The sequence below is a fragment of the Methylobacterium sp. Leaf118 genome (genome assembly GCF_920984675.1).
Taxonomy (GTDB): Bacteria; Pseudomonadota; Alphaproteobacteria; order Rhizobiales; family Beijerinckiaceae; genus Methylobacterium.
The window spans coordinates 1-57,671 of sequence record NZ_CAKLBV010000015.1 but is presented as its reverse complement, the minus strand read 5'-3'; the positions used below and the strand labels follow the sequence as shown (position 1 = coordinate 57,671).

General features: G+C 68.3%; 35 protein-coding genes, 1 tRNA gene, 2 pseudogenes and 1 riboswitch (1 of these 39 running past the window's edge). Of the genes and pseudogenes, 27 read left to right on the top strand and 11 right to left on the bottom strand.

The annotated features are described in order from the left end of the window. Positions 1–34 carry the final stretch of a divalent-cation tolerance protein CutA gene (gene cutA / locus LW587_RS08970; RefSeq protein ID WP_232629240.1) on the top strand. 299 nt of this gene lie to the left of the window's left edge, so 34 of the gene's 333 nt are visible here — the last part of the coding sequence; the start codon falls outside the window, past its left edge; its stop codon occupies positions 32–34. A gap of 97 nt (positions 35–131) precedes the next feature. On the opposite strand, the gene LW587_RS08965 is transcribed toward cutA, so the two are convergent. Further along, positions 132–293: a hypothetical protein gene (locus LW587_RS08965; RefSeq protein WP_232629239.1), complete on the bottom strand. Its 162-nt coding sequence runs from the start codon at positions 291–293 to the stop codon at positions 132–134. A 420-nt stretch (positions 294–713) separates the two neighbouring features. Here LW587_RS08965 and LW587_RS08960 point away from each other — a divergent pair, with 420 nt between their 5' ends. Together LW587_RS08960 and zwf are read left to right on the top strand one after the other, a co-directional pair. After that, complete coding sequence (locus LW587_RS08960) at positions 714–1,043, top strand: PilZ domain-containing protein (protein WP_232629238.1); 330 nt, start codon at positions 714–716, stop codon at positions 1,041–1,043. 249 nt (positions 1,044–1,292) lie between these two features. Continuing rightward, entirely contained in the window at positions 1,293–2,771 is a 1,479-nt protein-coding gene (zwf, locus tag LW587_RS08955) for a glucose-6-phosphate dehydrogenase (RefSeq protein WP_232629237.1), read from the top strand. A 214-nt stretch (positions 2,772–2,985) separates the two neighbouring features. Here the strand turns inward: zwf and fdhF are convergent, their stop codons facing one another. From fdhF to LW587_RS08930, 5 genes are all read right to left on the bottom strand, one after another. Then, complete coding sequence (gene fdhF / locus LW587_RS08950; RefSeq protein ID WP_232629236.1) at positions 2,986–5,955, bottom strand: formate dehydrogenase subunit alpha; 2,970 nt, start codon at positions 5,953–5,955, stop codon at positions 2,986–2,988. A gap of 52 nt (positions 5,956–6,007) precedes the next feature. Next, entirely contained in the window at positions 6,008–7,726 is a 1,719-nt protein-coding gene (locus LW587_RS08945) for an NAD(P)H-dependent oxidoreductase subunit E (RefSeq protein ID WP_232629235.1), read from the bottom strand. A 60-nt stretch (positions 7,727–7,786) separates the two neighbouring features. Further along, positions 7,787–8,086 carry a hypothetical protein gene (locus tag LW587_RS08940; RefSeq protein ID WP_232629234.1) on the bottom strand — a complete coding sequence of 100 codons (300 nt, stop codon included), beginning with the start codon at positions 8,084–8,086 and terminating at the stop codon, positions 7,787–7,789. A 394-nt stretch (positions 8,087–8,480) separates the two neighbouring features. Beyond that, positions 8,481–9,395, bottom strand: a complete 915-nt coding sequence (locus tag LW587_RS08935) for a response regulator transcription factor (RefSeq protein ID WP_232629233.1) — start codon at positions 9,393–9,395, stop codon at positions 8,481–8,483. Then, a complete protein-coding gene (locus LW587_RS08930) occupies positions 9,388–12,819 on the bottom strand; it encodes a hybrid sensor histidine kinase/response regulator (RefSeq protein ID WP_232629232.1) in 3,432 nt (1,143 codons plus the stop codon). Before LW587_RS08930 ends, LW587_RS08935 begins: the two co-directional genes overlap by 8 nt. Positions 12,820–13,113: 294 nt before the next feature. Here LW587_RS08930 and urtA point away from each other — a divergent pair, with 294 nt between their 5' ends. From urtA to LW587_RS08845, 17 genes are all read left to right on the top strand, one after another. Then, positions 13,114–14,379 (top strand): urea ABC transporter substrate-binding protein, encoded by a 1,266-nt coding sequence (gene urtA / locus LW587_RS08925; protein ID WP_232629231.1) that lies wholly within the window; start codon positions 13,114–13,116, stop codon positions 14,377–14,379. A gap of 187 nt (positions 14,380–14,566) precedes the next feature. Continuing rightward, complete coding sequence (gene urtB / locus LW587_RS08920) at positions 14,567–15,493, top strand: urea ABC transporter permease subunit UrtB (RefSeq protein ID WP_232629230.1); 927 nt, start codon at positions 14,567–14,569, stop codon at positions 15,491–15,493. A gap of 12 nt (positions 15,494–15,505) precedes the next feature. After that, on the top strand, positions 15,506–16,687 hold the full coding sequence (gene urtC, locus LW587_RS08915; RefSeq protein WP_232629229.1) for an urea ABC transporter permease subunit UrtC: 1,182 nt from the start codon (positions 15,506–15,508) through the stop codon (positions 16,685–16,687). An 11-nt stretch (positions 16,688–16,698) separates the two neighbouring features. Continuing rightward, on the top strand, positions 16,699–17,484 hold the full coding sequence (urtD, locus tag LW587_RS08910; protein WP_232629228.1) for an urea ABC transporter ATP-binding protein UrtD: 786 nt from the start codon (positions 16,699–16,701) through the stop codon (positions 17,482–17,484). Between the two features lie 70 nt (positions 17,485–17,554). Next, positions 17,555–18,244: an urea ABC transporter ATP-binding subunit UrtE gene (gene urtE / locus LW587_RS08905; protein WP_232629268.1), complete on the top strand. Its 690-nt coding sequence runs from the start codon at positions 17,555–17,557 to the stop codon at positions 18,242–18,244. Between the two features lie 206 nt (positions 18,245–18,450). Continuing rightward, positions 18,451–19,680: a formamidase gene (fmdA, locus tag LW587_RS08900; protein ID WP_232629227.1), complete on the top strand. Its 1,230-nt coding sequence runs from the start codon at positions 18,451–18,453 to the stop codon at positions 19,678–19,680. Between the two features lie 2 nt (positions 19,681–19,682). After that, a complete protein-coding gene (locus tag LW587_RS08895) occupies positions 19,683–20,000 on the top strand; it encodes an FmdB family zinc ribbon protein (protein ID WP_232629226.1) in 318 nt (105 codons plus the stop codon). Positions 20,001–20,208: 208 nt separating this feature from the next. Beyond that, on the top strand, positions 20,209–21,669 hold the full coding sequence (locus LW587_RS08890) for a carbohydrate porin (RefSeq protein WP_232629225.1): 1,461 nt from the start codon (positions 20,209–20,211) through the stop codon (positions 21,667–21,669). A gap of 78 nt (positions 21,670–21,747) precedes the next feature. Beyond that, positions 21,748–22,800, top strand: a complete 1,053-nt coding sequence (locus LW587_RS08885) for an aliphatic amidase (RefSeq protein ID WP_232629224.1) — start codon at positions 21,748–21,750, stop codon at positions 22,798–22,800. 215 nt (positions 22,801–23,015) lie between these two features. Then, positions 23,016–23,867 (top strand): urease accessory protein UreD, encoded by an 852-nt coding sequence (locus LW587_RS08880; RefSeq protein WP_232629267.1) that lies wholly within the window; start codon positions 23,016–23,018, stop codon positions 23,865–23,867. Between the two features lie 62 nt (positions 23,868–23,929). Continuing rightward, on the top strand, positions 23,930–24,550 hold the full coding sequence (locus tag LW587_RS08875) for an urease subunit gamma (protein ID WP_232629223.1): 621 nt from the start codon (positions 23,930–23,932) through the stop codon (positions 24,548–24,550). Next, positions 24,547–25,869, top strand: a complete 1,323-nt coding sequence (locus LW587_RS08870; RefSeq protein ID WP_232629222.1) for a solute carrier family 23 protein — start codon at positions 24,547–24,549, stop codon at positions 25,867–25,869. Before LW587_RS08875 ends, LW587_RS08870 begins: the two co-directional genes overlap by 4 nt. Continuing rightward, positions 25,866–27,596: an urease subunit alpha gene (gene ureC / locus LW587_RS08865; protein ID WP_232629221.1), complete on the top strand. Its 1,731-nt coding sequence runs from the start codon at positions 25,866–25,868 to the stop codon at positions 27,594–27,596. The genes LW587_RS08870 and ureC overlap by 4 nt, the downstream gene beginning before the upstream one ends. After that, a complete protein-coding gene (locus LW587_RS08860; RefSeq protein ID WP_232629220.1) occupies positions 27,596–28,126 on the top strand; it encodes an urease accessory protein UreE in 531 nt (176 codons plus the stop codon). The genes ureC and LW587_RS08860 overlap by 1 nt, the downstream gene beginning before the upstream one ends. Beyond that, a complete protein-coding gene (locus LW587_RS08855; RefSeq protein ID WP_232629219.1) occupies positions 28,074–28,787 on the top strand; it encodes an urease accessory protein UreF in 714 nt (237 codons plus the stop codon). The genes LW587_RS08860 and LW587_RS08855 overlap by 53 nt, the downstream gene beginning before the upstream one ends. 4 nt (positions 28,788–28,791) lie before the next feature. After that, a complete protein-coding gene (gene ureG, locus LW587_RS08850; protein ID WP_232629266.1) occupies positions 28,792–29,412 on the top strand; it encodes an urease accessory protein UreG in 621 nt (206 codons plus the stop codon). Between the two features lie 72 nt (positions 29,413–29,484). Then, positions 29,485–30,048, top strand: coding sequence for a HupE/UreJ family protein (locus tag LW587_RS08845; protein WP_232629218.1), 564 nt, complete (start codon positions 29,485–29,487; stop codon positions 30,046–30,048). Positions 30,049–30,262: 214 nt separating this feature from the next. Here the strand turns inward: LW587_RS08845 and LW587_RS24040 are convergent, their stop codons facing one another. After that, on the bottom strand, positions 30,263–34,390 hold the full coding sequence (locus tag LW587_RS24040) for a S8 family serine peptidase (protein ID WP_269780316.1): 4,128 nt from the start codon (positions 34,388–34,390) through the stop codon (positions 30,263–30,265). Positions 34,391–35,231: 841 nt separating this feature from the next. Here LW587_RS24040 and LW587_RS24035 point away from each other — a divergent pair. Continuing rightward, positions 35,232–46,376, top strand: a complete 11,145-nt coding sequence (locus LW587_RS24035) for a hypothetical protein (protein WP_269780315.1) — start codon at positions 35,232–35,234, stop codon at positions 46,374–46,376. A gap of 146 nt (positions 46,377–46,522) precedes the next feature. Here LW587_RS24035 and LW587_RS08810 read toward each other — a convergent pair whose 3' ends face one another. Continuing rightward, a complete protein-coding gene (locus LW587_RS08810; RefSeq protein WP_232629217.1) occupies positions 46,523–48,769 on the bottom strand; it encodes a hypothetical protein in 2,247 nt (748 codons plus the stop codon). Positions 48,770–48,968: 199 nt separating this feature from the next. Next, complete coding sequence (locus LW587_RS08805) at positions 48,969–50,828, bottom strand: M10 family metallopeptidase (RefSeq protein ID WP_232629216.1); 1,860 nt, start codon at positions 50,826–50,828, stop codon at positions 48,969–48,971. A gap of 207 nt (positions 50,829–51,035) precedes the next feature. Between LW587_RS08805 and LW587_RS08800 the strand changes: the two are divergent. Beyond that, a pseudogene (locus LW587_RS08800) lies at positions 51,036–51,818 on the top strand (IS5 family transposase). A 60-nt stretch (positions 51,819–51,878) separates the two neighbouring features. On the opposite strand, the gene LW587_RS08795 reads toward LW587_RS08800, so the two are convergent. Then, a complete protein-coding gene (locus LW587_RS08795; RefSeq protein WP_232629215.1) occupies positions 51,879–52,751 on the bottom strand; it encodes a class I SAM-dependent methyltransferase in 873 nt (290 codons plus the stop codon). Between the two features lie 202 nt (positions 52,752–52,953). Between LW587_RS08795 and LW587_RS24135 the strand changes: the two genes are divergently transcribed. After that, positions 52,954–53,655 carry a tyrosine-type recombinase/integrase gene (locus LW587_RS24135; RefSeq protein WP_332839828.1) on the top strand — a complete coding sequence of 234 codons (702 nt, stop codon included), beginning with the start codon at positions 52,954–52,956 and terminating at the stop codon, positions 53,653–53,655. On the opposite strand, the gene LW587_RS08790 is transcribed toward LW587_RS24135, so the two are convergent. Continuing rightward, a tRNA-Ile gene (locus LW587_RS08790) sits at positions 53,612–53,687 on the bottom strand. The genes LW587_RS24135 and LW587_RS08790 overlap by 44 nt on opposite strands. A 198-nt stretch (positions 53,688–53,885) precedes the next feature. Between LW587_RS08790 and LW587_RS08785 the strand changes: the two are divergent. The 4 genes and pseudogenes from LW587_RS08785 to LW587_RS08770 form a co-directional block, all read left to right on the top strand. Further along, a pseudogene (locus tag LW587_RS08785) lies at positions 53,886–54,925 on the top strand (ISAs1 family transposase); the annotation flags it as partial. Between the two features lie 217 nt (positions 54,926–55,142). Then, positions 55,143–55,266: riboswitch (TPP riboswitch) on the top strand. Between the two features lie 74 nt (positions 55,267–55,340). After that, complete coding sequence (gene thiO, locus LW587_RS08780; RefSeq protein WP_232629214.1) at positions 55,341–56,555, top strand: glycine oxidase ThiO; 1,215 nt, start codon at positions 55,341–55,343, stop codon at positions 56,553–56,555. Beyond that, a complete protein-coding gene (gene thiS / locus LW587_RS08775) occupies positions 56,552–56,764 on the top strand; it encodes a sulfur carrier protein ThiS (protein WP_232629213.1) in 213 nt (70 codons plus the stop codon). Before thiO ends, thiS begins: the two co-directional genes overlap by 4 nt. Positions 56,765–56,766: 2 nt before the next feature. Beyond that, complete coding sequence (locus LW587_RS08770; protein ID WP_232629212.1) at positions 56,767–57,579, top strand: thiazole synthase; 813 nt, start codon at positions 56,767–56,769, stop codon at positions 57,577–57,579. The last annotated feature ends 92 nt before the right edge of the window (positions 57,580–57,671 follow it).

Here is a 57,671-nt window from a genome sequence, read left to right as displayed (position 1 = left end):
CGCGGCGGAGACCGGCCCAATCGACGGACCTTGAGGCGCCGTCGCCTGTCCGGATAGGCCACCTGTCGCGACATGCGAAAGGCGCGGATCCGCCGGATCCGCGCCCTTTTCGAGCAAGGTCCTGCCGGCGATCAGCCAGCGACCATGAGGGAGGCACCCCGCGGCTGGCGGGCAATGTTCGCCTCGTAGCGTTCGGCTTGCAGCCGGGTGAGGCCGGAAACGAGGGCCAATCCGCCACGATACACTGTGTAGGTGCCGTCCTGCGTCGGTTTCACGCGAATGAGCTCTGACATGGGACCTCTCCCTGCCTGGGGTCAATCTTCGAACGCGTCGGAACGAGGGTACGTTAATCTGTCGTTCAGAAGATGCAAGCCGGGAATCGAGGTGTGCTGTGCCGTCTTTTTAGGTGCAGTGCGAGATGAGCCGGCTGACGGTTGCTGGGCCCGGGGGCGGCCGCCGGGCGTGATCCGAAACCGGGTTTAGCCAAGCCGAGCGGTGTCGTGCGGGAGCGCCGGTACGACTGCGTGCCCCGATCACGTCTGCGTGTGACGGGGTTCCTCCAACCTCATGGAAAGGGTTTCGCGGTAACGCTGACCTCAAAGCACCGCGGGGGACCGCGACGCATGCCGGACGCCTTCCCACGCATGGTTCTCGAACCAACCCCCCCGTCATCCGCGGACGGATCCGCCCAGGACGGGATCGTCGACGGTCATGTGACGCGCCGCGAAGAGCGCGTCCCGACCAACTGGATCGCGATGATCCGGCTGTTCGACGGGACGGAGATCCCCTGCACGGTCAAGGACATCTCGAAATCCGGAGCGCGGCTCGGGGTGCCCGGGACCTGGGATTTGCCGCCGAGCTTCATGCTCAAGGTGGTCGGACGCGATTTCGTGCTGCGCCTCACCCTCGCGTGGCGCCGGGGCAATTACGCCGGCGTGCGCATCGACCGGATCGCGAAGCTGACGGCGACGGAGGAGAAGGCGGAGTCCGCCAACGGACAGCGCCCCGATTATCAGTCGATCGGCAGCCGCAGCCGGCGCTAGCAGCGGCCCGGCGTCGCTCCATCCTCGTTCCGACGCGCGGCGCGCCGTCCCGGATCCCTGCCCGAGAGCGCCCGACACGCGGCGTCGGCCAGGGATTTGCAAAGACCCCCGCAGGCGGTTCGCGACGGGTTTGCCGGCGCTTTGCAACGGGTTTGCAAGGGGTTTGCAAGAGCCGTCCTCCGGCCGATAACCTCCGCCCGGACGCCGCGGTTCGGTGCCCGTCCCCGCCGCGAATCATGGGAGCCGTGCTTGGCCACCATCATCCCCGTCTCGTCCTTCGACTACGTCGTCTTCGGTGCGACCGGCGACCTGACCCAGCGCAAGCTGCTGCCCGCCCTGTACCAGCGCTTCCGCGACGCGCAGATCCCGCAGACGAGCCGCATCATCGGCGCCTCGCGCACGGAACTCGACACCGAGACCTTCCGTGAGCGGGCGCGCGACGCGCTGAAGTCCTACGTTCCGGCCGTCGAGTTGAAAGAGGCGACGCTTCAAGGGTTTCTCGATCACCTGTACTATGTGCATGTCGATGCCCTCGGCGACGAGGGATGGGATAATCTGAAGGCCCTGCTCGACGAGCGGCCCGACCGGATCCGGCCCTATTATCTCGCGACCTCGCCGGACCTTTACGGAGCGATCTGCCGGAACCTCGACCGCTATGGCCTGATCGGCGAGAACAGCCGCGTCGTCCTCGAGAAGCCGATCGGCAAGGACCTGAACTCCGCCCGCGCCATCAACGACGCGGTCGGGGCGGTGTTTCCCGAAAGCCAGATCTTCCGGATCGATCATTACCTCGGCAAGGAGACGGTCCAGAACCTGCTGGCCCTGCGCTTCGCCAATACGATCTTCGAGCGGCTGTGGAACGCCGACGTGATCGACCACGTCCAGATCACGGTGGGCGAGACGGTCGGGGTCGAGAGCCGCGCCGGCTACTACGACACCTCGGGCGCGCTGCGGGACATGGTGCAGAACCACATCCTCCAACTCCTCTGCCTCACCGCGATGGAGAGCCCGATCTCCCTCGACGCCAATTCCGTGCGCGACGAGAAGCTGAAGGTGCTGCGGGCCTTGAAGCCCATCACCACCGCCGACGTGCAGACCGTGACCGTGCGCGGCCAGTACGCCGCGGGGGCGGTCAGCGGCCAGCCGGTCTCGGGCTACCAGACCGATCTGGCGCAGGAGGTCCAGAGCCGCACCGAGACCTTCGTAGCGCTCAAGCTCGAAGTGCGGAGCTGGCGCTGGGCGGGCGTGCCCTTCTACGTGCGCACCGGCAAGCGCCTGCCGAAGAAGCTCTCCGAGATCGTCGTGCAGTTCCGCGCCTCGCCCTTCTCGATCTTCCCCACCGAGGCGTTCGGGCGTGAGCCGAACCGGCTCGTCATCCGTCTCCAGCCGGAAGAGGGGATGAAGCTCGAGGTGATGACCAAGGATCCGGGGCCCGGCGGCATGCGCCTGCGCCCGACCAATCTCGACATCTCCTTCGAGGAGACCTTCAAGCAGCGCTATCCGGACGCCTATGAGCGTCTGCTCATGGACGTGGTGCGCGGCAACGCCACCCTGTTCATGCGTCGCGACGAGGTCGAGGTCGCCTGGGCCTGGGCCGACACCCTGCTCAAGGCCTGGGCCGACCGGCCCGAGCCGCCCCGGCCCTACGCCGCCGGAAGCTGGGGGCCGACCGCCGCGATCGCCCTGATCGAGCGCGACGGCCGCACCTGGCACGAGGAGATCGCCTGAGCGACGGCCCCGTCCCGGAGGGATCTCCGGGACGGGGCCCGGGGACGCGCCGCCCGAGGGGGGCCGAGGGTGCCGGTCCGGCTCGCGGCTCGCCCGAAAGATCGGATCGCGACCGATCCTCGCCGCCGACGGTTCTCTTTGCTCTTGCCACGCATCGGCCCGAGAGGCAGGGAGCCCACCTCTCGGGCCGATGCTGTTCGTCGGCGCGGCGGCCCTACTCCGCCGCCATCGGGGCCGCTTCCACGGGCGCCACCCGTGCCGCGCAGAACTTGAATTCGGGGATCTTCCCCATCGGGTCGAGGGCCGGGTTGGTCAGGAGGTTGGCGGCGGCTTCCGCGTAGCAGAAGGGCATGAAGATCATTCCCGCCGGCACGTCGCGGTCGGAGCGCACCTTCAGTTCCACGGCGCCGCGCCGCGTCTCCAGCCGCATCGACCCGCCTGGACGCAGGCCGAGGCGATAGAGCTCCTTGGGCGCCAGGAAGGCCACCGCCTCGGGCTCGAGGGCGTCGAGCACGCCGGCGCGCCGGGTCATCGAGCCGGTATGCCAGTGTTCGAGCACCCGGCCGGTCGAGAGCACCATCGGGAACTCCGCGTCCGGCACCTCGTCCGGCGGCACGATCGCCGCGGGCACGATCTTGGCGCGGCCGCTCTCGGTCGGGAAGCCGGCGTAGAAGATGATCTCGTTGCCGGGCTGGTCCGGGGCATCGACCGGGTACGTCACCGCCCCTTCGCGCTCCAGGCGCTCCCAGGTGATGTTGTTCAGGGACGGCATCACCTGCGCCATCTCGGCGAAGATGTCGGCCGGCCCGCCATAGTTCCAGTCGAGATCGAGGCGCCGGGCCAGCTCCTGGAGGATCCACCAATCCTGGCGCGCGTCGCCGGGCGGCGCGACGACCGGCTGGGCGATCTGCACGCGCCGGTCGGTGTTGGTGAAGGTGCCGGCCTTCTCGGCGAAGGCGGAGGCCGGCAGCACCACGTCGGCGTGGAAGGCGGTCTCGGTCAGGAACAGGTCCTGCACGACGAGGTGATCGAGCATCGCCAGGGCATGGCGGGCGTGGTTGAGGTCGGGATCCGACATCGCCGGATTCTCGCCCTCGACGAACATGCCCTTGATCTCGCCCGCGTGGATCGCGCGCATGATCTCGACGACCGTCAGGCCCTTCTGCGGATCGAGGGACTGGCCCCAGAACTCCTCGAACAGCTCCCGCACGGCGGCCTTCTCGACCGACTGATAGTCCGGGTAGACCATCGGGATCAGGCCGGCATCGGAGGCGCCCTGGACGTTGTTCTGGCCGCGCAGCGGATGCAGGCCGGTGCCGGGGCGACCGATCTGGCCGGTGATGAGGGCGAGCGCGATCAGGCAGCGCGAGTTGTCGGTGCCGTGGACGTGCTGGCTGACGCCCATGCCCCAGAAGATGAGCGAGGACTTGGCCCGGGCGTAGAGCCGGGCGACCTCGCGCAGGGTCTCGGCGTCGATGCCGCAGACCGGCGCCATCCGCTCCGGGGTGAAGTCGACGATCTTCTCGCGCAACGCCTCGAAGTTCTCGGTGTAGCCGGCGATGTACTGCTCGTCGTAGAGCCCCTCCGTGACGATCACGTTGAGCATCGCGTTGAGCATTGCCACGTCCGAGCCGGGACGGAAGGCGAGGTGCTTGTGGGCGTGGCGCGACAGCGTCTGGCGCCGCGGATCCATGATGATCAGCTTGGCGCCGTTCTGCTTGACGGCGTTCTTGAGGAAGGTCGCGGCGACCGGGTGGTTCACGGTCGGGTTGGCGCCGATCACGACGATGACCTCGGCGTCGAGCGCCGCCGCGAAGGGCGCGGTGACGGCGCCGGAATTCAGGCCCTCCATCAGCGCGGCCACCGAGGAGGCGTGGCACAGACGCGTGCAGTGATCGACGTTGTTGGTGCCGAAGCCGAGGCGGACGAGCTTCTGGAAGAGGTAGGCCTCCTCGTTCGAGCCCTTGGCCGAGCCGAAGCCCGCCAGCGCCTTGCGCCCGGTCGTGTCCCGGATCCGCTTGAGGCCGCCGGCGGCGCGGTCGAGCGCCTCCTCCCAGGTCGCCTCGCGGAAATGGGTCCAGGGATTGGCCGGATCGACCTGATCGTTGGCGTCCTTGGGCACGTTCTCCAGGCGGATCAACGGCACGGTCAGGCGGTGGGGGTGGTGGACGTAGTCGAAGCCGAACCGGCCCTTCACGCAGAGGCGGTTCTGGTTGGCCGGTCCGTTGACGCCCTCGGCATAGACGATCCGCTCGTCCTTGACCTTGTAGGAGATCTGGCAGCCGACGCCGCAATACGGGCAGAGCGACTTCACCTCGCGGTCGGGATAGACCGTCCGGGTCTGGTTGGCGTCGAGATAGGCCGAGGGCATCAGCGCGCCGGTCGGGCAGGCCTGGACGCACTCGCCGCAGGCCACGCAGGTCGAGTCGCCCATCGGGTCGTCGAAGTCGAACACGACCTTGGCGTCCGCGGCGCGGTAGGCCATGCCGATCACGTCGTTGACCTGCACTTCACGGCAGGCGCGGACGCAGAGATTGCACTGGATGCAGGCGTCGAGATTGACGCTCATCGCCGGGTGGCTGACGTCGCTCGACCAGCGCTCGGCCGCCGGGAAGCGGCTCTCGGTCACGTCGAGGACGTCGGCCTGCACCCAGAAATGCGAGGACGGGTCGTGCGAGGTCGCGCGCTCGGGCTGATCGGCGACCAGCAGTTCGAGCACCATGGCGCGGGCCTTGGTGGCGCGCTCGGTGGCCGACTTGACCTTCATGCCGACGGCGGGGGTGCGCTTGCACGAGGCGGCGAGGACGCGCTCGCCCTCGATCTCGACCATGCAGGCACGGCAATTCCCGTCCGGGCGGTAACCGGGCTCGGGCTTGTGGCAGAGATGCGGGATATGCGTGCCCAGGCGCTTGGCGACCGCCCAGATCGTCTCGCCGGGGCGTGCCTCGACCTGCTGGCCGTCGAACTCGAAGGAAATGGTCGCGGGCGCGGTCGGGCGGTCCTTGAGGCCGTAGGTGCCCGAGGGCTCGGGCGCGGCCTGGCCGCCGGCCTTGGCGCCCTGGGAGTAGGCGCCGCCGGACGTGGACGCCGCGCCGCCCGTCGGGCCGCCGGCATCCTGGCGTCCGTTGGCGCGGATCTCGGGCCGCTCGCTCGTGTCGCCGCGCGCTTCGGGGCCGTTGCTCATGCGTCCGCTCCAGGCTCTCGCATCGGGGAAGGAGTCATCGTCGGGCGTGGCGTCACTCGGCCGCCACGGCCCGCGGCTCCGGGAAGAGGTCGGGGAAGTACTTGATCACGGTGCTGACGGGGTTCGAGGCCGCCTGGCCGAGACCGCAGATGGAGGCGTCGCGCATGCACTGCGCCAGCTCCCCGAGGAGGTCGGTGTCCCACATGCCGTTCTCCATCAGCATGCGGGCCTTCTGGGTGCCCGAGCGGCAGGGCGTGCACTGCCCGCACGACTCGTCCTCGAAGAACTTCATCAGGTTCAACGCGGCACCGCGCACATCGTCCCGGTCGGATAGGATCACCACCGCCGCGGAGCCGATGAAGCAGCCGTATTTCTCCAGGGTGCCGAAATCGAGCGGGATGTCGTTCATGGAGGCCGGCAGGATGCCGCCCGAGGCCCCGCCCGGCAGGTAGGCCGCGAAGCGGTGGCCGTCGCTCATGCCGCCGCAATACTCGTCGATCAGCTCCTGGATGGTCAGGCCGGCAGGCGCGAGCTTCACGCCCGGCTCCTTCACGCGGCCCGAGACCGAGTAGGAGCGCAGGCCGACGCGGCCGTTGCGGCCATGGCTCTTCCACCATTCGGCGCCGCGCTCGACCAGATCGCGCACCCAGAACAGGGTCTCGACGTTGTTGATCAGGGTCGGGCGGTTGAACAGGCCGACCTGGAACGGGAAGGGCGGCTTGTGCCGCGGCAGGCCGCGCTTGCCCTCGAGCGACTCGATCAGCGACGATTCCTCGCCGCAGATATAGGCGCCGGCGCCCCGGCGCAGGTGGATGCGCGTGGGGCCCTCGGGGAGCTTCGCGATCTCGCGGGCGAGGATCTCGCGGGAGATCGGATACTCGTCGCGCAGGTAGATGTAGACCTCGGCCGCCTCGACGACGTGGGCGCCGATCAGCATGCCTTCCAGGAAGCGGTGCGGATCGGTGTTGAGGTAGAGCTGGTCCTTGAAGGTGCCGGGCTCGCCCTCGTCGCCGTTGACCGCCATCAGTCGGGGGCCGGGCTCGCCGCGCACGGAGCGCCACTTGCGGCCGGTGGGGAAGCCGGCACCGCCGAGGCCGCGCAGGCCGCCGTCGTCGAGCACCTTCAGCACGTCGTCGACGGGCATCTCGCCGCTGCGCAGCCGCTCCAGCAGCCCGTAGCCGCCGCCGGCCCGGTAGGTCTCGTAATCGATATAGTCGGGGATGTGGGCGTGGGTGTCCTCGGCCTCGACCGCGGCGCGCACGGAGGCGAGGTCGGCCCGGTGCAGGAAGTTGTGGCCGACCTCCACCGCCGGGGCGTGGTCGCACAGGCCGACGCAGGGCGCGCGCACGACGCGCACGGCGTCGGAGCCGAGTTCGCGCTGCAGCGTTTCCAAGAGTTCGTCGGCGCCGAACATCGCGCAGGTGATGCTGTCGCAGACCCGGACCGTCAGGCGCGGGACGTCGGCCTCGCCCTCCTTCACCACGTCGAAATGCGCGTAGAAGGTCGCGGTCTCGAACACCTCGGCGAAGGCGAGCCCCATCTCGTCGGCGAGCGCCCCGAGATGGTCGGCGCTGATCTGGCCGTAGGTGTCCTGGATCAAGTGGAGGTGCTCGATCAGCAGGTCGCGCTGGCGCGAGCGGGTGCCGAGCAGGCCCTCGATCTCGACCTTGGCCTGCGGCTCGACCTGACGCCCCTTCGGCACGGCGCGGGTGACATTGCGGCCACGGCCCGGATGCGCAAAGCGCCGGACAGTCCCTGTTGCCTCACTCATGACGCGACCTGTGTTCCAGCTTCAAGGGCAATCGGGAGGGGAAGAGTCCGGGCTGGGCGGCTACTGGCCGCCGAAGGCCCGCAGGGGCTGACCGGCCTCGGAGCGCGGCTGCATCGCGACCGTCCCGGAGGCCGCGTCCAGCGAGGCGACCCGGGGGCCGACGACGGCCCGCAATTGCGTCTCGAACGCGTCGAGCGCGGCGTTCAGCCGGTCCTGGCGATCCGCGCCTGGCTCGGCTTCGAGGGCTTTCTCCAGAGCGTCGCGCACCTGAGCCACCAGCTCCTGCGTGAGCGGCGGCTTGGCGTCCGCCGTGTAGGCCTCCGTCACGGCGGCCGCCAAGCGGCTGGCATCCATGGTCATGCCCACGCGGTCTCCGGAGATGGGAAGCTGCACATGTCGAACTCGTTCGCGCTGTCGCCTGAGGCCCGGTAGCAGGCGATATAATGCAGGTCATATGTCGAGCTGTCATTATAGCAAACTGCATGGGGGGCATACCCCACCAGCGTCCCAGCGATAGCCTGCGCGCTTGACGCTGTTCTGCCCCGTCCGGCGGCCCCGATCCGGCAATCCTTGACGGAATCCTTGGGCATCCGCTCCGGAGCCCCCGTCCGTCGGCGATCCATCCGATGCGGCCCAGGATCGGAGAGTTTGGTCCGTGAGGGGGAGGCCGGCTCTTTGGAAAAAATCCGATGCGTTCAGCGGCGGAGGGTCCCGGCCGACCGTGTCGCGGCCGTGCCGGCCGGAGCGGCGGGCCTCAGCCGAGGTCCTGCAGGTGGCGGGCGGCGATGATCGAGGCGGCGGTGCGGTTCTCGACGCCGAGCTTGGCGTAGATGCCTTCGAGATGCTTGGTGATGGTGCGCGGACTCAGGGACAGGATCTCGCCGATGTCGCGGTTCGCCTTGCCGCGCGCGAGCCAGAACAGCACGTCGGCCTCCCGGGCGGTGATGGGCAGGCGGGAGCGCAGCAGCTCGATGCCGCTGGCGACCGCGTCGCGGGACAGGCGCAGCAGCACCTCGTTGCCGGTGCGCCCGACGAAGCTGACGGTGTGGGCACCGCCCGACAGGTCGGTGAGGGTGGAGGGCGCGCTCGGCCCGGTTTCGAGGCAGGCTCGCAGCCAGGCCCGGCCGGCTTCGGGCAGGCGGTCGGCCTCGGCCGGCGCCGCACAGGCGGCGAGCACCTGTGCGGCCTGCGGTGTCGCCCAGAGCACGGCCCCGGCCGGATCGACGGCGAACAGGGTGCGCCCGGTGGTGTCGAGGGCCGCGCGCAGGCTCTGGGCCGCCCGCGCTCCGGCCAGGTGGACGCGGATGCGCGCCAGGATCTCGTCGGGCGCGATCGGCTTGGTGACGTAATCGACGCCGCCCGCCTCCAGCCCCTGCACGATATGCTCGGTCTCCGACAGTCCCGTCATGAAGATGACCGGCACGCCCGCCACCGCGGGCTTCGCCTTGAGGCGGCGGCAGGTCTCGAACCCGTCCATGCCCGGCATCATGGCGTCGAGCAGGATGATGTCGGGGGTGATCTCGTCTACCAGCGCCAGCGCGGCCTCGCCTGCCACCGCGACGAGAACGGTGGCGCCGGAGCGCTCGATCGCCTCGGTGAGGAAGCTCAGCGTGTCGGGGGAATCGTCCACCACGAGGACGATGTCGCGCTGGCCGGGCGCTTCAGGCATCGGTGGCCTCTCGGGCGGCCGCCTGGGCGGCGTCCTGCAGCAGGCGCATGTAGGTCGGCAGGTCGAAGGCCGCGACGAGGGCCTGGAGACGGGCCGCGAAGGCGGCGGCGCCCGGGTCCGCGCGGGCGATCTCGGCGAGCCGGGCCTCGATGGCGCGCACATGGCCGATGCGTCCGAGCCGGAGCAGTTCCTCCAGCACGGGGAGAGGGGGCGCCGCGCCGCCCGGCCCGGGGGAGGGGGCCGGCTCCGGCCCGGACGCCGCCGGCGGCGCCTCCTCGACCCAATCGAGGCCGAGCAGGCGCGTGACCTGATCGAGGAAGTCGCGCAGGTCGAAGGGCTTGGCGATGATCGCGTCGTGGCGGGCATCGACGCCCCGGCTCGGGCTGATCTCGTGGACGTTGGCCGACATCATGGCGATGCGCAGGGTCGGCGCGCGGGTCCGCAGGCGCTCGGCGACGGTCCAGCCGCCGAGGCCGGGCATGGCGATGTCGAGGAGGACGAGGTCAGGCGGATGCGCCGGGTTCGCGTCCCACAAAGCGAGGCAGGCCGGCCCGTCGGGCGCCTCTGCGACCGCGATCCCGAGGGGTTCGAGGATGTCGCGCATCAGGGTGCGGTGGGCCGGGTCGTCGTCGACCACGAGGACATGGCGGCGGCGGCCCGCATAGCGGCGCGGGGCGCTGGCCATGGCCGGCCCCGGGGGAGCCGCGGGGCTCGCCGCGGGGCGCGCCACCGACGACAGCATCAGCCTGACCCGGAAGCGGGTCCCGCGCCCGACCTCGCTCTCCACGGTGATCTCTCCGCCCATCACCTGCGCCAGCAGGCCGGCGATGGTGAGCCCGAGGCCGGTGCCGGGCTGGCTCCGGGCGGCGGGAATCGAGCCGCGCTCGAACGGCTCGAAGATGCGCCCGAGGTCGTCCGGCCGGATGCCGAGGCCGGTGTCGCGGATGGTGAAGACCGTCACTTGGCTGCGATAGGTCACCTCGAGGCCGATCTCGCCCGACGGCGTGAACTTGATCGCGTTGGACAGGAGGTTGAGCAGGATCTGGCGCAGGCGCTTCTCGTCGGTGGCGACGACCGCCGGCAGGGTCTCGGGCCGGGTGAAGCGGAACTGCAGGCCCGCGGCCTCCGCTTGGAGCCGCACCATGTCGACGATCTGGTCCAGGAAGTCGGCCAGCCGGATCTCGTTGCGGTGAACCTGAAGGCGCCCGGCCTCCATGCGGGAGATGTCGAGCAGGCCGTCGATCAGGCCGGAGAGATGCTGGGCGCTGCGTCGGATCACCTGAAGGCCGCGCCGCCGCGGCGCCGGGATCTCGGGATCGACCTCGAGGAGCTGGGCGTAGCCGAGCACGGCGTTCAGCGGCGTGCGCAGCTCGTGGCTGATGCCGACGACGTAGCGGCTTTTGGCGAGGTTGGCGGCCTCGGCCGTCTCCTTGGCCTCCTGCAGCTTGGCGTCGGTGATCTTGTGGGCGGCGATCTCGGCTTGGTAGAGCGCGGTCTGGCGCTCGGTCTCGGCCTGGGCGACGCGGCGGCTCTCCTGGGCGAGCACGAACAGCCACGCGACGACGCCGAGGATCAGCACGAGGATGAAGAACACGCTCGTGAGCGCGGCCCGCAGGGTCTCGCGATGCTCCGGCTGCCCGCTGCTGGCGCCCGCGTGGACGACGCCGAGGATCAGCCCGACCACGCCCACGAGGCAGAGCATCAGGGCGAGGTAGCGTCCGAGCGGCGCGCCGATCCAGGCCGCGACGGGGGCCGGCACGAAGCGCCCGAGGCTCGCCTGGGCCTGGGCGTCGAGGCGTCCGTGCGGCTTGCACAGGTCGCTACAACGGGCATCGAGCGAGCAGCACAGGGAGCAGATCGGTCCGCCATAGGCGGGGCACTGCGCCATGTCCTCGCCCTCGAAAGGCAGCTCGCAGACCCTGCAGACGATCTCGCCGCCCGACGCCAGCCCGGCCTCCGGCGGCCGGGCGATGTAGTAGCGCCCCTCCGTGCCCCAGGCGATCAGCGGCGCGGCCCCGAAGGCGGCGGCGAGGGCGATCAGCGGCGCGAAGGCGGCGGCCAGGGTCCCGAACGCGCCCGCATAGGCGAGCCAGCCCAGCGCCAGTCCCAGCGCCATCGCTCCGATGCCGACCGGATTGACCGCGTAGAGATGGGCGCGCTTGAACTCGATGCCCGGCGGCGACAGCCCGAGCGGCTTGTTGACGGCGAGGTCCGAGGCGAGCGCCCCGACCCAGGCCGAGACCACGACGGCGTAGAGGGGCAGGGTGCTCTCGATCGTCTTGTCGATGCCGAGCTCCATCAACATCAGGGCGATGGCGACGTTGAAGACGAGCCACACCACCCGGCCCGGATGGCTGTGGGTGAGGCGCGAGAAGAAGTTCGACCACGCGATCGAGCCCGCATAGGCGTTGGTGAGGTTGATCTTGATCTGCGAGAGCGCCACGAATCCGGTCATCAGCAGGAGCGCGCCCTCCCGCGAGGGCGTCACGTAGCCGAAGGCGACCGCGTACATCCGGGTCGGCTCGGCGGCCTGGGGCGCCGGGATGCCGTGGCCCAAAGCCAGCACGGCGAGGAAGGCCCCGAGCAGGATCTTGAGCAGGCCCGGCACGATCCAGCCCGCGCCGCCCGCGAGCACCGCCGACCACCACGTGATGTCGCGCGTCCCTCGGGCCGGTGGGACGAACCGGAGAAAATCGACCTGCTCGCCGACCTGGGCGAGGAGGGCCAGGAGCACGCTGGTGGCCAGCCCGAAGCGGAGGGCATCGAACCCGGCCGCCGCCCCCGGCCCGAGGCCCGGGAAGGTCTGGAGCGTGGCGAGCGAGGCGGGCGCGTCCGGGCTCAGGGCGATGAAGGCGAGCGGCAGCAGGTTCAGGGCGATCCAGACCGGCTGCGTCCAGATCTGGAAGCGGCTGATGAGCCGGATGCCGTAGACCACCAGCGGAATGACGATGCCGGCGCAGACGATGTAGCCGAGCCAGAGCGGCAGCCCGAAGCAGAGTTGCAGCGCCAGGGCCATGATGGCGGCCTCGATCGCCAGGAACAGGAAGGTGAAGCTCGCATAGATCAGCGAGGTGATGGTCGAGCCGAGATAGCCGAAGCCCGCGCCCCGGGTGAGGAGGTCCATGTCGACGCCGTAGCGGGCGGCATAGACGGTGATCGGCGCGGCGGTGGCGAAGATGAGTGCGCCGACGAGGAGCACGGCGGCGAGCGTGTTGGTGAAGCCCACCGCCAACACCAGCGTCCCGCCGATGGCCTCCAGGGCCAGGAACGAGATCGAGCCCAAAGCCGTCTGGGCCACCGCCATCGGCGTCCAGCGGCGGGCCTTCTTGGCGGTGAAGCGGAGGGCGTAATCCTCCAGCGTCTCATCCGCCACCAAGCGGTTGTAGGCGCGCCGGATCGGGATGATGTGCTGGCGGCCGTTCATCGTGACGTCTGTCGTCGATCCCGTACGCGACCGCCTGACGAGTCCCTGCCCGGGTCTCCGCCCTGCCCGGTGCGCAGGATGCGCGCCGGCCCCTCGCCCTCGCAAGAGCCATGCGCGCCCGGACGCGTCGAGTGCGGCATCCGATCGAAGGGCCGTCATCGTGCCCGCGGCCCGCCGCCCCGGCCATACGCAGAACAGCGTATATGCTGCGGCGCAACCCGCGGCCTAGCCTGACCCTCGTCGATCCGCGGCCGCACCATGAGCCGCCGGACGCGAGGTGACAGGGCTGGCAGAATGGCGAAGGACAGATCCGACACCGAGAACGGCCCGCGCTCGCCGCTGCGGCGCACCCTCCTGATGGGCATGGCCGGCCTGCCCGCGCTGGCCTTGATGCCCCGCACCGCCTTCGCCGCCGCTCCGATCTCGGCGGTCAACACGACCGGGCTCGCGGTGACCGACACCGAGGTCACGGTCGGCATCCTGCACTCGGCCACCGGCACCATGGCGATCTCCGAGACCGGCTCGATCCAGGCCGAGAAGCTCGCCATCGCCCAGATCAACGAGATGGGCGGCGTGCTGGGCCGCAAGATCAAGGTGATCCAGGAGGACGGCGCCTCCGACTGGCCGACCTTTGCCGAGAAGGCCAAGAAGCTCCTCGTCAACGATCACTGCGCGGCGGTGATGGGCTGCTGGACCTCGGCCTCGCGCAAGGCGGCGCTGCCGGTCTTCGAGCAGTATAACGGCCTTCTCTACTACCCGACCTTCTACGAGGGCCTGGAGCAGTCCAAGAACGTCATCTACACCGGCCAGGAGGCGACGCAGCAGATCCTCGCCTCGCTCGACTGGGTGGCGAAGGAGAAGGGCGCCAAGTCGTTCTTCATGGTCGGCTCGGACTACATCTGGCCGCGTACCTCGAACAAGATCGCCCGCAAGCACATCGAGAACGTTCTCAAGGGCACGGTCTCGGGCGAGGAATATTTCCCGCTCGGTCACACGCAGTTCAACTCGGTTATCAACAAGATCAAGCTCAAGAAGCCCGACGTGATCTTCGCCGACGTGGTCGGCGGCTCGAACGTGGCCTTCTACAAGCAGCTCAAGGCGGCCGGCATCGATCTCAACAAGCAGACCCTGCTGACGATCTCGGTCACCGAGGACGAGATCGACGGCATCGGCGGCGACAACATCGCCGGCGCTTATTCCTGCATGAAGTACTTCCAGTCGCTCAAGAACCCCAACAACGAGGCCTTCGTCGCCGCCTTCAAGAAGATGTGGGGCGAGAAGACCGTCATCGGCGACGTCACCCAGGCCGCCTATCTCGGTCCGTTCCTGTGGAAGATGTCGGTCGAGAAGGCCGGCTCCTTCGATGTCGACAAGGTGGCCGCCGCCTCTGCGGGGATCGAATTCAAGGAAGCGCCCGAAGGTTACGTGAAGATCCATCCCAATCACCACCTCTGGTCGAAGACCCGCGTCGCCAAGGCCCTGCCGACCGGACAATTCGAAGTGGTCTACGAGAGCCCCGAGCTGATCGAGCCGAATCCCTTCCCGAAGGGCTACCAGTAGCCGCGACGGCCACGCCGCCGCCTCGCGGGGCGGCGGCGCTGCGTCCCGAAAGGCACAGCCGCCACCGATCCGGCGCCGCCTTCCCCCTGACGCTCCTCCCCACATGGGGAGGAGGCCTTGCGTGGCCCGACACTTGCTGCGCCCTCCATCGCGATCCCGCCAGACCATTCCGCCGGGGACCCCCATCATGTTCGGCGAATATTCGCTCGCAGACCTCAGCTCGATCTTCGTGATGCAGGGCTTTGCCGGTCTGATCCTGTTCTCCGTCTACGTCCTGATGGCGCTGGGGCTCGCGATCATCTTCGGCCAGATGGGCGTCATCAACATGGCTCACGGCGAGTTCATGATCCTGGGCGCCTATGTGACCTATCTCTGCTCGACGTTCTTCCAGGCGTATCTGCCGTCGCTGTTTCCCGCCTACTTCTTCGTCGCCATGGCGCTCGCCTTCCTGGCCTCCGGGGCGATGGGCATGCTGGTGGAATGGGCGCTGATCCGCCACCTCTACAAGCGTCCGCTCGATACGCTGCTGGCGACCTGGGGCCTCTCGCTGATCCTGCAGCAGGCCTACCGCACGATCTTCGGCCCGCGCGAGGTCGGCGTCGAACTGCCCTCCTGGATGATGGGCTCGATCCCCGTCACCGACTCGATCGAGGTGCAGATCAACGGGCTGTTCGTGATCGCGGTCACGACCGTCATCACGCTGGGCGTCGCGGTGCTCATGTACCGCTCGCGCTTCGGCGCGCAGATCCGGGCGGTGATGAGCAACCGCCCGATGGCGGGCGCCGTCGGCATCGATACCGAGAAGGTCGACCGCACCACCTTCGGTCTCGGCTGCGGCATCGCCGGCATCGCCGGCTCGGCCTTCACGATGATCGGCTCCACCGGGCCGACCTCGGGCCAGCTCTACATCGTCGACACCTTCCTGATCGTGGTGTTCGGGGGCGCGGCGAGCCTGCTCGGCACCGTCGCCTCGGCCTTCTCGATCTCGCAGACCCAGTCGACCCTCGAATTCTTCCTCTCCGGCTCGATGGCCAAGGTGCTCACCCTGCTCGCGGTGGTGGGGATCCTGATGCTGCGGCCGCAGGGCCTGTTCACCCTCAAGGTCCGTCGCTGAGGAGCGCCCCCGATGACGAACCCGAAGACGAGCCCGATGCAGTCTCTGTCGAAGGCGGTCACCGTCAACGACAACCCCTTCATGAAGCCGGTCGAGTGGGTGAGCCTGCTGCTGCTCGCCGGCGTGATCCTGGTGGTCCTGCCGCTGATGCTCGACGGCTTCCGCCTCAACCTCGTCGGCAAATACCTCACCTACGCCTTCGTCGCCCTCGGTCTCGTCATCTGCTGGGGCTATGCCGGCATCCTCTCGCTGGGCCAGGGCGTCTTTTTCGGGTTGGGCGGATATTGTATGGCGATGTACTTGAAGCTGGAGGCTTCGAGCGTCGAGAACACCAAAATCCAGTCGACGCCGGGCATTCCCGACTTCATGGACTGGAACCAGATCACGTCGCTGCCCTGGTTCTGGCATCCGTTCCAGAGCCTGCCGCTGACCCTGATCCTCGTCGTCGCGGTGCCGGTGGCCTTCGCCTTCCTCATCTCGGTGGCGATGTTCAAGCGGCGCGTCGGCGGCACCTACTTCGCCATCATCACCCAGGCCATCGCCGCGATCCTGACGATCCTGATCGTCGGTCAGCAGGGCTATACCGGCGGCATCAACGGCATCACGGACCTGCGCACGCTGCACGGCTGGGACATCCGCCAGGATAGCGCGAAGTTCATCCTCTACTTCGTCAATGGCGGGCTCCTCATCGGCTGCATCCTGATGGCGCAGTACGTGAAGAAGTCGAAGCTCGGGCGCATTCTGGTGGCCATGCGCGAGAAGGAGGACCGGGTCCGCTTCTCCGGCTACTCGGTGGCGGGCTTCAAGGTGTTCGCCTTCTGCCTGGCGGCGGCCTTCGCGGCGATCGGCGGGGCGATGTTCACCCTGCAGGTCGGGTTCATGTCGCCGTCGTTCGTCGGCATCGTGCCCTCGATCGAGATGGTGATCTACGCTGCCGTCGGCGGACGCCTGTCGCTGTTCGGCGCGGTCTGGGGGACGCTGCTGGTCAACTGGGCCAAGACGAGCTTCTCCGAGAGCTTCCCCGATCTCTGGCTGTTCGGCCTCGGCGGCCTGTTCATCGCCGTGGTTCTGATCTTCCCCAACGGGCTCGCCGGAATCTGGCGCGAGCACATCGAACCCCGCCTGTTCCGCAAGGCCAAGAGTTTGGCGCCCGTCGCCAGCCCGGCTTTGCCCCACGGCGCCCCGGCCGAGTGAGGACGAGAACCATGAACGCGGCCATCCTCCCCACCGCGCCGATCGGCACGCCGGCAGACGACAAAAGTTTCCTGCTGGCGGTCGAGGCGCTCACCGTCTCCTTCGACGGGTTTAAGGCGGTCAACGACGTCTCGTTCTACGTCGATCCGGACGAGATCCGGGTCATCATCGGCCCGAACGGCGCCGGCAAGACCACGGTGCTCGACCTGATCTGCGGTCGCACCCGGGCGAGTTCCGGCTCGATCAAGTACAAGGGCCAGGAACTGACCAAGCTCTCCGAGAGCGCGATCGTCCAGGCCGGCGTGGGCCGCAAGTTCCAGACGCCCTCGATCTACGACGACTTGACGGTGTTCGAAAATCTCGAGATCTCGTTTCCGCGCGGCCGGTCGGTGTTTGGCGCGCTCACCTTCAAGCGCGACGCCGAGGTGCGCGACCGCATCCATGAGATCGCCCAGACGATCTTCCTGAAGGACCAGCTCGACGAGCGGGCCGAGTTCCTGAGCCACGGCCAGAAGCAGTGGCTGGAGATCGGCATGCTGCTGATCCAGGACCCGGAACTCCTGATGCTCGACGAGCCGGTGGCCGGCATGAGCGTCGGCGAGCGCATCAAGACCGCCGAGCTCCTGAACCAGATCATCAAGGGCCGCTCGGTGCTCGTCATCGAGCACGACATGAAGTTCGTCGAGGACATCGCCCACCGGGTCACCGTGCTCCATCAGGGCCGTGTTTTGTCGGAGGGCTCGATGGAGCGGGTCAAGAACGATCCGAAGGTCGTCGAAGTCTATCTCGGTCACTGAGGGCGCGCCGATCATGCTCCAGACCTCCCCGTCCCCGCTGGTGCCGCCGGTCATGCCGGGGGCCGCGCCGATCCTGGCGATCGCCGATCTCCACGCGGCCTATGGCCAGAGCGAAGTCCTGCACGGCATCGACATCGATGTCGCGCCCGGCGAGATCGTGGCCGTGATGGGCCGCAACGGCATGGGCAAGTCGACGCTCATGAAGACGCTCATGGGCATCGTGCCGACGAAGTCCGGCACGATCACCGTGGACGGCGTCGACGTCACCGCCCTGAAGAGCCACAGCCGCGTCGCGAAGGGCCTCGCCTACGTGCCGCAGGGGCGGATGATCTTCTCCACCATGACGGTGCAGGAGAACATCGAGACCGGGCTCACGGTGACCGGCTCGCGCAAGGTGCCGCAGGATCTCTACACGATGTTCCCGGTCCTGCTGGAGATGAAGGGACGGCGCGGCGGCAATCTCTCCGGCGGCCAGCAGCAGCAGCTCGCCATCGCCCGGGCGCTCGCCAGCAACCCGAAGGTTCTCCTCCTCGATGAGCCGACGGAGGGGATCCAGCCCTCGATCATTCGGGAAATGGGGCGTACGCTGAAGAAGATTCGCGACGAACGCGGTCTGTCGATCGTCGTCTCGGAGCAGGTCTTAAGCTTTGCCATGGACGTGGCCGACCGGGTTCTCGTCATCGAGAACGGTTCGATCGTCCACGAATCGTTGCGGGCCGACATCGACGAGGCGCAGGTCGCCCGCTTCCTGTCGGTCTGAGCCACGCGCCCCTCTCCGCCACTCAGATCGGGCCTGCCCGATCTGAGCACGGGAAGGTTGCGGATCTCGGGCTCGCCCGAGTCCGTGTGGGGGAGGAGGGCGCGCCAGGGAACGCCGAGTTCACGAGACCCACGAGAGCGGCCGGAACAACCCCGGACACGCAACGGGAACGGCTGCCCATTGTCCCAAGAGGAGTGGCGACGGAAATGCCCGAAACCCTGATCAAGGTCGATCTCACGCAATCGGCCTACGACAACGACATGGTGCACAATCGCTGGCACCCGGACATCCCGATGGTCGCCATGGTCAAGCCCGGCGACGACTTCATCGTCGAGACCTATGACTGGACCGGCGGCTTCATCAAGAACAACGATTCCGCCGACGACGTGCGCGACATCGACCTGTCAATCGTCCACTTCCTGTCCGGCCCGATCGGCGTCGAGGGGGCCGAGCCCGGCGACCTGCTGGTGGTCGATCTGCTCGATATCGGCGCCAAGCCCGAGAGCCAGTGGGGCTTCAACGGCTTCTTCTCGAAGAACAACGGCGGCGGCTTCCTCGACGAGCACTTCCCTCAGGCCCAGAAGTCGATCTGGGATTTCGAGGGGATGTTCACCAAGTCGCGCCACGTCCCCGGCGTGCGCTTCCCCGGCCTGATCCATCCCGGCCTGATCGGCTGCCTGCCGGATCCGAAGATGCTCGAAACGTGGAATGTGCGCGAAAAAGCGCTCTTCGACACCCATCCGAGCCGGGTGCCGGCGCTCGCCACCCTCCCGTTCGGCCCGACCGCGCATATGGGCCGCCTGACGGGCGAGGCGAAGGAGACGGCGGCGGCGACGGGCGCCCGCACGGTGCCGGGACGCGAGCATGGCGGCAATTGCGACATCAAGGATCTGTCGCGCGGCTCCAAGATCTACTTCCCCGTCTACGTGCCCGGCGCCGGCCTCTCCATGGGCGACCTGCATTTCAGCCAGGGCGACGGTGAGATCACCTTCTGCGGCGCCATCGAGATGGCGGGCTGGGTCCACCTCAAGGTGAGCCTGATCAAGGACGGCATGGCCAAGTACGGGATCCGGAACCCGATCTTCAAGCCGTCGCCGATCACGCCGAAATATGACGATCACCTGATCTTCGAGGGCGTCTCCGTCGACGAGCACGGCAAGCAGCATTACCTCGACGTCACGGTCGCGTATCGCCAAGCCTGCCTCAACGCGATCGAGTATCTCAAGAAGTTCGGATATTCGGGCGCCCAGGCCTACTCGATCCTCGGCACCGCGCCGGTCCAGGGGCACATCTCCGGCGTCGTCGACATCCCGAACGCCTGCGCGACCCTCTGGATTCCGACCGGCATCTTCGACTTCGACATCAACCCGTCCGCGGCCGGGCCGACGAAGTTCCTGGACGGCTCGGTCCAGATGCCGCTCTCGCCGGATCTTTGATCATGCCGGTCTACGATTACGCTTGCGAGAGCTGTGGTCCGTTCACGGTTCTGCGCCCGATGGCGCAGTTCAAGGACCCGCATGCCTGCCCGGATTGCGGCGAGGCCTGCCAGCGGGCCTTCCTCACCGCACCGCGGATCGCGGGGATGGATCCGGGGTTGAGGGCCGCCCACGCCACCAACGAGCGCAGCCGCCACGCGCCGCGGCGCTCCGGCGCCCACGGGGCCGGCTGCGGCTGCTGCGCGCCCACCAAGACGGCCGCCGCCCCCGCGGCGGCCAAGAGTTTCCCGAACGCGCGGCCCTGGATGATCAGCCACTGAGGGCGGCCCGACGACACCGGGGCGGCCGGCTCGATCCGGCCGCCGCCCGCGACGAAGCCCGAATGGGCCGTCGCCAGACCCTCCGGGAGGAGTTTTGCCGAACGAAACCGCTCCGTGAGGGAGCCGCCGGCCGACGCGACAAGCGGGGGACCATCCCGTGGGAAGGCCGGCGCAAAGCACAGGTTGGGGATCGACGATGCGCAATACGATGAGACGAACACACAGACCCCACCGACCCGGGCTCGGGCTCGGCGCCTCCGCGGTGCTGGCCGCCGGCCTCGTTCTGGGCGGGACGGCCGCGCAGGCGCAGCAGGCCTCGCCGGTCGGACAGTTCAACGATCAGACCCAGCCGCGCACCGATCCTGCCATCGCCGCCAAGCCCTCCGATCCGGTCCGGGTCGGGCCCCTTGCCCCCTGGGCGAACGACATGGCCGCCCGCGGCCTGACCTTCGACATCAACATCTACGATTTCTACCAAGCCAATCCGAGCACCGGCCTGCGGCTCGGCGAGCAGTCGAACTCGGCCTATTTCGTGCTCAGCATGAATGCCGACATGCAGCGGCTCGCCAACATCAGTGGCGGCACGATCAAGTTCACGCAGACCTTCTTCGGGCTCGTCCGCAACACCAACCACGCCAGCGATATCGGCGACACCACGGTCGGCTACCAGCCGCCCTTCACCCCCAACAACAACCGCCTCTCGCTGCTCACCTACGAGCAGAAGCTCCTCGACGACCGCCTCGTCGTCGAATTCGGCCGCACGCATCCGGACCGCTATTACGGCTTGCCGCCGTGCAACTCGATCAACACCTGCTTCCAGGACATGTTCTACTTCAACGCCGGCTTCACCTCGCCGCTCTTCGGGGTCTGGGGCGCCAACGTCGCCTACCAGATGTCGCCGACCACCTACATCCAGGCCGGCGCCTTCACGGTGAACCCGGGCACCAACGTGCTGTCCGGCTATGACTGGGGCTACGAGCGCATCGCCGGCGCACTCGTCATGACCGAGATCGGGTTCAAGACCGATTACACGATGACCGCCTATCCGGGCCGCGTCTCGCTCACCGGCTTCGTCAACACCGCCGACCACGAGGACAACTTCAAGACCGTGTTCGGCACCTCCAAGGGCCTCAACCCGGGGGATCCGGTGCTGCAGAAATCCGGCACCTCGGGCATCGTGCTCACCGGCAAGCAGACGGTCTGGCGCGCCGATGGCGGGCTGATCACGAAGGGCGACGTCAACCTGCACCCGACGGCGATCTCGCTCTATACCGGCACCGGCTACGCCTTCGATCCGACCATCCCGATCCGGTTCAACTCGTTCTTCGGCGTCCTGCTCGAATCGCCCGATCAGACCCGTCCGAACGACACCTACGGGCTCAAGATCAACTGGCAGCGCCTCAACGAGAACTACACCCAGTTCCTGTCGGACGCGAACTTCATCTCCGGCGGATCGGGTGCGCCCTATTCCCGCGACAAACTGATCTTCGAGGCCAACGCCCATCTCGATATCGGCAAGGGCGTGATCCTCGAGCCCGTCGTCCAGTACGTCGTCAATCCGAACTCGTTCTGGAACCCCTACACCGCCCGCCGCGCCAAGGACGGCTTCTACGGCGGCTTCACCCTCGTCGTGCCGCTCGGCACGCTGCTCGGCCTCGCGCCGGGCTGATCGGCACAACCGCGACGCGGGCCGCGGCGATCCCGCGGCCCGCCCCAAAAGTCCGGTGTTGGAGTGGAGGACAACGCCATGATGCACGGCGACATCTCATCGAGCCAGGACAGCGTCGGTGTGGCGGTGGTCAACTACACGATGCCTCGCCTTCACACGAAGGCCGAGGTCCTCGAGAACGCCAGCAAGATCGGCGATATGATCATCGGCATGAAGGCCGGTCTGCCGGGCCTCGATCTGGTGATCTTCCCGGAATACTCGACCCATGGGATCATGTACGACGCCGGCGAGATGTACGAGACCGCCTCGACGATTCCCGGGGCGGAGACCGAGATCTTCGCCGAGGCCTGCCGCAAGGCGCGGGTCTGGGGCGTGTTCTCGCTCACGGGGGAGCGGCACGAGGAGCACCCGCGCAAGGCACCCTACAACACTCTCATCCTGATGAACGACCAGGGTGAGATCGTGCAGAAGTATCGCAAGATCATGCCCTGGACCCCGATCGAGGGCTGGTATCCGGGCGACCGCACCTACGTCTCGGATGGTCCGAAGGGGCTCAAGATCAGCCTCATCATCTGCGACGACGGCAATTATCCCGAGATCTGGCGCGACTGCGCCATGCGAGGCGCCGAGCTCATCATCCGCTGCCAGGGCTACATGTATCCGGCCAAGGAGCAGCAGATCCTCATCTCGAAGGCGATGGCGTTCGCCAACAACACCTACGTGGCGGTCGCCAACGCCGCCGGCTTCGACGGGGTCTATTCCTACTTCGGCCATTCCGCGATCATCGGCTTCGATGGCCGGACGCTGGGCGAGTGCGGCGAGGAGACGATGGGCATCCAATACGCCGCTCTCTCGAAGTTCCTGATCCGGGACTTCCGCGCCCACGGTCAGTCGGAAAATCACCTCTTCAAGCTTCTGCACCGCGGCTACACGGGCATGATCAATTCGCAGGAGAACCGGCACGGGCTGTCGGAATGCCCCTACGACTTCTACCGCCGCTGGATCGAGGACCCCGACGGGACCCGCGACGCGGTGCGCGCCCTCACCCGCGCCAGCGTCGGCACCGAGGAATGCCCGATCGAGGGAATCCCCTTCGTCGGCAAGGGCGAGGGCCCGCCCGACCTGCGCTGACCGGATAGTGCCCACCGCGTCTCCCTTCCTCCTGTCGGGCCAGCGGAACCCATCGAGGCTGCGCGGCGCGGGATGGCGTCGCGGCCGGTCATCGATGGCAGGCTTCGCAGCGCGTCCTCGGAACAACCGTGGCGGCGCCGGTTGCCCGGCGGGCGGGCCCGCGCCAGGAAGGGCAGGGGCCGGACGCGCCCGTCACCCGCCCGAGGGCCCGCACCATCCACGCCTCCCCGCCGCCCTGTCCCGCCCCGCTGTCACGGCAGCGCTCGCGCGGCCATGTCGATCTCCAGGTCGGCCCCGTCACTGCGGGCGGGCCGACACGGCTGACGGATCTCGCCGAATCCGGGCCGTCGCGGCTGCGCTTCCCCCGGCTCGCCGGGACGATGGAGGGCATCCTCGTCAACACCGCGGGCGGCATCGCCTGCGGCGACGACTTTTCCGTCTCCGCCCGGCTCGATCCGGGGGCCGACCTCGTGCTGACCACCGTCGCCGCGGAAAAGGTCTATCGCTCCGACGGCCCGGTGAGCCATGTCCGCAACCGCCTCGATCTCGGGGCCGGCGCGCGCCTCGCATGGCTGCCGCAGGAGACGATCCTGTTCGATCGCTCGCACCTGCGCCGGACCCTGGAGGCCGACCTCGCCGAGGACGCCGCCTTGCTCCTCGTCGAGATCGTCGCCTTCGGCCGCGCCGCCCGGGGCGAGATCCTTCGGGAGGCCTTGTTCGAGGATGTCTGGCGGGTGCGCCGGGCCGGACGCCTCGTCTATGCCGACACCGTGCGGCTCGACGGTCCGGTCTCGGCGCTGCTCGCCCGGGCGGCCATCGGCGGGGGGGCGCGCGCCACGGGCACGATCCTCGATCTGTCGCCGGGCGCCGAGGGGCGGATCGAGGAGGCCCGCGCCCATCTCGCCGCAGCGGACGCGGATGACGGAACCGAGGCCGCCGCGAGCGCCTGGAACGGGCATCTCGTCCTGCGCTTCCTCGGCCCCGAGGTCGGGGCGTTGCGCGGCCGCGCCGCCCGCTTCCTCGCCTCTTATCGCGGGACGCCGATGCCCCGCGTCTGGCAGACCTGACGGGTGGCGGTCTTGCACGCCGCGTGCATGATCCGGCTCGATTCGAAGACAGGACGGCGCCCTTGCTCCTCACGCCCCGCGAGAAAGACAAGCTCCTCGTCGCCATGGCGGCGCAGGTCGCCCGCAACCGGCTGGCGCGCGGCGTCAAGCTCAACCACCCGGAGGCGGTGGCGCTCATCACCGATTTCGTGGTCGAGGGCGCCCGCGACGGGCGCTCCGTCGCCGAGCTGATGCAGGCGGGCGCGCAGGTGCTCACCGCCGATCAGGTCATGCCGGGCATCCCCGAGATGATCCACGACATCCAGGTCGAGGCGACATTCCCCGACGGCACCAAGCTCGTCACGGTCCACCACCCGATCCGCGGCGCGCCCTCCGCCGAGGTGCCGGGCGCGGTGACGACGGGTCCGGGCGCGATCGTGTTCAACGCGGGAGCGCCGCGCACGGTGATCACGGTCGCCAACACCGGCGACCGGCCGATCCAGGTCGGCTCGCATTACCACTTCTACGAGGTCAATCCCGGCCTCGTGTTCGAGCGCGAGCGAGCCCGCGGCCAGCGCCTCGACATCGCGCCCGGCACGGCGGTGCGGTTCGAGCCGGGCTCGACCCGGGAGGTGACGCTGGTGCCCCTCGCCGGCAGGCGGACGGTGTACGGGTTCCGCGGCGCGGTGATGGGCGAGCTGTGAGCTACTTTCCCCGTTGGCGCCTGAAAACCTCCGGCGAGGTCGCGCCCGACGAGCGGCTGCCGACCGGGCAGACGCTGGTGCTGGGGCTCCAGCACGTCGTCGCGATGTTCGGCTCGACCGCGCTCGCGCCGATCCTGATGGGGTTCGACCCCAACACCGCGATCCTGTTCTCCGGCATCGGCACGCTGCTGTTCTTCGCGCTGACGGGCGGGCGGCTGCCCTCCTATCTCGGCTCGAGCTTCGCCTTCATCGCCGTGGTGATCGCCGCCACCGGCTATGCCGGGACAGGCCCGAACCCGAACATCGGCGTGGCGCTCGGGGGCATCGTCGCCTGCGGCGCGGTCTACGCCCTGATCGGGCTCGCCGTGCATCGGTCGGGCACCGCCTGGATCGAGCGGCTGATGCCTCCCGTCGTCACCGGCGCCATCGTGGCGGCGATCGGGCTCAATCTCGCCCCCGTCGCGGTCAAGAGCCTCTCGGGGTCCGGCTTCGACACCGCCATGGGGCTGGTGACGGCGCTTCTCGTCGGGCTCGTGGCGGTGCGCGGGCGCCGGATGGCGCGGCGCCTGCCGATCCTGATCGGGGCGGCGGTCGCCTACGGGCTCTACCTCCTGCTGGCCAACGGGCTCGCGCTCGCCCGGCCGATCGACTTCGCACGGCTCTCCGAGGCCGCCTGGATCGGCCTGCCGACCTTCTCCGCGCCGGTCTTCTCGGGCCCCGCCCTGGTGCTGATCGCGCCGGTCGCCCTCATCCTGGTCGCGGAGAACCTCGGCCATATCAAGGGGATCGCCGCGATGACGGGGCGCGACTACGATCCGCTGATCGGCCGCGGCTTCCTCGCCGACGGGCTCGCCACCATCCTGTCGGGAATGGGCGGCGGAACCGGCGTGACGACCTATGCCGAGAACATGGGCGTGATGGCGGTCACCCGCATCTACTCGACGCTCGTCTTCGTCGCGGCGGCGGGCTTTGCCATCCTGCTCGGCTTCTCGCCCAAATTCGGGGCCCTGGTGCTGACGATCCCGGGGCCGGTCGTCGGCGGTCTGGCGCTGGTGGTGTTCGGCCTGATCGCCGCGACCGGCGGGCGCATCTGGGTGCAGGACCGGACCGACTTCTCGGACGCCCGCAACCTCGTCACCGTCGCCGTGGCGCTCATCGCCGGAGCGGGCGACCTGACGATCCGGCTCGGCGATTTCGCGCTCGGCGGCATCGGCACCGCGACCTTCGGGGCGATCCTGGCCTACCACTTGCTCGGGGCCGGCCCCATCGAGGCGACCACCGAAGACACCGCCACGCCCGCCGCCGAGGGACGCCGATGACCACGCAGAGCCCACCCCCGGCCTCGCTCCCTCGGGCCGCCTACGCCGCCATGTTCGGGCCGACCACCGGCGACCGCGTGCGGCTCGCCGACACCAGCCTCGAAATCGAGATCGAGCGCGACCTCACCACCTACGGCGAGGAGGTGAAGTTCGGCGGCGGCAAGGTGATCCGCGACGGCATGGGCCAGAGCCAGGTCACCAACGCGGCCGGCGCGGTCGACACCGTCATCACCAACGCGGTCGTGCTCGACCATTGGGGCATCGTGAAATGCGATGTCGGCCTCAAGGGTGGGCGCATCGTCCGCCTCGGCAAGGCCGGCAACCCGGACATCCAGCCGGGCGTCGACATCGTGGTGGGACCCGGCACCGAGGTGATCGCGGGGGAGGGGAAGATCCTCACGGCCGGCGGCTTCGACAGCCACATCCACTACATCTGTCCGCAGCAGATCGAGGAGGCGCTCTGCTCCGGCGTCACCACCATGCTCGGCGGCGGCACCGGCCCGGCCCACGGCACGCTCGCCACCACCTGCACACCCGGCCCCTGGCACCTCGCCCGGATGATCGAGGCGGCGGACGCCTTCCCGATGAACCTGGCGTTTGCCGGCAAGGGCAACGCCTCGCTGCCGGGCGCCCTGGAGGAGATGGTGCGCGCGGGCGCCTGCGCGCTCAAGCTCCACGAGGATTGGGGCACCACGCCGGCGGCGATCGACACCTGTCTGCGCGTCGCGGATGCCCACGACGTGCAGGTGATGATCCACTCCGACACGCTCAACGAGGGCGGCTTCGTCGAGGACACCATTGCGGCCTTCAAGGGCCGCACCATCCACGCCTTCCACACCGAGGGGGCGGGTGGCGGCCACGCGCCGGACATCATGAAGGTCGCGGGCCTGGCGAACGTGCTCCCGTCCTCCACCAACCCGACGCGGCCCTACACGAAGAACACCATCGACGAGCATCTCGACATGCTGATGGTGTGCCACCACCTCGACCCGTCGATCCCCGAGGATCTGGCCTTCGCCGAGAGCCGCATCCGCCGCGAGACCATCGCCGCCGAGGACATCCTGCACGATCTCGGCGCGCTCTCGATGATGTCCTCCGACAGCCAGGCGATGGGCCGGGTCGGAGAGGTCGTGATCCGCACCTGGCAGACCGCCGACAAGATGAAGCGCCAGCGCGGGAGCCTGCCCGGCGACACGAGCGGCAACGACAACCTGCGCGCCCGCCGCTACGTGGCGAAATACACGATCAACCCGGCGATCGCCCACGGCGTGTCGCGCCATGTCGGCTCGGTGGAGCCCGGCAAGCTCGCCGACCTCGTGCTGTGGTCGCCCGCCTTCTTCGGCGTGAAGCCCGATCTCGTCATCAAGGGCGGCATGATCGCCACCGCCCCGATGGGCGACCCCAACGCCTCGATCCCGACGCCCCAGCCGGTGCATTACCGCCCGATGTTCGCCGCCTATGGCCGGGCCCCGTTCGCCACGGCGCTGACCTTCGTCTCGCGGGCGGCGGTTGAGGACGGGCTCGGCGCCCGCCTCGGCATCCGCAAGGACCTGGTCGCGGTCGAGAACGTCCGAGGCGGCATCTCGAAGAAGAGCATGATCCTCAACGACGCGACCCCGGTGATCGAGATCGACCCCGAGACCTACGACGTGCGCGCCGATGGCGAACTGCTGGTCTGCGAGCCGGCCGAGGTGGTTCCGATGGCCCAGCGCTACTTCCTGTTCTGATGATCCGCGCCCGCAGCCTCATCCGCCGCGATGCGTTGCAGCGCGGCGAGATCGTCGACCGCGTCGTGCTCGACCACGGCGACCGGCACCGCCGCCGCATCGCCATGCGTGGGGTCGGCGGCCTCGCCTTCCTGCTCGATCTTCCCGAGGCAACGGTGCTGGAGGACGGGGACGCCCTCGTTCTCGAGGATGGCCGCCTCGTCTGGGTCGAGGCGGCCTCCGAGCGCCTGCTCGAGATCCGCGCGTCCTCCGACCACGCCCTCAAGCGCCTGATCTGGCATATCGGCAACCGGCATGTCCCCGCCGAGATCGGGGCGGAGTCGGTGTGGATCGCGCATGACCACGTGCTGGCCGAGATGGTGCGGGGCCTCGGGGGCCAGGCCGAGCCGGTTGAGCGTCCGTTCCGGCCGGAGGGCGGCGCCTACCAGGGTGGCCATGGTCATCACCACGGCCACGGCCACGGGCATGATCACGACCATGACCACGCCCATCCGCATGACCACGGCGGCAGGCCGCACCGGCATGATTGAGGCGCTGCGGCTGATGGCGTGGCTGTCGCCGGCCTATCCGGTCGGTGGTTTCGCCTATTCCCACGGGCTCGAATGGGCGGTGGAGACCGGCGCGGTCGCCGACGAGGCGGGGCTCGCGGCCTGGCTCGGCGACGTGCTGGCACTCGGGGCCGGGCGCAACGACCTGATCCTGACCGCCCACGCCCACCGCGCGGGCGGGGAGGGCGCGGCGCTCGCGGCCGTCAACGCCCTCGCCCTGGCGATGGCCCCTTCCCGGGAGCTGCATCTGGAGACGAGCCAGCAGGGCCGCAGCTTCCTCGACGCGACCCTCGCCGCCTGGCCCTGTCCGGCCCTCGACGCAGTCGGCGCGGCGCTTCCCGGGCCGGTGGCGCTGCCCGTCGCCGTCGGCGCCGCCGCGGCGGCCCACGGCACCGCGCGGGCGCCGACGCTTGCCGCCTACGGGCTCGCCTTCGTCCAAGCCATCGTCTCGGCCGCCCTGCGCTGCGCCCCGATCGGCCAGGGCGCCGGCACCCGCATCGTCGCCGCGCTCACCCCCCGCGTGGCGGCCCTGGCCGAGGCAGTCGAACCCCTCGGCCTCGACGCATTGGGCTCCGCGACGCTTCGGGTCGATCTCGGCTCGTTCCGGCACGAGACCCAGTATTCCCGGATCTTCCGCTCGTGAGGACATCATGACTTCGGTGAACGGCCCGCTGCGCGTCGGCATCGGCGGCCCCGTCGGCTCCGGCAAGACGGCGCTGATGGAGCAGCTCTGCAAGCGGCTGCGCGACAGCTACGACATCTGCGCGATCACCAACGACATCTACACCAAGGAGGATGCGCGGATCCTGACCGTCGCGGGCGCCCTGCCGGAGGACCGCATCCTGGGCGTCGAGACGGGCGGCTGCCCGCACACGGCGATCCGCGAGGACGCCTCGATCAACCTCGCGGCGGTGGCCGAGATGCGCCGCCGTTTCCCGGCCCTCGACCTGGTGCTGATCGAATCCGGCGGCGACAACCTCGCCGCGACCTTCTCGCCGGAGCTGGCCGACCTCACCCTCTACGTGATCGACGTGGCCGGCGGTGAGAAGATCCCCCGTAAGGGCGGGCCCGGCATCACCCGCTCCGATCTCCTCGTCGTCAACAAGACCGACCTCGCCCCCCTCGTCGGTGCCGACCTCTCGGTGATGGAGGCGGATACCCGCCGAATGCGCGGGCTGCGGCCCTACGTCTTCGCCTCGCTGCGCGAGGGGCAGGGCGCCGACGCCATCGCCCGCTTCGTCGTCGAGGCCGGCGGTCTCGCGCGGTGACGGGCTCAAGACGATGACGTGTTCAAGATCCCCGCGGCCCGCGACGGCGCCGCCCCTTTTCGGAGTACGGCCATGACGCCTCGGTCCCCCTCGCTCGCAATCGCCCTCGCGCTTGCCGCGACCCTTGCGCTGCTCCCCGGCGCGGCCCTCGCCCATCCGGGCCACGACGAGGCGATCGGCTTCGCGGCCGGCTTCGCCCACCCGATCCACGGCCTCGACCACATCCTCGCGATGGTCGCCGTCGGCGTCATCGCCGGCCTGCTCGGCGGCCGGGCGCTGTGGCTGCTGCCGGCGGCCTTCCTCGGCATGATGACGGCGGGCGCCGCCTCGGCCATGACCGGCCCGACCCTGCCCTTCGTCGAGCCGGCCATCACCGCCTCGATCGGCGCCTTCGTCCTCCTGGCCTTCTGCGCCCGGCTCCTGCCGCTGGCCGCGGTGGCCGGCCTCGTCGGCGCCTTCGCGGTCTTCCACGGCGCGGCGCACGGTGCCGAGATGCCGGAGACGGCCTCGGGCCTGGGCTACGGCCTCGGCTTCCTGGCGGCGACCGCCCTCCTGCACGCGGCCGGCCTCGCCGCCGGGCTTGCCGTGACGCGGCTGCTGCCGCGCTCGCGCCCCGCCGCCGCCCCGCGCGCCTGAGGGGCCCGGGCTCCCCCGTGATCCCGGACCCGGTCCGGCGATCGCGGCGGAGCCGCCGCGCCTCGGCGATCCGTCCCCGGACCGCGCGGTCACGCCGTCCGGGACGATCGTCCGAGAGCCCTCAGGCGGACCGGGTGACACCCGCGCCCCGGCGGGGGGCGTTGCGACCTGCGCCTCGGCGGCGCGCCCCGGCCACCCGATCCGACACCGCACCTCACACGATGAAGAAGTCGGCCGCCGTAAGCGCGACCTTGTTATCGAGCACGGCAAACTTCACCATCGCGCTGCCGCCCGCGCCGTCCGCATCGTAGAACAGCTCCCCGGTCGACTGCTTGTAGAGGATGCGGTCATCCGCATCCGCTGTGCCCATGCTGATGTTCTTGAAGCTGGTGGGGCCGAGATCACCCGGCGCGAGCGCCGTGAAGATGCTCTTCGACAGCCGGATCGTGTCCTCGGAAGCGAAATCGGTGATGCGGTCGACGTTGTTGGTGCCGAGCGCGTTGGCGAAGACGAAGGTGTCGGCCCCACCCCGGCCGGTCAGCACGTCGTTGCCCCAAGCGCCGTTCAGCACGTTGGCGCCGTTATTGCCGATCACCGTCTGGGCCAGCGCATTGCCGGTCAGGTTGATCGCCCGGTCGCCGGCCGACAGGAGAACCCGCAGTTCCTCGATCTCCTGGCCGGCAGTGAGGGTGTAGTTGACCGATGTCGCGACCGCGTCCCGGCCGCCGCCCGTCGCCTCGAACACCTGGTCGCCGGCATGGTCGACGAGGTAGGTGTCGTTGCCGGCATCACCATAGAGGGCATCGCTGCCGCCGCCGCCGTCGAGGCGGTTGTTGCCGGCATCGCCGACGATCTTGTTGGCGAATCCGTTTCCGGTGAGGGCGAGGGTGGTCTTGGCGGCCTTGTCGACCACCCGCAGTTCCTCGATCTCCTGGCCGGTGGCCAGGGTGTAGGACACGGACGTGTTCACCACGTCGCGGCCGCGGCCGATCGCCTCGAACACCTGGTCGCCCGCCCGATCGACGACGTAGGTATCGTTGCCGGCCTCGCCGTAGAGGGTGTCGTTGCCGCCGCGGCCGTCGAGCAGGTTGGCGCCGGCATTGCCGACGATCTTGTTGGCGAACTCGTTGCCGGTCAGGTCGATGGCGGTCAGGGCCGCCTTGTCGGCCGCGCGCAGTTCCTCGATCTCCTGGCCGGCGGCCAAGGTGTAGGAGCCAGACGCCGCCACGATGTCGTAGCCGCCTCCGATCGCCTCGATCACCTGATCGCCGACGGCCCGCACGAGGTAGCGGTCGTCCCCGGACAATCCGATCAAGATTCCGGTCCCGTCCCCCTCGAGAAGATCCGCTCCGGCGGTGCCCTGATAGGTCTTGGGACCGGACGCCTGCACGTCGAGCGTCACCATGTAGAGGGTGGACGCGGATCCATCGCCGCAGAGGAAGCCGAGCGCTCCGCCGCTGTCCCGATCGGGCGCGCCATAGGTCAGCGCCGCAAACTCGGCACCCGTGAGCACGGAGCCGACCGAGACGACGGCGCCCGCGAGGCGCAGGGTGCCGCTCGCCGGCAGGTTCGACACGGTGTAGCTCAGCGCCCGGCCTTCGGGATCGACCAGCGGGACGAGGTTCAACGGCGTGTCGCCCGTTCCCTGCTCGATCGTCACGACGGCGGCCGTCTGGCCCACCGGGGCCTCGTCGACATCCAGAACCGGAACGAGAAACGTCTCGCGACGGGCATGGCCCGCGGGATCGGTGGCCGTGATGGCGAGCGTGACGAAAGCCTCGGTCTCGTGGTCGAGGCTGACACCGTCGCGGAGCTTGAGCACGCATCCGGCCGGGCTGGAAACGATCTCGAATCGGCCGTCCTCCACTGTGTAGGTGAGGGCGTCGCCGTCCGGATCGGTGCCGGCGAGGAGGCCGACGACGCTGCCCGCCGACGCCTCCGCCACGCCCGCCGTATCGAGGGTGAGACTCGTCGGGGCAGCGTTCGACGGCCGCACCGCGACGCTCACCCCCCGGATGGCGGAGTGTCCCTGCGCGTCGGTGGCTTTGACGAACAGATCGTGACGGCCCTGAGCTGCCCCCAACACCAGGATCTCGCCGGTGGAGGCGATCGTGAACGGCCCCTCATACGCCGCGCCGTCTTCCGTCACCAGAGAGAAGCGGACGACATCGCCGGCCGGCTGGTTCGGATCGGAGGCCGAGACGAGCGTGACATGGGCCGATTCAGGGCCGGCCGTCACCTGCACGACGCCCTCGACTTCGCCTTCGACGGCGTCGATCGTCGGGCCGGCCGCGACCAGGGCATCGGGATGAAAGTCGAGATCCACGAGGAGCCCGTCGAAGGCGACGAGCTCGATCCCGCTGGCGCGATCCAGCTCGCCGGCCGCATCGACGATCAGGTAGGTGCCGCCCTCTCGCGTGATGGTGTAATCGGCAAAATCCCCGGCGAGCCGCAGCGTGTCACGCCCCGCGCCCCCGTCGATCGTATCGTTCCCGGTGCCGCCACAGAGGATGTCGTTCCCCAAGCCGCCCTCGAGACGGTCGTCGCCCGCCCCGCCCCAGAGCCCGTCGTCGCCGTCATCGCCGACGAGCCGGTTGGACACGGCCGAGCCGGCCAGGGTGTCGCCGTAGACGGTGCCGATCACGTTCTCGAACTCGCCCGCCAGGGTGATCACGGTGCCGGCGTAGCGGGTCGCGCTCGCGCCGGAGAGATCGACGGTCGCCGCGGAGGTGGCCGCGGCGAAGTTCAGCGTGTCGGTCCCGCCGTCGAGATCGCGCAGGATCGCCCGCTCCGGATCGCGGGCGACGAGGGAGGCGAAGCTGCCTGTCACGAAGTGGGTGTCGTCCGGCGTGTCGAGATCCCCGTACACGTGCAGCGTCGCGTCGAAGGCGATGAAGGTCGAGGGCGCCTTGGTGTGCTTGAGCTCGACCTTCCAAGTTCCGAAGGGATCCTCGCCCCAGTTGGCGACCGACCCGAAGGTGAAGTTCAGGCTGGTGCGCGTCCCGACGGTCGTCAACGTCTCGGCGAGGGCGGTGCGGGTTCCGTCGGGAGAGATCAGCGTGATGCTGAGATCCTTGAGGCCGCGATCGTAGAGGTCCAGGTCGAGTTCGACGTGATCGATCGAGAAGCCGCGCCCGTCGGGAGACGACAGGGTCGCCTCGATCGTCGCGGCGCTCTTGTCGAGCGTGGCCGGCAAGGCGAAGGCGGCGGTGAGACGCTGCTCGTTCGCGGCCGTCGATTGCTTGTCCCAGTGGCGGGCGAGGTTGACCGCCGCGGCGGCGTCGAGCCGTCCGAAGCCGCCCTCGCGGTCGAACATCAGGCCGCCGCCGTTGAAAGAGGTGGCGCCGTTGGCCCGGGTCGGTCCGTCCACCCGCGAGACGGCGCTCAGCGCGAGGATCTCCTGAACGTCGCGGTAGCCGAGAGTCGGGTTGACGCCGAGGATCAGCGCGACCGCGCTGGAGACGATCGGGGCCGCGAACGACGTCCCGGAGACGGAGGCATAATCGGTCGCGCCGTCGGCCGCGCCGTTCGTGGTGGTCACACTCAGGCCCGGCGCCGTCAGAAGGACGCTCGCGCCGGGGCTGGAGAAGAAGGCCGGCGCCCCGGCGGCGTCGTGAGCGCCGACGGCGATGGTGAAGCGGGAATTCGTGAGATTGTGGAAGCCGGCATCGTCCCCGACGCTGAGGCCGTTCTTCATCACCTTGCCGTTGCCGGCGGCGAAGACGAACACCGTCCCGAGGCCGCCCCGTCCATCCTGTGCGGCACCGGCCAGGGCCGTCGCGGCGGCGCCGAAGCTCGCATTCTCGAAATTGTCCACGAAGGGCGCCGTGAAGCCCCAGCTGTTGTTGCTGACGTCGTAGGCGGCCTGATGCGCGACGATGTCGGCCAGTTCCGCGAGGCCGAGGGTCTCGCCGTAGCGGATGAACGTCCCGGTGAAACGCCCCCCCTGCACGCCCCCGATCGTGCCGATGTCGTTGGCCATGTCGCCCGCCACGAGGCCGGCCACATTGGTGCCGTGGCGCTGGGTGGCGGTGTCGATCAGGGCGTCGGACGCGTCGACCGCATCGCGCGGATCGTAATCGATGGTGTCGTCATAGGCCCAGGCGAGATCCGCGTGATGATAGTTCACGCCCTCATCGACCACGCTGACGACGACGCCGGCGCCGACGGAGTAGCGCCAAGCCTCGGCGAAGCGGGCGCCCCCGGCCACCTCGGCCGACAGGTGCCACATCTTCGGGGCCGAGAGCCGTCCGACCGCTCCGATATCGTAGCCCAGCGGGCGGATCTCGAGCCCACGGCTCTCGAGGCCGGTCGTCTGACCTTCTTGTCCGCGCGCCGACATCTGACGTCTCCCGTAGCGACGTCAAAACATCATCTCGCGACCAACAACCGATTTAATGGAGGTCGTAAATATTGAAGTAATGAGATTTCAGTGAATCGCGCCTTTAAGCCTATATTTAACGGCTGCTTAATGGGTGGTCCGCGGATCCGTCACAGGCGACACGTCGCTCGCCAGGCCGAGACCTGGATTCATGCCTCTGCCGATGGCAGTCGGTCAGTCTGTCACGCTGCGCGCCCGGCGCTCAACAGATTGCTTTCGGATCGAAGTTGCAATCTCGAGTGGAAAGAGCTGATTTTGCATAAAAAAATTTTGCAGCCGAGAAAGAATGGCGCGGTTGTGACCGACCGCTCAAAAAACGAACAGATCGTGACCGAAAAGCAGTCAGACGGCGGCAGCCCACCGGAAGCGTGAGGTCCGCCGCGCCCCGCGCCCCGTTTACGGATTATTAATAAATATATTTCCGGTCGCGCATCAGTTGCGCCGCCGCGGTCCGTTCGGAAGTCGTCGGAATGTCGCTGCGGACACTGAAAGAAAGCTCGAAAAACGACGACAGATGCTCGGATTTGATGAGCGTTGGCGCTACGATCTCTTCAGACGAGGATGCGCGTCATATGATAGTTGTCGTCAATTCATGGGCATCTTAACTGTATCCGCGCGGACAGCGCATTGACAGAAACGTCCAAAATCGGAAATGTTCCGGTGCCTTAACGATCGGTTAACCGACGTCGGCGGAGGGGCGGGCTGCTTATCCTCCATTCCTGAGTTTTTTCACCGCGCAGTCCTGTGCGGACGGCCTCCTTTTGCCTCCGCCGACTGCGAGATTAATGCGTAGGGGGAAACTATGGCGATCATCAACGTCCGGCAGGGGAATGGTGGCGCGTATACGACGATTTCCGAGGCGTTGGCGGCGGCAAATCCCGGCGACACCATCGTGGTCGGTCCCGGCAATTACCAAGAAAATTTGACCATCACGAAGTCGGTGACCCTGCTCTCCGAGGGCGGCCGGGGCGAGACGACGATCACCGGCTCCGCTGCCGGCGGCGGACAGGGCACGATCGAGATCGCGGCGGGCGTGAACAACGTCACGATCGGCGGGGTTGGCCAGGGCTTCACGATCGTCGGTTTCGACGGCCCGGCCAACATCGAGCGCGCTGCACTCTATCTCACCGGAAGCCATGATGGCCTGACCCTCCGTGGCAACGAAGTCGTCGCCAAGGGCGACGGAGCCCTGACCAGCGAGTACGCCGCCGCCATCAGCAACGTCGTGATCGATCAGAACGTCTTCTCGGGGACGACGTTCGACGCCTCTGCGCCGATCCCGCATTTCGGAACATTCGGTAGCAGCCAGTTCACCGTGCCGAACGTGCCGCGGGGGCTGATCTATTTCGGAAACAGCAACAAGACCGACATCGATTTCACGAACAACAGCATCACCGCCACCGCCGGCGGTCTGGATGAGGATGGGCACTGGCGTGGGAACGTCCTCGTCACGATCGACGGGAATGGCAATACCGCGACCGGAAATACCTTCACCGGCACCAATCAAGGGGCGGGCGATCTCGATCGGGCCTCGTCCCTGCGCATGCGCGGGCCTGACATGACGGCCTCCAACAACACGTTCGACATGTCGAAGGCCGGCGGTATTGTCACGGACAATGCGTCGAGCACCGTCGCGAACAACACCCTCACCTACGGGCCCGGCAACGACACGATCTTCGCCTCGGCCGGAGACGACACCATCGACGGCGGCGCGGGGATCGATACCTACGACCTGACGGCGGCGGGCGCCGGCGGCGGGTTGGTCGACCTCGGCACCGGCGTGTCCTTCTCCAGCCAGACCGGCAACGACACGCTCCTGAACATCGAGAACCTGCGCGGCAGCAGCGGCAAGGATGGCCTCTACGGCGATGCCAAGGACAACGTGTTCTTCGCCACGGCCGGCAACGACACGATCGACGGACGCGGCGGCTCCGATACCTTCAACGCGGCAACGGCGACCACGTCGGTTTCGATCGATCTCGCGGCTGGCCGGGCGACCGGTGCCTTCACCGCAACCCTGAACGCCGTCGAGAACGCGGTCGGCGGCGCGGGGAGCGACATGCTGACCGGCACGGCGGGGGACAATCGCCTGGTCGGCAACGACGGCAACGACACCCTGGTCGGCGGCGGCGGCAACGATACCCTCGTGGGTGGCGCGGGCAACGACAGTGCGACCTTCACCGGGGCGCGGGGCAGCTACACCATCGCGGCGGGGGCCACCCCGGGCGAAGCCGTCGTCACGGGTCCGAACGGCACGAGCACCGTCACGGGCGTCGAGACGCTGGCCTTCGCCGACGGCAATGTCCGGCTCGTCACGAACGCGGCCGAACTCAGCGCCGCCCTCACCGCCGCCGTCAAGGGCGACATCATCAAACTCGCCGACGGCGTCTATGCGGGCAGCTTCTCCGTCGCCACCGAGGGCGTGACCCTGGAATCCCTGAGCGGCACCGAAGGCGCGGTCGTCCTGCAGGGGACCTTGAAGTCCGCCAACGGGCTGGCGGCGTCCGACAGCGTTGCCGACTATCTCAAGTCCGCCACGGGCTATGTGGGCGGCGCCGCGGCGACCGGCCTGACCATCACGGCCGACGACGTCACGATCCGCGGGGTCACGCTCTCGAGCTACCAGACCGCGGTCAATCTCGGCACCAGCGACGGCGTCCGCCTCGTCAACGTCGACATGGACGGCGTCGTGACGGGCGTGAACAAGGCGGGCTCGGCCGCCGTCACCGACTTCGCCTGGACCGGTGGAACCGTCTCGGACGGCTACGAGGGCGCGACCATCACCGCTTCGGCCGATGACAGCGGCGCGTTCTCCGGGATCTCCATCACCGACGTGACCTTTGAAAAGCTGCTCAGCAAGGGCCTCTATTTCGAGCAGCTCGATCAGGCGACCCTGACCGGCCTCGTCATGACCGATGTCGGCCAGTTCGGCCGCGGGCGGGCCTTCGACGTTGCGGAGCAGGTCGGTGTCTTCGGCGCGGGCATCGACATCAATCTGAAGTTCGAGGCCTATTCCAACGTCAGCATCACCGATTTCAGCTTCACGGATGTGGGCACGAGCGTCGGCAACGGGTCGACTTCGCATGTCGGCGGTGGCGCCATCATCGTGAAGGCGCGGGACGACGGCAGCACCTATGGCGGGTCCAACGCCGCCACGCTCGACGGCGTGACGATCTCCGACGGCACGATCTCCGGAACCTCCACCGGAATCCGGATCGGCGAGCCGGGCAAGACCAATGCGGGCCCGACCGAGGTCACGGTCGACGGGGTGACGATCACGGGTGCGAACGTCGCGAGCTACGACAACCGCTCGCAGGCGGAGCTCACCGTCACGCTCTCGGGCGATGCCGACACCGTCACCACCAATCCGGCGGCCACCGGCGGCATCGTCTTCAACGGGCTCGGCGGCAACGACAGCATCAGCGGCGGCAACGGCGACGATAGGTTGAACGGCGGCAGCGGCAACGATCAGCTCAAGGGCGGGGCCGGCATCGATACGGCCGACTACGACGGCGCCATCACGGCTGCAAACGTCACCTTCGTCGCCGATACGGATGCCAGCACCGCCGGGGCTCAACCCGGCTGGCGGGTCGAAAGTGGGGCCGAAGGCACGGATACCCTGTCCGGCGTCGAGATCGTCCAGGGCAGCGGCACGGGCAAGATCCTGCTCGTCGGCGCCGGCGGCTACGCGACGCTCCAGGCCGCGATCGATGCGGCGAGTGCCGGCGATACGATCCTGCTCGGCAGCGGCGCTCTGGCCGACAGCGGCAGCGTCACGGTCGACAAGTCGCTGACCATCCTCGGCGCGAACCGCGGCACCGACGGTGCTGCGGAGGGCCGAGAGGCGTCGGAATCCGTCCTGACGGGGGGGCTCTTCATCTCCGCCGAAGGCGTCGTCATCGACGGCGTCAAGATCGTGGGCGGCGCCAGCAATGGCGGCGTAGACTCCGGCCTCTACGTGTCGGCCGACGACGTCACGATCACCAACTCGATCATCCAGGGCAACGGCTCGCAGCCCTACGGCTTCGTGACGCCGTCCGGCGGCAACGTGACCGGGCTCGTCATCTCGGACAATCTGGTGACCGGCTGGGACCAGGGCGGGTACTTCAACCCGACCACCGGCTTCACCGTCACCGGCAACACCTTCCGCGACAACGGCAACCACTTCGTCGGCGACGATTGGGCGGACGGGACGCGCATCGAGGGTAACGATTTCGGCCCCTCGGTGGGCTCCACCGTCGGCTACGGCGTGCTGGACGCGACCGACGATGTCGGTGCGTATTTCGGCGCCAACATCCTGCCCCCGGAAGGCCGGGTCGGCGTCTTCCTCTTCGGGGCGGATGGCGAGGGCCAGACTGTCACCGGCACCGACGTCAGGGATCGCTTCTTCACCGAGAACGCAGCGCAGATCCGTGACGACGTTCTCGATGGCGGCGCCGGCAACGACACCATCGACGCCGGTCTCGGCGACGACACCCTGATCGGCGGCACCGGCAACGATGAGCTGATCGGTGGCGGCGGCAACGACACCGCCGTCTACAGCGGCGCCATCACGGCTGCGAACGTCACCTTCGTCGCTGATACGGATGCCAGCACCGCTGGTGAGCAGCCCGGCTGGCGGGTCGAAAGTGGGGCCGAAGGCACGGATACCCTGTCCGGCGTCGAGATCGTCCAGGGCAGCGGCACGGGCAAGATCCTGCTCGTCGGCGCCGGCGGCTACGCGACGCTCCAGGCCGCGATCGATGCGGCGAGTGCCGGCGATACGATCCTACTCGGCAGCGGCGCTCTGGCCGACAGCGGCAGCGTCACGATCGACAAGTCGCTGACCATCCTCGGCGCGAACCGCGGCACCGACGGTGCTGCGGAGGGCCGAGAGGCGTCGGAATCCGTCCTGACGGGGGGGCTCTTCATCTCCGCCGAAGGCGTCGTCATCGACGGCGTCAAGATCGTGGGCGGCGCCAGCAATGGCGGCGTAGACTCCGGCCTCTACGTGTCGGCCGACGACGTCACGATCACCAACTCGATCATCCAGGGCAACGGCTCGCAGCCCTACGGCTTCGTGACGCCGTCCGGCGGCAACGTGACCGGGCTCGTCATCTCGGACAATCTGGTGACCGGCTGGGACCAGGGTGGGTACTTCAACCCGACCACCGGCTTCACCGTCACCGGCAACACCTTCCGCGACAACGGCAACCACTTCGTCGGCGACGATTGGGCGGACGGGACGCGCATCGAGGGTAACGATTTCGGCCCCTCGGTGGGCTCCACCGTCGGCTACGGCGTGCTGGACGCGACCGACGATGTCGGTGCGTATTTCGGCGCCAACATCCTGCCCCCGGAAGGCCGGGTCGGCATCTTCCTCTTCGGGGCGGATGGCGAGGGCCAGACCGTCACCGGCACCGACGTCAGGGATCGCTTCTTCACCGAGAACGCAGCGCAGATCCGTGACGACGTTCTCGATGGCGGCGCCGGCAACGACACCATCGACGCCGGTCTCGGCGACGACACCCTGATCGGCGGCACCGGCAACGATGAGCTGTTCGGCGGCGGCGGCAACGACACCGCCCGGGTCAATGTGACCACCGATGGGGTGGACACCGTCAATCTCGGCGCGGGCTCCGACCGGGTCGAAGTCTCGGCCACCACGCCGACGGAAGTGCGCCTGACCTTCACCTCGAACCAGGTCGGCAACGGCGTTGCGACGGACGGCTCCTCGACGTTCCCGCAGGATGGCGGCCTGGCCGTGCGGATGCAGGCGGAAGACGGCAACGACGTGCTCGGTGGCGATCTCAGCCGATACGACGACGAGGGCGTCACCTTCGTGGCCCAGGACGGCGTGACCTTCGATGTCCGCGACATCAGCGGCACGCAACGCGGCAACGCGTTCAAGACCGTCACGCTCGGCACCGAGGCCGGCGAGGCGCATGCCGGGACGGCGGGGGCCGACTACATCAATGGCGGCGCCGGCAGCGACACGCTCACGGGCGGCCTCGGCAACGACACCCTCGTCGGCGGCGCCGGCACGGACACGGCCGTGTTCAGCGGCAACGCCGCGGACTACACCGTCACGGCGGGTGCCGTGGCGAACTCCTACACGGTGACCGGTGCGGACGGCACCGACACCCTCATCGGCGTCGAGTCGCTCAAGTTCCAGGACGGCAACGTCCTGCTCGTCGGCAATGGTGGTTACACCTCGCTCCAGGACGCGGTCGATGACGCGCAAGACGGCGACACGATCCAAGTGGCGTCCGGCAGCTATACCGGAAACGTCAACATCGCCGACAAGGCGATCACGATCCTCGGCGCCAACGACGGCGTCGGCGGCGCGGCCGGAACCGGCCCGGGAGGGCGCGGCACCGAGTCTTCGATCATCGGCAAGGTGACGGTCTCCGGCTCCAAGGCCGTGGTGCTCGACGGCCTCGAGTTCCGCGTGAATGCCGGCACCCTCGGCGCCGGCGGCGCCAGCAACCCGGCGCTCGACTTCAAAGGCTCGGGCTCGTTCACCGTTACGAACTCGCTGTTCTTCAGCACCTTCGGCGGAGGCGACGGCGGGAACGGCTCTGGGGCCCGTGCGATCATGATGGACACGCGCGCGACGGGGCGCGTCACGATCGACGACAACCTCTTCACCGGCTCGTCGCCCGGGAAGTACGGCGCGACGTCGAACAATCAGCCGGCCATCCCGGCGTCCTGGGCCACCGGCATCTGGTCCGACGGTTCGACCGCCGACCTCGACATCACCGGCAACACCTTCACCTACGTGCGTTCCTCGATCAACCTCGACGGATACGACGACGCGAACGGCACGCTCGGCACCACGATTTCGGGCAATATCTTCGCAGTCGCCGGTTCGGGCATTTCAGGTGCCATTCCGACGGACACGACGAATGCCACCTTTACTGGTATTCAGAACAATGACTTCCGGGATGTCGACACCGACTTCAACTTCCAGAACATCGTCACGCCGATCACGGTCGATCTGACCGCCTCGGAGAACGCATCGAGCACCGGTCAGCCGATCCTCGTCCTGGGCGGCCGCGCCGGCGACACGATCACCGGCTCGACCGGGGCGGACTACATCACGGGTGATGGTCCCGGGAGGACAGCGCCGACCTACAACACGGTCGGGGGAGCGGACACGATCGACGGCGGTGCCGGCAACGACACCATCGATGCCGGCGCCGGCGACGACCGGATCACCGGCGGCGCGGGGTCCGACTCGATCGACGGCGGTGCCGGCATCGACGCGGCGCTCGGCTACGCGGCCGGCGCCACGCTCTCGATCGTCGCGGGCAAGTGGACCGTCACCTCGGACGGCGCGGTCGACACCCTCACCAACGTCGAGAAGGTGACGATCGGCGGGACGACCTACATTCTCGTCGATAAGCTGGCCGGAGGCGGCTTCCAGTCCGTCCAGGCCGCGCTCGATGCCGCGACCGGCGGCGAGACCATCCTGATCGCCCCCGGCACCTACGACGAGGACGGGCACGGCACCGACATCAACCGCGCTGGTGTGCAGATCGACGATGCCGGCCTGACCCTTCAGGGCGTCGACGCGAACGGGGCCTCCATCACCGATGCGACCGGGGTGGCGGCGACCATCCGCAGCCTGTTCGGTGCCGGCAATGCCGACACGATCCGCGTGAGTGCCTCCGCGACGGGCCTGACCGTCAACGGCCTCGGTTTCGACGAGCCGCCGAACCTCGTGTCGCAGAACAACGGCAACGACACCAAGTCGCTGATCGGCGTCTTCGCCGATGGCGTGACGATCACGAACAGCGTCTTCGCCACCGGCAAGGCCGCCTACGCCATCGAGATCAACGGCCCCGACATCGGCAGCTACACCCTCGACGGCAACCGGATCGGCTCGCCGGTCTGGATCCTCAACGGGGCCGGCGACGGCGGTACCGACGAGGTCATCACCGACAACGTCTTCTTCGGGACGGCCGCGACGGGGACGCAGAGCGGCATCTACCTGATGGGCGGCAACGTCGCCGGCTACGCACCTTTCAGCCCGTCGCTGCCCGGCGTCGTCAGCGGCAACACCTTCGACGACGGGTTGCCGGCGCCTCTGTTCGTGCGGACCAACAACGGCACGGACGGGTCGGGCATCGTCACGCTCGCCGACATCCGGGACTTCATCGACGCCAACCTGTCCGGAGACGGCCAGACCTACGCCTACGTCCTCGAAGACGGGACGGGGCAGCTTCGCCTGACACCGACCTCGGCGTCGAACGTGAACGCGGACGCGCTGCTCGCCAGCTCGCTCGGCGTGCTGACGGCCTACCAGACGACCGGGTTGACCGTCGGAACCGGGACGCCGATCCGCCGTGACACGATCACCGACAACGACACGGTCGTGGTCCGCACGAACGGTGCGACCGACGTCACGCTCTACGACGAGAACCTGACCATCCGGGCGCTCGCAGGATCGGACGATCTCAACCTGTCCCTGTCCGGGTCCGCCTTCGTGGGGGGCACGGCGGGTCATACGAAGGCGGTCGCGAACGTCACCCTTGCGGACTACGCGACGGGCCTCGGCGCTTCGGTCGACGTGACCGGCAACAGCCTCGCCAACACGATCACCGGCAATTCCGGTGACAACGCCCTCTCCGGCGCCGATGGAAACGACACGCTGAAGGGCGGTCGCGGCAACGACACCATCGACGGCGGTGGCGGCACCGGCGACGTCGCGGTCTACGACGGTTCCTACGGGGACTACACGATCACCCGCGCGGGCAGCACCTTCTTGGTGACCGACCGGGCGAGCGGCGATGTCGACTTCGTCCGGAACGTCGAGTTCTTCAAGTTCGGTGCATCGGCCGCGGTGGCGGCCGATCCGGCCTCCCTCGTCACCGCGGCTCCCGTGATCACCTCGGTGACGGAAGCGGGCGTGAACGAGGACGGCAACGCCTCGACCCTCGCCGTGTCGGAGAACGCGGCCAACGGCACCTTGGTGGCGTCCGTCAGCGTGAGCGATCCCAACCTGGCGGCGGGCGATGTCCTGAGCTTCAGCCTCGTGAACGCGGACGGCAGCCCTTATGTCGGACCGTTCACGATCACGGCGAATGCGAACGGAAACTCGGCCACCATCGCGCTGTCGGGCGCGACGGACTTCGAGAGTGCCGGTTCGGCAAACTTCCTCGTGAAGGTGGCCGATACCACCGGCGGATCCGTCACCCAGGCGGTCACGGTCGGCATCCTCGATGTGAACGAGGCGCCGAGCCTGACGCTGACGCCGACGGTGACCAGCCTGGCGGAGAACACCAGCACCACGTCCCGCATCGAGGTCGCCACGCTGACGGTCAGCGACGACGCCCTCGGCAGCGAGACCGTGGCCCTGTCGGGCGCCGATGCCGGCCGGTTCGAGATCGACGGCGGCAAGCTCTATCTCAAGGCCGGCACTAGCCTCGACTACGAGACCAAGACTTCCTACGCGGTCACGGTCACGGTCGACGACACCACCCTCGGCAGCACGCCCGAGGACAGCAAGTCCTACACGCTGACCGTCACCGACGTGAACGAGGCGCCGAGCCTGACGCTGACGCCGACGGTGACCAGCCTGGCGGAGAACACCAGCACCACGTCCCGCATCGAGGTCGCCACGCTGACGGTCAGCGACGACGCCCTCGGCAGCGAGACCCTGGCCCTCGCGGGCACCGATGCCAGCCTGTTCGAGATCGACGGCGGTAAGCTCTACCTCAAGGCCGGCACCAACCTCGACTACGAGACCAAGGCCTCCTACGCGGTCTCGGTCACGGTCGACGACACCACCGTCGGCGGCACGCCCGACGACAGCAAGACCTACACGCTGACCCTCACCGACGTGAACGAGGCGCCGTCGACGCCCGTCCTCGACAACGCGACGGTGGGCGAGAACATCGAGGGGGCCATCGTCGGCGAATTGACGGCGAGTGACCCCGAGGCTGCGCCGCTGACCTACACGGTGACGGGAGCGCAGGCGGATCGCTTCGAGGTCCGGACGGTCGGAAGCGGTCAGGCTTTCCTGGCCCTCAAGGACAATGTCTCGCTCGATTACGAGACGGAGACCTCCGTGACCGTGACCGTCGTCGTCTCCGACGGCGTGAACGAGACCACGCAGTCGTTCGTCGTCGAGGTCACGGACGGGGATGACGTGCCGACCGGTGCGGCCGTGCAGGACTCGAACGCGATCGAGCAAGGGTCCTTCGAAGCGCCCCTCGGCATCGATCCGTTGTCGGATCAGGACGGACCGATCACCTATGTCCTCGAGACTGTTCCGGCGGATGGCAGCGTCCGTCTCAATGGACAGATCATCAGCGTCGGGGCGTCGCTCTCGGCCGCCCAACTCGCCGCGTTGACCTACACGCTGTCGGATGACAGCGCTGGTGGCGCGATCGGGTTCAGCCATGACGGCGGCGGCACCGGCAATCTCATCGTCAACATCGACCTGAGAGACGCCGTGTCGGCGACCTACACCGGGACCAGCGGCAACGATCGTCTGGACGGTGCGGCCGGCGACGACAAGGTCAACGGCTTGGCCGGCAACGACACGTTGTTCGGCGGCAGCGGCAGCGACGAACTCGACGGCGGCAGCGGCATCGACGCCCTCTACGGCCAGGCCGGCGGCGACATCTACTTCGTCGACGAGGCCGCCGACCTCGTCTTCGAGGCGGTCGCCCGGGGCCGGGATGTGGTGAACGCCGCCGTGTCCTACGCCCTGGCCGCAGGCCAGGAGATCGAGGAACTGCGCACGATCGACAAGACGGCCCAGACCGCCATCGACCTGACCGGCAACGAGTTCGCCAACAAGATCGTCGGCAATGCGGGGGCCAACGTGCTCGACGGCCGCGGCGGCAACGATGCCCTTTACGGTGAGGCCGGCAACGACACCTACTTCGTCGATCAGGGCGGCGACCTGGTGTTCGAGGCGGTCAACCGCGGCCGGGACGTGGTGAACGCCGCCGTGTCCTTCACGCTAGCCGCCGGCCAGGAGATCGAGGAACTGCGCGCGATCGACAAGGCGGCTCAGACCGCCATCGACCTGACCGGCAACGAGTTCGCCAACAAGATCGTCGGCAATGCCGGCGCCAACCTGCTCGACGGCCGCGGCGGCAACGACACCCTCTACGGCGAGGCCGGCAACGACACCTACGTCGTCGATCGGGCGGGCGACCAGGTGTTCGAGGCGGTCGGCCGCGGCCGGGACGTGGTGAACACGTCCGTGTCCTACACCCTGGCCACCGGCCAGGAGATCGAGGAACTGCGTGCGATCGACAAGGCCGCTCAGACCACCCTCACCCTCACCGGCAACGAGTTCGCCAACAAGATCGTCGGCGATGCCGGCAACAATCGCCTCGACGGCGGCGGCGGCAGCGATGCCCTCTATGGTGATGCCGGCAACGACACCTACCTCGTCGACAATGCCGGCGACCAAGTGTTCGAGGCGATGGGCGGCGGCCGGGACGCGGTCGCGACATCGGTCAACTACACCCTCACCGCCGGCCAGGAGATCGAGGAACTGCGGGTTCTCCAGTCGGCCGGCGACCGGGCGATCAACCTGACCGGCAATGCGCTGGCCCAGACGGTGATCGGCAATAACGGCGCCAACGTGCTGAATGGCGCCTGGGGCAACGACGTGCTGACCGGCCGGGGTGGGGCCGACACCTTCGTCTTCGCCAACGCACTCGGCACCAACAACGTCGACCGCATCACCGATTTCGCTTCCGAGGACACGATCCGGCTGTCGAAGAGCATCTTCACGGCGCTCACGACGGGCGATCTCGACCCGAACAGCTTCAAGAACATCACCACCGGCACGGCGGATGCGGATGACCGCATCCTCTACAAGCAGTCGACCGGGGAGCTGTTCTACGATGCGGACGGCGAAGGCGGCGGCGCGATGGTGAAGTTTGCCGAGATCGAGAACAAGGCTGCGCTCATGGCCTCGGACTTCGTCATCGTGTGAGGCGCGCCGTCGGAGGTGGCCGCGGCCACCCTCCGACGGCGCCGTTCGGCGAACAAACCCAGCCCTCCCGGTTCTACACCGGGCGGGATCGGACCAACGAACAGCCCCGCCCGGCGACCGCCGGCGCGGGGCTCTTTTTGTCTCCCTCACACGATGAGGAAGTCAGCTGCCGTCAGCACGGCCTTGTTGTCGAGCACCGCGACCTTCACCTTCAGTCCGGCGCCCGCACCGTCGGCGTCGTAGAACAGTTCGCCGGTCGACTGCTTGTAGAGGATGCGGTCATCCGCATCCGCCGTGCCGGTGGTGATGTTCTTGAACGTGGCCGGCTCCAACTCGCCTGTCGTGAGCGCGGTGAAGAGGCTCTTCGACAGCCGGATCGTGTCCTCGGAAGCGAAATCGGTGATGCGGTCGACGTTGGCCCAGCCCAGCGCGTTGGCGAAGACGAAGGTGTCGGCCCCGCCCCGGCCGGTCAGCACGTCGTTGCCCAAAACCCCGTTGAGGATGTTGGCGCCGTCATTGCCGATGAGCGTCTGGCTGTGCGCGTTGCCGATCAGGTTGATCGCCCGGTCGCCGGCCGACTGGAGAATCCGCAGCTCCTCGATCTCCTGGCCGGCGGTCAGGGTGTAGCTCGCCCCCGTGGCGACCGCGTCCCGGCCACCGCCCGCCGCCTCGATCACCCGGTCGCCGGATTGGTCGACGAGGTAGGTGTCGTTGCCGTCCCCGCCGGTCAGCGTGTCGGCCCCGCTGCCCCCGTCGAGACGGTCGTTCTCGGCGCCACCGTAGAGCGCATCGCTGTCCGCGCCGCCATTGAGCGTGTCCGCGCCGTCCTCGCCGTAGAGCGTATCCGAACCGGCGTTGCCCGAGAGCACGTCGTTGCCGCTCAATCCGCGCAGCAGGTTCGCGCCCGCATTGCCGTTGATCTTGTTGGCCAGAGCGTTGCCGGTGCCATCGAGATCGGTGACGCCGGTCAATGTCAGGTTTTCGAGGTTTGTGCCGAGCGCGAACGAGACCGAGCTGGACACAGTGTCGATGCCGGTGGCGTCGTTGCTCTCATCGACGAGGTCGCCCGTATGATCGACGAAATAGGTGTCGGACCCGGAGCCACCAATCATGAGATCCGCGCCGGCCCGGCCATCCAGGATGTTGTTGCCGCTGGTGCCGATCAGGGTGTTGTCACGGCCGTTCCCGGTCCCTTGGACGGCATCGCCGGTGAGCACCAAGGCCTCGACATGGTCGGTGAGCTGGAACTGCAGGGCATCGCTGTAGACGACGTCGTAGCCCTCGGCGTCGCTCTCCCGCACCATCGTGGTGCTGGCATGAACGAAATAGCTGTCATTGCCGAGGCCGCCGATGAGCTCATCGTTGCCGCCGACGGCGCCCGTGAGGGTGTCGTCCGCCGCGTCCCCCGTGCCGACCAAAGCCGTCAGGGTGTCGCCGGCCGCGAGGGCCGTGTTCATGTGAATGTCGGTGATGGCGAGGCTGCTCGAGACAGGCCCGGTGAAGCTCGACAGATCGACGGTGAAGCGCCCATCCGCGCCGATGGCGACGGAGCGCGTGTGAACGCCATCGCTGAACTGCGCGACGGCGCTCGCATCCGCGTCGAGCCCCGACACCGTGAAGGCCACCTCGTTCGCGGTGAGCTTCGTGACGATCCGCGATTCGCTTCCGCTGAACGTCAGGGTCGCCGCGTCGCCAGCGTCCGCCCGGAGGTCGACGACGACGGAGCGCGTCAATTCTTGGGCTGTGTTCCCGGCCAGGTCCGAGACGTTCACGTGAACCGTGTAGATGCCATCGGGGACATACTGGCGGAACAAGGCATGGGTCGGGGACCCGGCCCGGATGGCCGACGTCATGACCCCGTCGCCGACGGGATTGTTCGGGAAGGGCCTGACGATCGGGGCGGCGCTGAAAACCGTCTGATCGATCGCGAAGGCATCGCTGGAGAAGCTGACGACGCCTTTCAAAGAGACCCCGCCGGCCGTCTCGACGCCGAGGCTGCATGCATTGAGAAACAGATCGCCCTGCAGAACCTGCGCATTGATGAGCGTCAACCCGGTCTCAACATCCGTCGGCAGATCGGCATTGGCGCCGTCGTTCATGCGAAAGAACGTCAGGGTCGGCGCGACGGTGTCGAGCTGCAGGGTGAGTTGGGCGGTCTCGACGGTGTCGCCGACCTGCTGCCGGACCGTAAGGGCGTGGGCGCCGTCCGCGAGGGTGGGCGCATAGGTGAAATTCCCGGCCTCATCCGTCGGGATCTCGGCAAGAACGGTGTCTCCCTCGAGGAGGGTCACCGTGCTGTTGGCGCGCCCGGTGCCGGTCACGACGGCGTCGGACGTCACACCATCACCGATCTGATAGGTGTCGTTCAAGAGACGGAGACTGACGAGGGACACAGGACAATCCTAGCCGCGGACACGCGCGCCCTGGACACTGCGTCCAAATCGTAAGTGAATGCTTTCTTCCTCGAACCCATCCACGGGCGCGCGCCTCACCCTGATCCGGCGCGATCGATGACTGCCCCGCGCGGCCTCCGGGGCCGGGAGGGCTCGGCCCCATCCTCCGCGGTGAGGCCGGCTCGGGGAGCGCTGCGCTTTACACGACGAAGACGTCGTCGGCCGTGAGTGCCGCCTTGTTGTCGAGGACCGCGATCTTCACCTTCAGGCCGCTGCCCAAACCGTCGGCGTCGTAGAACAGTTCGCCGGTCGATTGCTTGTACAGGATGCGGTCGCTCGCATCGACCGTGCCGGTGGTGATGTTCTTGAACGCGCTCGCAGCGAGCGGGCCCGGCGCCAGCGCCGTGAAGATGTCGTCCGACAGGCGGATCGTGTCGACGCTGGTGAAGTCGGTGATGCGGTCGACGTTGCTCGCCCCCAAGGCGCTGTTGAAGACGAAGGTGTCGGCCCCGCCCCGGCCGGTCAGCACGTCCTTGCCCCAGCCGCCGTTGAGCAGGTTGGCGCTGTCATTGCCGATCACCGCCTGGGCGAAGGTGTTTCCAGTCAGGTTGATCGCCCGGTCGCCGGCCGACAGGAGGATGCGCAACTCCTCGATCTCCTGGCCAGCCGCGAGGGTGTAGCTCACACCCGCGGCGACCGAGTCCCAACCGCCGCCGGTCGCCTCGATCACCCGGTCGCCGGGCTTGTCGACGAGGTAGGTGTCGTTCCCGCTTCCGCCGCTCAGCGTGTCGGCCCCTCCGCCGCCGTCGAGGCGGTTGGCCGCAGCATTGCCCGTGAGCGCGTTGGCCGAACCGTTCCCGGTGGCGCTGAGGCTGGCACTGCCGGTCAGCACCAGGGTCTCGACGTTGGCGGACAGGGTATAGCTGACGCTGCTGCGCACCGTATCGGCGCCGCCCCCGAACGCCTCCACGACCTGGTCGCCCAGGTTGTCGACGATGTAGGTGTCGTCGCCGCCACGGCCTGTCAGAATGTCCGCGCCCGCACCGCCGTCCAGAAGGTTGGCCGCGGCGTTGCCGGAGATCCGATCGCCGCCCGATCCGCCGATGCATTGGCCGATGAGGCTGCCATAGGCGATCGTGAGGGCGGCCGTGCCGTTGTACTGGTCCGGCAGGGTGATCCCGAACGGCAGCGATTGCTGGATCGGCAGCGCATTGACCGCCCCGGGATTCATGTCGATCGTGCATCCCTGCGAGAAAGCCGAGAGATCGATCGTGCTGTTCGGTCCGCGGTCGAAGATCGTCTCGAATATCGGGCTCGTTGGTGCCAGGGTGTAGATTTTGTTTCCTGGTGCCGTCTGTACCCCATACAGATATTGCAGGGCGGCAATATCGAAGAGTCCGTAGGTCTGCGGCGCGAGATCGGCGGAGGAATAGGAGTAGCTGCTGGCATTTCCGCTGACGACCGCAACTTTCGACGGTTCGAATGCCGTGTAGGACATCAGCGTGTTGACGAAATGGTCCTGATTTGTCGGAAGAACCGAATTCGGATCCCCGGCGATGTTGGTCTCGAACGGGTGCTTGAGGCCGAGGGCATGGCCGATTTCGTGCAGCAGTGTGTGCCAGCCCTGCCCGCCAATGTCGTTGGCGCTGATGTCTCCGGGCACGAAGTTGCTGCTGGTGAGACTCGACGATCCGGTGTTTGAGAGAACGACGACGGCATTCGTGATGCCGGAACTGCTATAGGAATACGTCGCCCGTCCGCCGACGCCGGAGCCGAACGGCGTCAGATCCGCATTGCCGAACTGGAGTTGCGCGCTGGTCGTGTTCGTCTCGACGAAGGTAATCTTCGTCAGCGAGCTGATGTAAGCGAGCGCCGCTCGCGTCGCGGCGATCTCGACCGGCGTGAAGGGCGTGAAGTTGCCGTAACCGGGAGACGTTGCGGGCTGCGCCGGTGGGAATCCGTAGGTGATGGTGACGGCCGACCCGACCGGGGCGAATCCGTTCCAGCGCGCGAAGGTTTCCGAGGCAAGAAGATCGTAGACGTAGTCCGGCGCGGCCATGGCATCGTCTCCTGATCGGATGGCCCTGACAGGGTTATCGCGATTTCGGGCGGGTGTCTTGATCCGCGCGCCGGATCAAGCCCGATCGCCCGATGGCCTCCATTCGCGGCGCCCCAGGGCAATCGGGTGAGTTTGGGGGGGACATCGGTCTGAGAGCCTGTTTGACCGGTTTGTGTCGTGGTGCGTTGGCCTTGGAAGGAGAGGCCGATGTGGACGGAGACGGATCGGGAAATTTACCGGGACGAGGGGCGGCGCTACCCGAGCGACTTGACGGACGAGCAGTGGGCAACGATCGCCCCGCTTCTGTCGGGCTAGGATCCGCTGACGGCGGACCACTGCCCCTGGCGTTAGCTGCCGACGGCCTTCGGGCCTTGGGAGACGGTGCGCACGTGGCACGACCGCTTCCGCGCTGATGGGTTATGGTCCGACCTGGCCGCGTTGCTGACGCGCGCCGTGCGGCAGAAGCGCGGACGTGCTCCTGAGCCGTCCACGGGCATTCTCGACTCGCAGAGCGTGGCGTGCGGTTCGCAGGCGGGTCCGCGCGGCACGGACGGCGGCAAGAAGGTGCGCGGCATCAAGCGTCACATGCTGACCTGCTCGCTGGGCTTCGTGCTGGCCAGCCTCGTCACGGCCGCCAACGTGCACGACGCGCAGGCGGCTGGGATGCGGCTCGACCGGGCGGCGCAGGATGGCTGGCATCTGGAGCGGATCAAGGTCGACGGCATTTATATCGGACCGCGGATGCGGGCAGCCGCCGAGCGGCATGATCTCGATGTCCAAGTCACGACCCGCGAGCGTGACGCCAAGGGGTTCAAACCCCTCTCGCTGCGCTGGCGCATCGAAGGAACGTTCGGCACGCAGTCCAATCGCTACCGCCGCCTCACCCGAAACCTGGAGCAAAGCCCGATGGCGGCAGACGATGCCATCAATATTGCAAACTGTCGCCGCCTGATGCGGGCCTATCACCGCACCGAAAGATGCCAAACCTAATCAAACAGGCTCTGAGAAGGTATGGAGGGTGGGTGTCTTATGCCCACCCTCTCCCTCACGTCACCGCTTGCGTAGAGTAAGGACAGTTTGCGTGTCGTCCTTGAGCCTTGGACGAACGCTTACCTCAAACATGCGCCCCCACACATCCTTAATGTAATCGATGTGGGTGAGCACATTCGATGAGTAGGAGCGCTCCCCATCATACCTAAGGACGATCTTGCCACGCTCCTTCAGCTCCTTCAGGATATTATCGTTCCACCGAGGGTGCCCTGTGAAAGGCCCGTAGCCGGGCCACTGAGGGGTCATAAGCTCAAGATCGTTGCTTGTCGTCGCCGTGACGATCGCAATGCCCCCTGGACGAAGCGTGCGGCGAAGCTCTGCCAGCCACTGAAGCTCGAAGACCTCGATGTGAGTGAAGACCGACTGGGCTTGGTAAACGTCTACCGAGTTGTCCTCCAACGGCAACGTGGGAATGGAGCTATTCTGAACCCCCAGCACATTTTTCGGGAGGTAGCGGTTCACCCAGCACACGTGACGCCAATTGAGGTCGAAGGCCCAGTGCTCCTCGAAGGCTTTGAGATACGCGAAGTGCCGGACGACCCGACCTGACGCAGCTCCGAGTTCCACGAACCGACGCCTCGGAACCCCGAAAGCATTCGCGAGAGCCAACGTCTTGTGAGCTTCTACGAGGCCTGAAAGCCAATACTCATAGTTGCGGGGTCCATAGTAGCCTTCACGGTCTTCCGCGATCGGGAGCGGGGAAGTGTCCATCTCCATCAATTCCGGAATGCTGAAGCCTGATTTCCAGCCAGTCAGGTCTACCGTCCAGTTCTCCCTTTCCTCAATATCTCTAACGCGCGGTAAGACATCAAAAACAGGTTCGTCTTGGCTATTTATCGCAATGTAATCTTCCCAAATTTTATCAAACGCCATTCGCTACCCCTGCGTCATGCGGCCTAATCGATGCATACCCCCGAGGGAAGACGCTGTCCATTTCACAACCTGCTTATCCACCCCTGCACGTATGACGGCTCCCTCACTTACATCAGGGGGCCTGTAAGGAACCCCTCATGATCCCTTGGGCTACTCTGGCCGAAGCTTGCCAGAGATTGGCCGTCATCACCGGCCTTTTCCGATGGGCCGTCCGCTCCGGGCATGTGCAACTGGATCCTACGAGCGGCATCAAGCTCCTCGGCACCGGTCGCGAGAAGGAGGGGTTCACGCCTGGACTGACGATGAGGTGGCTCGGTTCGAAGCGCGTTGGCCGGTCGGGACTCGGGAGCGCCTGGCCCTCGATCTGCTGCTCTTCACCGGGCTGCGCCGCGGGGATGTGGTGCGAATCGGTCGTCCGCATGAGCGCTCTGGCGAGTTCACGATTCGCACCGAGAAGACCGGCATCGTCGTCGTGGCGCCGATCCTGCCGCAGCGCGCCCGAACGTTGTCGGCCTCACCAGTCGGGGAGCCCACCGTCCTGTCGACTGTGCGCGGGACGCCCTTCGGCAAGGAGTCGTTCGGCAACGGGTTCAAGAAAGCCTGCCGCGCCGCTGGCGTGCCGGGCTCGGCGCACGGCCTGCGGAAGGCTGAAGCACGCCGCGCGGCTGAGGATGGAGCCACCGAGGCGCCGCTCAACGCTCTGTTCGGATGGGCCGATGGGAGCCGGGAAAGCGCGATCTACACCCGCACGGCAAATCGGGCAAAGCTGGCCCGACAGGCGCGTGGTAATCCCGCACCAATCGACCCGGTGCGGGATCTATCGGAAATTGTTGAGCTGCCACAAGCGTTTGCGAAACGCATGGTGGGCCCGGCAGGACTCGAACCTGCAACCAGACCGTTATGAGCGGTCGGCTCTAACCATTGAGCTACAGGCCCTTTCGGTTATGTTTCAACAGCTTGCGCCCTGTTCGGGAAGCGGTTGGCAGAACCGTCCCCACGAGTAGCCGGGGCGCGGAGCTTCGGCAAGCGCCTCCGGCCTCTCGCCCAAGGCAATCGCTTCAGCGTGAGGAGGCGTTGGTTCTCGGGATGGGCCTTTTGTGATTCACGCGGTGGCTTGCCTCTGGTGAGCCGCCGATGCCGTCCTCGCTGTCGATCCTCGACCACTTCTCGGCCCTGACCGATCCGCGCCAGAGTTGGCGCGTGGTCTACCCGCTGCCCGAGATCCTGCTGCTGGTGCTGTGCGCCACGCAGTGTGGCATGGACGACTTCGTCGAGATCCGGCACTGGGGCGAGCAGCGCCTCGACTTCCTGCGCCGCTTCCTGCCCTATGAGCGCGGTCTGCTGGCCCACGACACCCTCAACGATGTCGTCAACGCGCTCGACGCCGACCTCTTCAAGGCCTGCTTCACGGCCTGGGTCGAGAGCCTGCGCGAGGTCGAGCCCGATCGCATTGCCATCGACGGCAAGACCTCCCGGCGCTGCCACGCCAAGTCCGCGGGGCGCGCCGCCCTGCACACCGTCTCGGCCTGGGCCGCCCGTCAGCGCCTCGTGCTCGGCCAGGAGGCGGTCGCCGACAAGAGCAACGAGATCACCGCCATCCCCCATCTCCTGGAGCGGCTCGAACTCAGGGGCGCCCTCGTCACCCTCGATGCGAGGGGCGCGCAGGCCGCCATCGCCTAGACCGTCGTGGCCAAGGGCGGCGACACTCTGCTGGCGCTCAAGGCCAACCGTCCCGTCACCCACGACGACGTCGTGTGCTTCTTCGCCGATCCGGGCGCGTCGATCGCCGACACCGACGAGACCCTCGACAACGACCATGGTCGTCTCGAACGTCGCCGCGCCAGCGTGTGCCACGACGTCACCTGGATGACCTCGGCTCGTCGTTATCCCGACGAGCCGCACATGCCCCCTCTGGCGATGATCGGCCTGGTCGAGACGCAGGTCGAGCGCGACGGCAGGACCGGGCACGAGCGGCGCTACTATCTCTCTTCGGCCAACTCTCGTCGGCCAAGCTCGACGCCAAGATCTTCGCGGCCGCCCTGCGCAGGCATGGGCAGATCGAGAACCGCCTGCACTGGGTGCTCGACGTCGTCTTCCACGACGATCTCGTACGCCGGCGGACCGGAGCGGGCCCGCAGAACCTGGCGGTCGTGCGCCACATGGCCATGAACCTCGGGGCGATCAACCCGCGGGGTGAATGGGGTGGGGGAGCGGGAGACCGTCACGCCGTTTGGGTTCGGCGCTTGCGCGCGAGGGCGGCGTGAGCCGGGCGCGTGGTGTGTCGGGATCGCAGACGGCGGGATCACGGGGGGGCGGGATCACGGGGGGGCGGGATCACGGGGGGCGGGATCACGGGGGGATTGACCCGCGCCGTTGCCGGCGCCACATCGGGCTTGTTCCAGGGAGATCCCCGACAAGGGGCTGAGACACCGCTATCGCCGTCATCCGGCCGCGCGGAAATCCTTTGAACCTGATCCGGCTCATACCGGCGTAGGGATTGGACCTCCAGGGCTGCCGCAAGGACCGGCCCGCTTCCTCCGCGAAGCAGAAGGTGCAGTTCCTGCGGGCGACCCGCGGAAAGGCGCACCGATGTCCGACCTGCTGACGTCCCCGTTCGAGCGGCGCCGCGGCCTCGCGGTGGGCCCGCACGCCGCCGCGCTTCCGGAACGGGCCGACGTCGTCGTGGTCGGCGGCGGCCTGATCGGCCTGTCGATCGCGTGGCGGTTGGCGCAGGCGGGCCGCGCGGTGCTGGTGATCGAGCGCGGCCGGGTCGGAAGCGGAGCGAGTCTCGCGGCGACCGGGATGCTCGCGCCCGCCGCCGAGCACGAGCCGGGCTCGGACCTTCTCCTGCCGCTGGCGCTCGAATCGCTGCGGCGCTGGCCGGCTTTCCGCGATGCGCTCCAGGCGGCCTCCGGCCTCCCCATCGATTACCGCGAGGACGGTGCGGTGGTGCTGGCGGTCGGCCGCGACGAGGTCGAGCGCCTCCGCTTCCGCTACGATCTCCAGCGGCGCTCGGGCGTCGCCGCCGCGTGGCTGTCGGGTCCGCAGGTCCGCGCCCGCGAGCCGCTGCTGCGCCCCAACGTGACGGCGGGCATCCACTGCCCCCTCGACGCGCAGGTCGATCCGCGCCTCGTCATGGCGGCGCTGCTGCGGGCCTGCGAGGTGGCCGGGGTGAGCATCGTCGAGGCGACGGGCGTCGACGCCCTCGACCGGGCGGGCGGCCGGGTCGTCGGCGTGTGGGCCGGGGGCGTGCGTGTCGGCGCCGAGGCCGTGATCCTCGCGGCCGGGGCCTGGAGTGGCGAGCCCGGGCTGCTGCCTGACGGCCTCGCCCTTCCGGTGCGGCCGATCAAGGGGCAGTCTTTGGCCCTCCGCACGACCCGGCGCACCGGCACCCTCTCCGGCATGGTCTGGACCGCGGAGGTGCACATGGCGCCCAAAAGCGACGGCGGTCTCATCGTCGGCGCAACCGTGGAGGATTGCGGCTTCAAGGTTGGCGTCACCGCGGGCGGGCTGTTCGCGCTGCTGGAGGGCGCGCGCCGGGTTCTGCCGGGCATCGAGGAGATGGAGGTCGAGGCGGTCTGGAGTGGCTTCCGGCCGACTTCGGACGACGACGCGCCGATCATCGAGGAGGCCGCGCCCGGCCTGCTCGTGGCGACGGGCCACCACCGCAACGGCTATCTGCTGGCTCCCGCGACCGCCGACGCCGTCACGGACCTGCTCGACGCTGGCGCCCTTCCGGCCTTCGCCCGCGGCTTCACCCGGGCGCGGTTCGGGACGAGGGACGAGGGGAGGGCTGTGGCGTGAGAGTGAGCGTCAACGGAGAGACCTGCGAGCGGGAGGCGGCGGACCTCGCCGCCCTGTTCGCGGCGGAGGCCGAGGAGCGGGGCATCGAAAGTCCCGAGGGCATCGCCATCGCGGTGAACGGGCGCGTGGTGCGCCGGGCCGCCTGGGGCGAGACGCCGATCCGCGAGGGCGACCGCATCGAGATCGTCCGCGCCATGCAGGGAGGCTGACCATGAACCACCACGACACCACCCTCGCGCCCCCCGTGGCCGGGACCGGCGACGACCCCCTCGAGATCGCGGGCGTGCGGCTCGGCTCGCGGCTCTTCATCGGCACGGCGGGCTATCCCAGCCAGGAGATCATGGCGCAGGCGGTGCGGGCCTCGGGCTCGGAGGTCGTCACCGCCTCGATCCGCCGGGTCTCTCTCCAGGGCCACGGCTCGGACACGTTCCAGAAGCTGAAAGGCGCCCGCTTCCTGCCCAACACCGCGGGCTGCGAGACGGCGCGCGACGCGATCATGACCGCCGAACTCGCCCGCGAGGCTCTGGGCACGACCTGGATCAAGGTGGAGGTGATCGGCGACCGCGAGACGCTCTACCCGGACGTGACCGAGCTGATGGAGGCCTGCCGCCACCTCATCGACGACGGCTTCACGGTTCTGCCCTACTGCAACGACGATCCGGTGATCTGCGAGCGGCTGGCCGATCTCGGCTGCGCCGCCGTGATGCCGATGGGCTCGCTGATCGGTTCCGGCATGGGCATCGCGAACCCGGCGAACATCGAACTGATCTGCCGCCGGGCCAAAGTGCCCGTCATCGTCGATGCCGGCATCGGCACCGCCTCCGATGCGGTGATCGCCATGGAGCTCGGGGCGGCGGCCTGCCTCATCAACACGGCGGTGGCCAAGGCCGACGACCCGGTGCGGATGGCCGGGGCCATGCGCCACGCCGTCGCGGCCGGACGGCTCGCCCATCTCGCGGGCCGCATCCCGCGCCGGGGCCGGGCCGAGCCGTCGAGCCCGCAGCTCGGCCTCGTCGGCTCCTGAGGCGCAGGTGGGGCGGGACCTGCCGGCCCTCCTCGTCGTGACCGACCGGCACGGCGCGTCACGGCCGCTCGTCGACACGGTCGGGGCCGCGG

Coding starts and splice junctions, on each gene's coding strand:
- LW587_RS08965 (WP_232629239.1), bottom strand. CDS start 293: ATGTCAGAGCTCATTCGCGTGAAACCGACGCAGGACGGCACCTACACA.
- fdhF (WP_232629236.1), bottom strand. CDS start 5,955: ATGAGCAACGGCCCCGAAGCGCGCGGCGACACGAGCGAGCGGCCCGAG.
- LW587_RS08945 (WP_232629235.1), bottom strand. CDS start 7,726: ATGAGTGAGGCAACAGGGACTGTCCGGCGCTTTGCGCATCCGGGCCGT.
- LW587_RS08940 (WP_232629234.1), bottom strand. CDS start 8,086: ATGACCATGGATGCCAGCCGCTTGGCGGCCGCCGTGACGGAGGCCTAC.
- LW587_RS08935 (WP_232629233.1), bottom strand. CDS start 9,395: ATGCCTGAAGCGCCCGGCCAGCGCGACATCGTCCTCGTGGTGGACGAT.
- LW587_RS08930 (WP_232629232.1), bottom strand. CDS start 12,819: ATGAACGGCCGCCAGCACATCATCCCGATCCGGCGCGCCTACAACCGC.
- urtA (WP_232629231.1), top strand. CDS start 13,114: ATGGCGAAGGACAGATCCGACACCGAGAACGGCCCGCGCTCGCCGCTG.
- urtB (WP_232629230.1), top strand. CDS start 14,567: ATGTTCGGCGAATATTCGCTCGCAGACCTCAGCTCGATCTTCGTGATG.
- urtC (WP_232629229.1), top strand. CDS start 15,506: ATGACGAACCCGAAGACGAGCCCGATGCAGTCTCTGTCGAAGGCGGTC.
- urtD (WP_232629228.1), top strand. CDS start 16,699: ATGAACGCGGCCATCCTCCCCACCGCGCCGATCGGCACGCCGGCAGAC.
- fmdA (WP_232629227.1), top strand. CDS start 18,451: ATGCCCGAAACCCTGATCAAGGTCGATCTCACGCAATCGGCCTACGAC.
- LW587_RS08895 (WP_232629226.1), top strand. CDS start 19,683: ATGCCGGTCTACGATTACGCTTGCGAGAGCTGTGGTCCGTTCACGGTT.
- LW587_RS08890 (WP_232629225.1), top strand. CDS start 20,209: ATGAGACGAACACACAGACCCCACCGACCCGGGCTCGGGCTCGGCGCC.
- LW587_RS08885 (WP_232629224.1), top strand. CDS start 21,748: ATGATGCACGGCGACATCTCATCGAGCCAGGACAGCGTCGGTGTGGCG.
- ureC (WP_232629221.1), top strand. CDS start 25,866: ATGACCACGCAGAGCCCACCCCCGGCCTCGCTCCCTCGGGCCGCCTAC.
- LW587_RS08860 (WP_232629220.1), top strand. CDS start 27,596: ATGATCCGCGCCCGCAGCCTCATCCGCCGCGATGCGTTGCAGCGCGGC.
- LW587_RS08855 (WP_232629219.1), top strand. CDS start 28,074: ATGACCACGCCCATCCGCATGACCACGGCGGCAGGCCGCACCGGCATG.
- LW587_RS08845 (WP_232629218.1), top strand. CDS start 29,485: ATGACGCCTCGGTCCCCCTCGCTCGCAATCGCCCTCGCGCTTGCCGCG.
- LW587_RS24040 (WP_269780316.1), bottom strand. CDS start 34,390: ATGTCGGCGCGCGGACAAGAAGGTCAGACGACCGGCCTCGAGAGCCGT.
- LW587_RS24035 (WP_269780315.1), top strand. CDS start 35,232: ATGGCGATCATCAACGTCCGGCAGGGGAATGGTGGCGCGTATACGACG.
- LW587_RS08805 (WP_232629216.1), bottom strand. CDS start 50,828: ATGGCCGCGCCGGACTACGTCTACGATCTTCTTGCCTCGGAAACCTTC.
- LW587_RS08795 (WP_232629215.1), bottom strand. CDS start 52,751: ATGGCGTTTGATAAAATTTGGGAAGATTACATTGCGATAAATAGCCAA.
- LW587_RS24135 (WP_332839828.1), top strand. CDS start 52,954: ATGGGCCGTCCGCTCCGGGCATGTGCAACTGGATCCTACGAGCGGCAT.
- thiO (WP_232629214.1), top strand. CDS start 55,341: ATGTCCGACCTGCTGACGTCCCCGTTCGAGCGGCGCCGCGGCCTCGCG.
- LW587_RS08770 (WP_232629212.1), top strand. CDS start 56,767: ATGAACCACCACGACACCACCCTCGCGCCCCCCGTGGCCGGGACCGGC.